Genomic DNA, 57,366 nt, shown 5'->3' with positions numbered 1-57,366 from the left:
CCGAGATGTATGCCATCAGAAACATTCGTTGGATTGATCTTAATCCCAGCAGGAAACTGGCGCCATCCAAAAGGAGGTGCGTCAGATGAAAAGCCATGCTGAGGTTTTGAAAGTTCGCCACCTGCGTTACGCCGATGGCGTCTCGCTTACCACGCTTTTGCGCGCATCCTGGCAACAAGTGCGCCGCTGGCACGCCCTGTATCGCCAGCGGCAGCAGCTCGCCTCGTTGAGTGACGGCATGCTCAAGGATATCGGGCTGAGCCGAGCCGATATCGAAACGGAATCGAACCGCCCCTTCTGGGACGACCCCGCGCGCCGTGGCTGATTGCTAAGTGGTCGGCGCTCGCCCGAATTCTGGCTCACGGCGGCGGCGACATCGATTCAATTGGTTCGGCGAATGACTTTGCGCAGCAGGAATCGGTTCGGGTGACAGGCCTCGGCGATAGCACGTGGTACGGGTAGCGGCTCGCCATCGAGCCAGGCGGCCAGCAGTTCGCCCGCAAGCGGCGTGGTAATCAGACCGCGCGAGCCGTGAGCGGTATTGACGTACAGCCCATCCAGCCAAGGGCAGGGCATGTCGGGTACTTGACGCGCATCCTTACCCAACACCGCATAGGCCTCGGCGAACTCCGCAGCATCTGCCAACGGGCCGATGATCGGTAGGTAGTCGGGGCTGGTGCAACGGAAGGCGACGCGCCCATGCATGTCACCGATCAGGCGTGTGTCGGCCTGCAGGCGCTGATACAGATCAGCTGAAACCTCTTCGAGCATGTCTAGGTTGGAGCGGTGTTCCGCTTCGCTAGGTGCCGGGTCGTTAGTGGCGAAATTGAAGCTCGCGCCAAGCGTATGCAGACCGTCGTGCGGCGGGGCGACATAGCCCTTGGCGCACACGACGGTGCGCAACGCAGCACTTCGCTCGGTGGCCGGCAATCCGGTGATCTGGCCGCGGATACGCTTGAGCGGCAGCCAAGCGCTCTGGCTGAATCGTGCGGCATCCGCCGCACCGGCGAGCACCACCACTGGCGCTTCAGCCAGCACCTCGTGACCGTCCAGCGCCTGCCAGTGATCACCTACACGACGCAGCTCGACAGGCTGTTGATGCCGGATCAGTTCGATGGCGGGATGCTCGACCAGCCAGCGGCACAGTGCAGGCGGATGTACCCAGCCGGCGTCGGGATAGAACAGGCCGCCATTGGCCAGTGCAACGCCAGCCAATTGCTCGGCCTGGGCGCGATCCACAGCACGCAGCAGACTGGGTGTATAGGCGCTGGCGAGTTCGTCGTGGCGCGCGGCCTCCTTGTCATCGAATGCAATCTGCAACACGCCGCAGGCGTCCCAGTCCCGTCCTTGTTGCAGGTGGCTTAGCAGTCGGCGGGTATAGCCGAAGCCGCTGACCACCAACTGTGAGAGTGCCGTGCCGTGCGCCGACAGCTTGAGATAAAGCACACCCTGGGAATTGCCGGAAGCCTCCTGGGCGACATCGCCGTGCCGCTCGAGCATTGTCACCTGCCAGCCACGTGCCGCCAGGCTCGCTGCGCTCGCGCAACCGGCCAGCCCCGCACCTATTACCAGTGCCTTGCGTTGCGTCGGTTTGAACGCCGGTCGGGCGAACCAGGGTTTGGGCTGTTGCGCAACTTGTCCGAGAGAGCGCGCTTGCAGGCTTTCCCATTTTTGGCCAAAACCAGGAATGCGCTTGACCTCGAATCCAGCCTCCTTCAACGCACGTCGCACCGAGCCAACGCTGGTAAAGGTCGCCAGGGTTGCGTCCGCAGCCGACAGCCGCGCCAACTGGTCAAACACTTCCGGCTGCCACATGTCCGGGTTCTTTGCCGGGGCGAAGCCGTCGAGAAACCAGGCATTCACTTGCGCGTCGAGGTTGCTCATGCAGTCGAGCACATCGCCGATGAGCAGTGTCAGCACTACGCGTCCGAACCGAAACTGCTGAAAACCAGGATTCACCGCCACGTATTGATCGAGCAACTGCTGCGCCTGGCCCTGTAGCTCAGGCCATAGCGTCAATACGCGCTGCAGATCGTCACGGGTCAGAGGATGCTTTTCGACACTGACGAAGTGCAAGCCGGTATCCAAGGGTGCGGTGCGCTCGAACAGCGCCCATGCGCAGAGAAAGTTCAGCCCGGTGCCAAATCCGGTTTCGCCGATCACCAGCCGCTCTCCAGCCGACAGCGCGGCAAAACGCTCGGCGAGCGCGTTCGGTTGGAGGAATACATGAGCGGTTTCGGCCATGCCCGAGCTGCGGGAAAAGTAGACGTCACCGTACAGGCGTGATTGCGGCTGGCCGTTCGCGTCCCAGTCGAGCTCGGCGTGCTGAAAACCGGTGGAGGAGTGGGCGGGCATCGTGCGCATCCAGGAACGAAAAGACCCGATTCTAACAGCCGTGCGAAACCTGCCGCGGGCGTGCTTTGTCGCATCAACATGCCTGCTAGGTTTAGAGCAATCTTGATTCTGGAGAACGCGATGTTCGAATCCGCCGAAATCGGCCACACTATTGACAACGCGACCTACGACGCTGAGGTCCCCGCCATACGCGAGGCATTGCTGCAGGCGCAGTATCGGCTTCGCGCACAGGCGCGCTTCCCGGTGCTCATTCTGATCAACGGCATCGAAGGTGCGGGCAAGGGCGAGACGATCAAATTGCTCAGCGAATGGATGGACCCGCGGCTGATTCGCGTCGACAGCTTCGATGTGCCCACCGATGAAGAACTCTCGCACCCACCCGCCTGGCGGTACTGGCGACGTTTGCCGCCAAAGGGCCAGACCGGCATCTTCTTCGGCAACTGGTACAGCAAGATGCTTGAGGATCGTGTGCACGGCCGCATCAAGAAGGCCGACCTGGAGCTGGCCATCGATCGGGCCCAGCGCCTGGAGCGCATGCTTTGCAAGGAAGGCACACTGATCTTCAAATTCTGGTTTCATCTTTCCAAGGAGCGTATGCAGGAGCGCCTCGATACGCTCAAGGACGATCCGCTGCACAGCTGGCGCATCAGCCCGCTGGACTGGCAACAATCGAAGACCTACGACAAGTTCGTGCGCTATGGCGAGCTGATCCTGCGCCGCAGCAGCCGAGACTTTGCGCCCTGGTACATCATCGAGGGGTTCGACGAGCGTTATCGCAGCCTGACCGCCGGACGCCTGCTGCTCGAAGGGCTAAACGCGGCATTGGATGCCGCTGATCAGCATCCTTCGCAGCCGCATACCGCGCCGGTCGAACTGGATATGGATCGCCTGAGTCTGCTCGGCAGCCTCGACCTCGAACAAGAGCTCAGCAAGGAGGACTATAAAGAGCAGCTCACCCAGGAACAGGCGCGCCTATCGCAGCTGTTGCGCGACCCGCGCTTGCGCAAGCGTGGCGTGCTGGCGCTTTTCGAGGGCCATGACGCGGCAGGCAAGGGCAGTGCGATCCGTCGCGTCACCGATGCGCTGGACCCGCGGCTGTACCGCATCGTGCAAATCGCCGCGCCCAGCGAAGACGAGCTGGCCCAGCCCTGGCTCTGGCGCTTCTGGCGCAATGTACCGGCGCGTGGGCAATTCACTATATTCGACCGGTCCTGGTACGGCCGCGTGCTGGTAGAGCGGGTCGAGGGCTTTTGCACACCGGACGAATGGCTGCGTGCCTACACCGAAATCAACGACTTCGAAGAACAACTGGTCGAGGCCGGTGTGGTGGTGGTCAAGTTCTGGCTATCCATCGACCAGGACACTCAGTTGGAGCGTTTCAAAGAGCGCGAAACCACCGCACACAAGCGCTTCAAGATCACCGAGGAAGACTGGCGCAACCGCGACAAATGGGACGAATACGGGTCCGCCGTGGCGGATATGGTCGACCGGGCCAGCACCGAGATCGCACCGTGGACGCTGGTGGAGGCCAACGATAAGCGCTTCGCCCGGGTCAAGGTACTGCGCACCCTCAACGATGCGCTGGCGGCTGCCATCGGCGAAAAATGACGGAGCGATGGTCGACCATATCCCCGCTGAATGGTCGTCGCCTTTGGCGAATGGCTGGAACTATGCTCAACCCATCACCAACAAGCAGATCGCTGAACAGCGAGCGCGGTGGCGTTGCGGTCTGCCAAACAATTCGAGGTATGCCATGCGTGAAGTAGTGATCGTCGACAGCGTGCGGACCGGCCTGGCCAAGTCCTTTCGCGGCAAGTTCAATATGACCCGCCCCGATGACATGGCGGCCCATTGTGTCAATGCGCTGCTATCGCGCAACGACCTGGACCCCCGGCTGGTCGAGGACTGCATCGTCGGTGCCGGCTCCAACGAAGGTGCGCAGGGTTACAACATCGGCCGCAACGTGGCGGTGCTGTCGAACCTTGGCATTCAGTGCGCAGGCATGACGCTCAATCGCTTCTGCTCGTCCGGCCTGCAAGCGATTGCCATTGCCGCCAATCAGATCGCCTCCGGCTGCAGTGACGTGATCGTCGCCGGTGGGGTCGAGTCCATCACCCTGACGGCCAAGAGCAAAAACACCGACAACCTGTTCAACCCAATTCTGCAAGAGCGGGTTCCGGGCCTGTATCACAGCATGGGCCAGACCGCCGAAATGGTCGCGCGTCGCTACAACGTGACCCGCGAGCAGCAGGACATTTACTCCCTGCAAAGCCAGCAGCGCACCGCGCGCGCCCAGGCCGAGGGCTTGTTCCAGGACGAAATCGTGCCGATGAACGTCCGGTACTTTACTGAAGACAAGGCCACCGGCGAGCGCACCGAGCATGAAGGCGTAGTCGATCGTGACGACTGCAATCGTCCAGACACCACGCTGGAAAGCCTTTCGGGTCTCAAGCCAGTGTTCGCCGAGGACGGCTCGGTCACCGCAGGCAACGCCTCGCAACTTTCCGACGGCGCCTCCATGACACTGGTGATGAGTCTGGACAAGGCCATTGAGCTTGGTCTGAAGCCGCGCGCCTTCTTCCGCGGCTTCACCGTGGCCGGCTGCGAGCCGGACGAGATGGGCATCGGCCCGGTCTTCTCAGTGCCGCGTCTGCTCAAGGCCAAGGGGCTGCAAGTCAGCGACATTGACCTGTGGGAGCTCAACGAAGCCTTCGCTTCGCAGTGTCTGTACTGCCGCGACACGCTGGAGATCGACAACGAGAAGTTCAACGTCAACGGCGGCTCGATTTCCATCGGTCATCCGTTCGGCATGACTGGGTCGCGTACGGCTGGCCATCTCATCCGCGAGCTGCAGCGCCGCAGTCTGCGTTATGGCGTAGTGACCATGTGCGTCGGCGGCGGGATGGGTGCTTCGGGGCTGTTCGAAGCGGTGCGCTGAGAGCGGCACGTTTCATTTAAGCGCAAGCCTCAAGCTGCACGTGGAGCGAGCGCGTTTGTCGGCCGTCGTTGGGCGGCGGCCACGTACCTGGTGGGCTGAAGCCCACCCTACAAATGCAAACGCAGTTTCGTTGTACTGGGCAGTGCCCCGTTTCATCCTCGACCGCGTAGCGGCGGCTGGACTTCGGCACGGTTTTCGGTCGCACCCACTGAGCGAACTCCTCGTCGGTAAGGTAGTCGAGCTCCGGTTTCGTAGGGTGGGCTTCAGCCCACCACCATACAAACGGTGGGCGTCGCCCCAGCTCAGCCACGGCTGGACTCCAGCATGCTTTCCGGCCGTACCCACTGATCGAACTCTTCATCGGTGAGGTAGCCTAGCTCCAGCGCCGCTTCGCGCAAGGTGCGGCCTTCGGCGTAAGCCTTCTTGGCGATTTCCGCCGCCTTGTCATAGCCGATATGCGGGTTGAGCGCGGTCACCAGCATCAGGCCGCGCTCAAGATGCTCGGCCATGCGCGCAGCGTCTGGCTCCATGCCGACGATGCAGTGCGTATTGAAGTTACGGCAACCATCGGACAGCAGGCGGATCGATTGCAACATGTTGTGCACGATCACCGGTTTGAACACGTTGAGCTGCAGGTGGCCTTGGCTGGCGGCGAAGCCGACCGTCACGTCGTTACCCATCACCTGACAGGCGAGCATCGACAGCGCCTCGCATTGGGTCGGATTGACCTTGCCCGGCATGATCGAGCTGCCTGGCTCGTTGGCCGGCAGACGCACCTCGGCGAAGCCACCGCGCGGCCCCGAGCCCAATAGACGCAGATCATTGGCGATTTTCATCAGCGCCGTGGCCAAGGTTTTCAGCGCGCCGGAGAGGGCGACCAGCGGTTCATGCCCGGACAGCGCGGCGAACTTGTTTGGCGCCGAGACGAAGGGCAGGCCGGACAGTGCGGCGAGCTCGGCGGCAATCGCTTCGGCAAAACCGTGCGGCGCGTTGAGGCCGGTGCCCACCGCGGTGCCGCCCTGTGCCAGTTCGAAGACTGCAGGCAGGGCATGACGGATCGCCTGTTCGGCAATGTCGAGCTGGGCGACGAACGCCGACAGCTCCTGACCGAACGTCACCGGCGTGGCGTCCATCATGTGGGTTCGACCGGTCTTGACCAACTGGCCGTGCCGCGCGGCTTGCTCGGCGATACCGCCAGAAAGCTCGGCAATGGCCGGGAGCAGGTCGTCGTGGATCGCCCGCGCGATGGCGATGTGCATGGCCGTCGGAAAGCAGTCGTTGGAACTCTGAGCACGGTTGACGTGATCGTTAGGGTGCACCGGGTTCTTGCCGCCGCGAACGCCGCCGGCCAGCTCGTTGGCCCGTCCCGCGATCACTTCGTTGACGTTCATGTTGCTTTGAGTGCCGCTGCCGGTCTGCCAGACCACCAGCGGAAACTGGTCGTCGTGCTGCCCATGAAGGATCTCGTCAGCGGCTTGTTCGATCAGACGGGCAATATCCGGCGGCAGATCGCCGATGCGGTCGTTGACTCGAGCGGCGGCTTTCTTGATCAGTGCCAGCGCGTGGCAAACGGCGAGCGGCATGCGTTGATCGCCTATGGCGAAGTTGCTCAGCGAGCGCTGGGTCTGCGCGCCCCAGTAGGCCTGCTCTGGTACCTCCACTGGGCCCAGGCTGTCGGTTTCGGTGCGTGTCATGCCGTGCTCCATCGATGAGGTCTTCCTGTTAGGTCGTCAGCTGACGACACTGGTTCAATCTGCCGGCCTGTGGTTCCTTGAGGGATTGGAACTCCGCGCGCAGAATGTGTCCATTGAGGCTCATCTATCGTTCGGCAAGGAATTTCACATGCACTCTCTCGATATATATGGGCTTCGTACATTAGGCCTTTGTAGCGCTTTGTCGATGGCGCTGCTCAGTGGCCAGGCCAGCGCCGACAGCGCCAGCCATGCGACTCAGGCTGAACGCTTCCTTGAGTTGGTCAACGCTGACCGCTTGGCCGTGCCGGTGTATGCCCAGGTGCAGCAGATGTTTGCCGAGCGCTTCGCGCAGACCCAGGCGCCGGAGAGCAAGCGGGCGCTGCTGGAAAGCTACCAATCGAAGGCCGATGCCGCGCTCGATAAGGCGATTGGCTGGGAAAAGGTCAAGCCCGATCTGGTCGCGCTATACACCGAAGAATTCACCGAGCAGGAGCTCGGTCAATTGAATGAGTTCTACGAGTCTGAGTTGGGCAAGAAGATGCTCACCAAGTTGCCGAAACTCAACGCCCGCTCGGCACAGGTAACCCAGGCCAAGCTGGAAAGCGCCGTGCCGCAAGTGAACAAATTACTGGCCGACATGACGGCCGAACTCGATACCCAGAAGAAGCCCTGACGGAGCCCACTGGCATGACCAAGTTATTCGAGATTGAAAACGCGCTGCAGGCGACCCTGCAACCTGTGCATCTGCAAGTGCTGGATGAAAGCCATATGCACAGCCGCGGTCAGGAAACTCACTACAAGGCCGTCGTTGTTAGCGAGCAGTTTGCCGGACTGAACGCGGTCAAACGCCATCAGAAGGTTTATGCCGCAATGGGCGAACTGATGCAGCAGGTGCATGCGCTCGCGGTGCATACCTACACGCCGGAAGAATGGGTTCAGCAAGGCACCGCGCCGGCGTCCCCGGTCTGCGCCGGTGGGCATAAATAATCACCGACCCGGTGGCTTGAAGCCTGTTGCTGTTTTATTGATAGAATGCGCGCCGCGCCGGCTCACGCCGGCGTTGTCGTTTTTGCATTCCCGGTCCGCTCTTTACGTGAGCGACCACTGGAGGAATTTCCCCACATGACCCAGAACATCGTCGTCGCGGCGCTGTACAAGTTCGTCTCGCTGCCGGACTACGTCGCGTTGCGCGAGCCCCTGCTCGAAACTCTTAACGCCAATGGCATCAAAGGGACGCTCTTGCTTGCCGAAGAAGGCATCAACGGCACCGTGTCTGGCAGCCGCGAAGGTATAGATGCTTTGCTCGCCTGGTTTGGCACCGATTCGCGGCTGGTCGATATCGACCACAAGGAGTCGTATTGCGAGGAGCAGCCGTTCTACCGCACCAAGGTCAAGCTGAAGAAGGAAATCGTCACCCTTGGTGTGTCCGGCGTCGATCCCAATCAGCGGGTCGGTACCTATGTCGAACCGCAGGACTGGAATGCCCTGATCGATGACCCCGAGGTGCTGCTGATCGACACCCGTAACGATTACGAGGTGGCCATCGGCACCTTCGAAGGTGCGATCGACCCGCAAACAAAGTCGTTCCGCGAGTTTCCCGACTACATCAAGGCGCACTACGACCCGGCCAAGCACAAGAAGGTCGCGATGTTCTGCACGGGCGGCATTCGCTGCGAAAAGGCCTCCAGCTATATGCTCGGCGAAGGGTTCGAGGAGGTCTATCACCTCAAGGGCGGCATTCTCAAATACCTTGAAGAAGTGCCGCAGGACGAGACGCGCTGGCGCGGGGACTGCTTCGTCTTCGACAACCGTGTGACCGTGCGCCATGACCTCAGTGAGGGCGACTTCGATCAGTGTCACGCCTGTCGCACGCCGATCTCGCTGGAGGATCGCCAATCGGAGCACTACGCTCCAGGTATCAGTTGCCCGCATTGCTGGAACACTCTCAGCGAGAAGACTCGCCACAGTGCGCGTGAACGGCAGAAGCAGATCGAACTGGCGCTCAAGCGCAACCAGCCGCACCCGATCGGTCACAACTACCGCAAGCAGGGCGCTTAGCAGAACCCGTTTGCGAAATCACGGTGCGCAGTGTGCGCTCCACCCGATAGAACCGGAGCCCCGATGAGCACTCGACTGATCTACGTGATGGACCCGATGTGCTCCTGGTGCTGGGGCTTCGCTCCGGTGGTGCAGTCGCTGGTTGCCCAGGCACAGGAGCAGGGCGTCGGCGCCGATCTCGTCGTCGGCGGCCTGCGCCAGGAGCGAACCGCGATGGATCAGGCCGGCCGGGAGCGCACCGCGTCGTACTGGCGCGCAGTGCATGAAGCGAGTGGGCAGCCATTCAATTTCGATGCGGGATTGCCGGAAGGCCTGGTCTACGACACTGAGCCTGCCTGCCGAGCGCTTGTGGCGGCGCGCAGTCTCGATGCGAAATTGGCGTGGTCGCTGGCTGGGCTGATCCAGCGCGCGTTCTATGTCGAGAGCCGCAACGTTACGCTGCCGCCGGAGTTGGTCGATTTGGCCGAAGCGGCAGGCATTCCACGTATCGAATTTTCCGACCGTTTCGATTCCCAGGCGGTGCGCGACGCCACCGTGGCCGATTTCGACTGGGCGCGCAATCTGGGCATTGCAGGCTTCCCCACCTTGCTCGCCGAGCACAACGGTCAGCTGGCGCTGGTGACCAACGGCTTCCAGCCGCTCGACGTGCTGTCGCCCTTGCTGGCGCGTTGGCTGGACCACAATGCCCATGCCTGATCAGCTCAGCTGGGCGGAGATCCGCCGTCTCGCGCTGCATCACCGCAAGGCGCTGATTCTCGCCAACCTAGTCGCAGTGTTGGCAACCCTGTGCAGCGTGCCGATTCCCTTGTTGCTCCCGCTGCTGGTCGACGAGGTGTTGCTGGGGCAGGGCGATGCGGCGCTGCAAATAATGGACAAGTTCCTGCCGACGGACTGGCAGTCGGCGATTGGCTATATCGGGCTGATGCTCTGCGCGACGCTCCTGCTGCGGGCCTCAGCGCTGATTTTCAACGTCTTGCAGGCGCGGCTGTTCGCTCGGCTCTCGAAGGATCTGGTCTATCGCATTCGTATAAGGCTGATCGAGCGGCTCAAGCGCATCGCCCTCAGCGAATACGAAAGCCTCGGCGGCGGCACGGTCGCCGCGCACCTGGTCACCGATCTGGAAACCATCGATAAGTTCATCGGCGACACGCTCAGTCGTCTCCTGGTTGCACTGCTTTCAATCGCCGGCACGGCAGCGATTCTGGTCTGGATGCATTGGCAGCTGGCACTGCTGATTCTGTTGTTCAACCCATTGGTGATTTACGCCACGGTGCAGCTGGGCAAGCGCGTCAAACACCTGAAGAAACTGGAGAACGACAGTACTTCGCTGTTTACCCAGGCACTGACCGAGACGCTGGATGCGATCCAGGAAGTGCGCGCCGGCAACCGCCAGGGGTTCTTTCTGGGACGCCTCGGCCTGCGCGCCCGCGAAGTACGCGATTACGCCGTGGCCTCGCAGTGGAAGACCGATGCCTCCAACCGCGCCAGCGGCCTGCTGTTCCAGTTCGGCATCGACATTTTTCGCGCCGCGGCGATGCTCACGGTGCTGTTCTCCGATTTGTCGATCGGTCAGATGCTCGCGGTGTTCAGCTACCTGTGGTTCATGATCGGGCCGGTGGAACAGCTACTGAATCTGCAATACGCCTTTTATGCTGCCGGAGGGGCGCTCAGCCGCATCAATCAATTGTTGGCGCGTGCCGACGAGCCGCAGTATGCCGGCGGCAACGACCCGTTCGCGGGACGGGACACGGTGGATATCGACGTTCGCGGGCTGCGATTCTCCTATCAGGATGAACCCGTATTGGAAGGTCTGGATCTGTCGATCGCGGCGGGCGAAAAAGTGGCCATCGTTGGTGCCAGCGGTGGCGGCAAGAGCACCTTGGTCCAGTTGCTGCTGGGCCTCTACCAACCGCAGGCGGGCCAGATCCGTTTCGCCGGCGTGGCGCTGGAAGAGATCGGCCTGGGCACCGTACGCGACAATGTTGCTGTAGTACTGCAACATCCCGCATTGTTCAACGACACGGTACGCGCCAATTTGCTGATGGGACGCGAGCGTGATGATCAGGCCTGCTGGCACGCACTGGAAATCGCGCAGTTGGCGGAGACGATCCGCCAATTGCCCCAGGGGCTGGACAGCGTTGTCGGGCGCTCTGGCGTACGCCTATCGGGTGGTCAGCGACAACGCTTGGCGGTGGCGCGAATGGTGCTGGCCGAGCCCAAGGTGGTGATTCTCGATGAGGCGACATCCGCCCTGGATGCCGCCACCGAATATGCGCTGCATCAGGGTTTGAACCGTTTCCTTCAGGGCCGCACGACGCTGATTATCGCCCACCGACTTTCGGCCGTTAAGCAGGCCGACCGGGTGTTGGTGTTCGACGATGGACGCATCGCCGAACAAGGTGAACATCAGCAACTGATCGCCGACGGTGGGCTCTACGCCAAGCTTTACGGGCATTTACAGCAGCATTGAATCGAGGTTTTCGTTCTCGATGTGCGCCCTGTCCAGCTCCACAGACTGATTGCTGGCAATCGGCTATTAGGCCCTGATTAAATCATCTGCTTTTCGCACTCAACTTTGGTCGCGATCTGCCGACTTCATAGTGTGCTAACTTTTTTTAGGAATTCCCTGATGCAGTCTGTCGATATCTTCGCCAACCTTTCCGTGGGTAAGAAGCTGCTGCTCGGCTTTGCCATGGTGCTGTTGCTGACCCTGGGAGTCGCCGGAACCGGCTTCTACGCCGTGGATTCGATCGTGACCCGCTCGTATCAGACGAATCAGCTATCCGCCATCAACGCCGCGATTCTCAATGCGCGCGGTCAGGAACGCGATTACGCCCTGACCCGCAGCGAGACTTCTGCATCGGCATTGCGCGGGACCCTCGACGAGCTCAATAAGAAGCTGGACGAGCTCGCTGAAAACTCTTCCGCCGAAGAACAGGCGGCGCTGCAGCAGATTCGCAGCGATGCAGCAGATTACGCCCGACAGTTCGCCGACTATGGCGTGCTGATCGGCAAGGGAGTGGAATTGCGCAAGCGCATGGCTGATGCCGCGCAGGCAAGTCGCGAAGAATTCGAGTACATCGAACTGGATATGTACGACGCGGTACGGGTGTTGCGGCTGGAAGGCGACCATCTCAAGGGCAGCGATCCGCTGACGATCGCAGAAGCCGCGTCCGGCCTGACCAAGCGCATTCTCGATCTGCGCACGTTCGAAAACATTTTCCTCGGTAGCAACACTCAAGAAGCCGTAGACAGTTGGAACGACGTCTATGGCGATGTAACCACCATCGGCAACAGCCTGAAGACTTGGCTCAACGACGAGCAAAAAGCCACGATGGACGGCGCGCTCTCTGCTCTTGCTAACTATGAGCAGGCGTTTGCCGAGTTCCGTCGCAACCGCACTGAACGGATCGCATTGGAACAGGCGATGGTCGCCCAGGCACAGCGAATCCTCGACACCGCCGACCAGGCCCTGACCGCTGCCAACGAAGCGATGCAAGGTCAGCGCAGCAATGCGTACTTGCTGCTCGCTGTCATTACCGCCCTGGCTATCGTCATTGGTCTGGCGGCGGCCACTGCGATCTCCCGCATGATCGTCATTCCCCTGCGCTACACCGTGCAACTGGCGCAGCGGGTTGCCGAAGGCGATCTGACTCAGTCGCAAAAGGCCACCCGGCGTGATGAACTGGGACAGTTGCAACAAGCCATGTGCGAGATGACCCAGAGCCTGCGTACCTTGATTGGTCGCATCGGCGGCGGCGTCGGGCAAATCGCCACGGCGGCCGAGCAGCTGTCGGCGATCACCGCGCAGACCAGCGCCGGTGTGCAGAAGCAGCGTGAAGAGACCGACCAGGTCGCCACTGCGATGCATGAAATGGCCGCAACGGTGCAGGAGGTTGCGCAGAACGCCGAACAGGCATCGCTCGCCGCTCGTCAGGCCGACCAGCAGGCCCGTCAAGGCGACCAAGTCGTCAAGGAAGCCATCGGCCAGATCGACAGTTTGTCCGGTGAAATGGAACACTCGGCCCATGCCATCGAAGAGCTGAACACCGAGAGCGGCCGCATTGGCAGTGTCCTCGAAGTGATTCGTGCGGTGGCCGAGCAGACCAACCTGCTCGCACTCAACGCCGCGATCGAAGCCGCCCGTGCCGGCGAACAGGGCCGCGGCTTTGCCGTGGTGGCCGACGAGGTCCGTGCGCTGGCCCGTCGTACTCACGATTCCACCGAAGAAATCGAAGGTCTGATCAGCAATCTGCAGCGAGTGGCGCAGAAGGCAGTGGAGCAAATGCAAACCAGCCGCGATCTGACTCAGCGCACTGTCGATCTGGCCAGCGAAGCAGGTACCGCGCTTGGCCGTATCACCGAGTCAGTGTCCACCATCGAGCAGATGAACCAGCAGATCGCTGCGGCTGCGGAGGAGCAGAGCGCAGTGGCGGAAAACATTTCCGAGAGCGTGACCCGCGTGCGTGACATCGGCGAACAAAGCGCCAGCGGCAGCGAGCAGACCGCCGGTGCGAGTGCCGAGCTGGCACGTCTTGGTGTCGAGCTGCAGGGACTGGTCGCCCGCTTCCGCACCTGATCGTTGCTTGTGAATCAAAAGCCCTGGCCAGCGCCGGGGCTTTTGCGTTTTAAAGGCTGAACTCCCTCCGGCTGGGCCAATCTAGAACAGGAATGCGGCTGTCGCCGTGCGCTTGGGAGTTTCACCTATTGCATCCGCTGATCGCAGCCCCTGTCGTTGGCCCAGGGGAGGGTTGCCCATGAAAACCACGGCGTTCGTTGCTGGGGAGTCCCGTCTTCGGCGGGCAATCACAGGGCCCGCATTATTTCTCTTCATTCTTGGCGATGTGCTGGGCGCTGGCGTCTACGCCCTGGTGGGCAAGATGGCCGGTGAGGCAGGGGGCGCAGTTTGGGTGCCGCTGTTGATCGCCTTGGGTTTCGCCATGCTTACGGCAGCGTCCTATGCGGAATTGGTCACCAAATATCCCAAGGCGGGCGGTGCGGCAGTGTTTGCCGAGCGGGCATTCGGCATGCCGCTGGTGTCGTTTCTGGTCGGTTTTTGCATGCTTGCAGCGGGCGTAACCAGCGCGGCTGGATTGTCGTTGGCATTCGCCGGCGATTATCTTGGCGCTTTCCTCGACACACCGGCGGTGCCGACAGCATTGGTGTTTCTGGCAGTAATCGCTCTGCTCAACGCGCGAGGCATCAAGGAGTCGCTGGGCGCCAATGCGGTGATGACCGTGATCGAAGTGTCCGGTCTGTTGCTTGTAGTGGTACTGGCCGCGCGGTTCGTCATGGATGGCAACGGTGAGCCGTCGCGAGTAATGCAATTCACACCGGGCGTCTCTCCTGCCATTGCGGTGCTCGGCGCGGCGTTGATCGCCTTCTATTCATTCGTTGGCTTCGAGGTGTCGGCCAATGTGGCTGAAGAGGTCAAGAACGTCCGGCGCAATTATCCGCGCGCCTTATTCGGCGCTTTGCTGGTGGCAGGATTGGTCTACGTGGGCGTAGGAATCGCCGCTACCGCGGTGTTATCACCGGACCTGTTGACGCAATCCTCGGCACCGCTACTGGACGTCGTGCGCGCTACCGGTTACGCAGTTCCCGACTGGTTGTTCGCTGCCGTGGCGCTGGTTGCCGTGGCTAACGGCGCGCTCCTGACGATGATCATGTCCAGCCGTCTTGCCTACGGCATGGCAGACGAGGGCTTGTTGCCCTCGACCCTGACGCGGGTCTTGCCGGAGCGGCGTACGCCCTGGCTGGCGATCCTGATCACCACGCTGCTGGCGATGATTCTCACTGTCACGGGAACCTTGACCGCGCTCGCCGAAACGGTGGTGCTGTTGCTGCTCTTCGTGTTCATGAGCACCAACGTCGCGGTGCTGGTGCTGCGTAAGGATCGGGTCGCCGAACCGCATTTCCGCACGCCGACGATTCTGCCAGTGCTGGCAATCGGGTCCTGTCTGCTGCTGCTCTCCCAGCAGAGCGGCGGTACCTGGCTGCGTGCCGGCCTGCTGATGGCATTGGGCGCGGTTCTGTACGCACTAGGCCGCTGGCAGAAACGCCGAGGGCCTAGCGTCCATTGAGATCGGCCGCCCACTCGGCCAGCGGCAAGTCGGGTTGCTGCTGCCAGATGCGCTGCCAGATCAATTTCAAGCGGCCCAGATCGCCGCGTTCGGCGGGCATCCGCTCGACATAAGGGATCATTCGCCAGCCATCCCCGTTGCGCTCGGCCAAGGCAAAACGAAAGGGGTGAAACCCGGTCATGCCAAGCCGCAGGTCAGTGACCAGAATCTGACCATTGATCTCGTCGTAGCGCAGTACATCGCCGGTGAACCACCGCAGGCGGGCATGCTGCGGTGAGTCGGCGAGAATCGCAGCGAGTCGCTCGCCACGCGGGATGCGCACCAGTCGGGGTGGCGTATCGTCGAACCAGCTCACCAGCGCTTCGTAGTAAACGTCGCCGTCCACCAGAATCACCCGCCACAGCAGACTGTTGAAGGGCGTCGGTGTGCTGAACATGCGGGCACGCTCGATACCGCTGTTGGCCATGGCATCTTCTACCCGTTTCTCGGCCATCTGTTTACCCGTCAGGGTGAAGCCCAGGTACAGCGACGACACTACCAACGCAACGGTGGACCAGCGGGCGCTGCGCCCCTGCAGGCCGAAGATTGCTCCAGCCAGCACCGCCAGCAGCAGCGGCACGCTGTATAGCGGATCGATGATGAAGACGCTGGACCAGGCCACGGGTGGCGTCGTCAGCGGCCAGAACAGCTGAGTGCCATAACTGGTGAAGGCGTCCAGCACCACGTGCGTCACCAGCACCAGCCAGATCGTGAGAAACAGCCGCATACCGGTGTAATTCGGATCCGGCCGTATTCGCCTCGCCAGCCATGCCAGCGCAACGGCAAGCACGCTGAGAACGAACAGCGAGTGACTGAAGCCCCGGTGATAAGTCATGTCCGCGACTGCGTCGCCGTAGTCGATCACCACGTCGAGGTCGGGCAGGGTGCCAAGCACCGCGCCATACAACAGCGCCTTGCGGCCCTGCCAACGGCCGAGCAGGGAGGCTTGAACAGTGGCGCCGAGAAGGGCCTGGGTTATCGAGTCCATGAGTACGTCCGTTGCCGCGGGCTGGCTACCTTAGCCGAAGCGTTGGGCAGCGATGCGTCGAAATTCATATAAAACGTGTCCGGGCCGCCCAGGTCATAGACAATGCCGCACCCATGAAATTGAAGAAGGTTTCGATGCTCGACATATCCAACAGCGTGCAGCTGCCGGACGGCGAAATCGAGCTGAGCGCCATCCGCGCCCAGGGTGCCGGCGGGCAGAACGTCAACAAAGTGTCCAGTGCGCTGCATCTGCGTTTCGATATCAATGCCTCCTCCTTGCCGCTTTTCTACAAGGAGCGCTTGCTGGCGTTACGCGACAGTCGCATTACCAGCGACGGCGTCATCGTCATCAAAGCGCAGCAGTACCGCACCCAGGAGCAGAACCGTGCCGATGCGCTCGAGCGTCTGACCGAACTGATTCGCAGCGTGACGAAAGTCGAAAAGGCGCGGCGCCCGACCCGGCCAACGTTGGGTTCGAAAAAGCGTCGCCTGGAAGGCAAAAGTAAGCGCGGCGCGATCAAGGCAGGGCGCGGCAAGGTGGATTTCTAGACGTTTGGGTCATAAGGAGCGGGACGCTCGCCGTCCTGCGGTTGATCTGTACGACCGTTTTAAGCGGCCGCGCTGGAGCAAGTGTGATCTCAGCAGATGGACTGCACATCACTCGCTCAGTGCGTTCCCGTGCGCTGCTCGACGATGTCCTCGTCGAGCGTTTCGTCGACAATTTCTGATTCGGTTGTATCGCCTTCCGGCGTATCGGGCATTAGCTCCAGCACGGTATGGCTGGTGCGCAGCATCGGCGTGAAGTGGCCGTGGGGCTCGGTAACCAGATCGAATACCCGACGAGAGCGGAAGTAGGAATAAATGGCCAGAAACGCCAACGTAACGGCGAAGAAAACCGGCAGGGCCTTGGGCCCGAAAAAGCTCATCAGGCCGCCAGCGACCACCGGGCCGAAGGCGGCGCCGAAGCCGTTGGCCAGTAGCAATCCGCTGGAGCCGGAAAGGATTTCGTCCGGGTGCAACTGATCGACCATCTGCGCCACGGCGATCGAGTAGATCGAAAAGGCCAGCCCACCCCATAGAAACATCATTCCCAACAGCAATGGGCCGGACGTCAACGGTGTAATCAGGCCGCCAAGCACCGCGGCGATCGCGACGACCCAGAGCATTACCAGGCGACGGTCATGTTTGTCGGAAAATAGCCCGATCGGCCATTGCAAAACGGCACCGCCCAGAATGGTGATACTCATCAGCAGACCCACGCCAGACGCATCGAAGCCACTCTGCGACGCGTAGACCGGCGCCAATCCCCAGAAACCGCCCAGCGTCAGGCCCGAGACGCCAGCCGCCATCAAGGGTAGCGGCGCGATTCGAGCCAGTTGCAGCAGGTCGGTGGCCGGCATGTCCGGCTGCGCCGGCTGTGCCTGGCGGGTGAGGGTGATGGGCATCAGTGCGGCGCAAATGAGGATGGCAGCGAGCGCGAAGAGCGTGAAGTTCATCGGGCTGTCCAGGCTCAACAATTGCTGCGCCGCGGCCAGCGCGCCGAGGTTGACCGCCATATACAGTGCGAAGACCTGGCCGCGTTTTTCACCGCTGACCTGGGCGTTGAGCCAGCTCTCGATGACCATGTACAGCGTCACTAGGGCAACGCCATAGAGCACTCGCAATACCAACCAGACCCAAGGGTTGACGATGATCACATGCAGCAGCACCGCGACTGCGGCGAGGGCGGCATAGAAGGCAAAGGTACGGATGTGACCAATGCGCCGGATGAGCGACGGAGCGAGCCAGGTGCCGACGAGAAAACCAGCGAAATAGCCCGACATCAGCAGGCCGATCAGTCCGGTGGAGTAGCCCTCCGCGATGCCGCGGAGCGTTAGCAGGGTGTTCAACAGGCCGTGGCCGAGCAGTAGTAATGCAACTCCTCCCAGCAGCGAGCTGATGGGGGCTAGTAAGGACGTCATGGCAAACAACCCTAAGCAAATAAGTCTGGGGTGGCGAGCTGCCCTGCCAGGGTTGGCTCGCCGTTAAAGCATGCAAGTAACTGATTATCTTCAGCTATTTTTGATCGTTGCGCTCAGCGCATGCAGCTTGGGCAGCATTTTCCGCCGAGGATTCAAAACGCCGGACAATTTCCAGCGAAGCGTCCGGACGGCTGCATGGACCATCTGTGCTGCATTCAGACTGGCGATTCCGAGGGGCCAAAAAGTCATGTTCTACCGGCATGGCCGATGACGTCGCCGCTTATGCGTTCAGCTTGGCTCAAGCTTTCAAGTTTGTCCCGGCATAAGCGTTGCGATCAATGCCCTGACGCTGCCGGGCAGCGCGTTCAGCTCGCGGACCAGAATGCTGCGTTCGCGCACGGCCCAAGGCTCGTCCAGCTCGACCATGGCCAGACGCATGGTGCGGCTATGCCGGCGGGCGGCGGATTCGGGAATGATGCCGATACCGACATCGGCCTCGATCATCCGGCACACGGCTTCGAAGCTCGATAGCTGGATGCGCAGGGAAAGATTGCCGCCGAGTTTCTCCACCTGATCACGCAGAAAGGTCAACAGCGTGCTGCCTTCGTGCAGACCGATATGTTGGTAGTTCAGCGTCTGGCGCAGCGTCACCCGTTTTTCCACGGCCAGCGGATGGCCGACTGGCACCGCCAGCAATAGGCGATCAGTGCTGAAATGGAGGACTTGGAGTCCTTCGGCCTGCACCGGCCCGGCGATGATGCCCATGTCCGTGCTGCCGTCCAGCACGCCGCGAACGATGTCGCGGCTCAGGCGCTCCTGCAGGTCGACCGTTACACCAGGGCGCTTTGCGAGAAAGCCTGCCAGCACTTCGGGAAGAAACTCGGTCACCGCCGTGGTGTTGGCGAAGATGCGGATATGCCCGGTCGAATCGGTACCGTATTCAGTGAACTCGCTTTTCAGGTAGTCCACTTGGCGCATGATCAGCCGCGCGTGTTGCAGCAGCTTGTGCCCAGCTGGCGTCAGTTCTACGCCACGGCTGTCGCGGTATAGCAGGCGGCTGTCCAGCTGCGTTTCCAGCGCCTTGATTCGTGCGCTCGCGGATGCCGGAGACAAGTGCGCACGGCGTGCGCCCTGGGTCAGGCTAGGGGATTCGGCGATATGAATAAACAAGCGCAGATCGGGCAAATCGAAATGCATGGTAGGAACTCGGCAATAAGTTAGCGTTCAGAATATCCGAACACTGGTGTAGGTAAATACAAATTCTCAGAACGCTTACATCGTTGCATGCTGTGGCGAAACAAGACAGCCGGAAGCCCGCCATGACCGACATATCTGCCTGGATAGGCCGCACCGAAGAAGTTCACGATCAGCTCAGCCGCAATTTGCTGATGCGCATCGCCGCAACGCTGGGCGAGGCGACCCCGGCCCATGGCGAGGCACTGCCGCCGCTGTGGCAGTGGTGCTTCTTCCAGGAGCCGATCGCTGAAAGCGGTCTTGGTGAAGATGGCCACCCGGCCCGCGGCGGCTTCCTGCCGCCGGCCGACAATCGCAATCGCATGTGGGCCGGTGGACGCGTCGAATTTTTTGAGCCGCTCACCGCAGGTGCCGACGCGACGCGTGTATCGACCATCAAGCACATCGAGGAAAAGCACGGCCGCACTGGCGCGCTGCTGTTCGTTACCGTGCAGCACGATTATTTACAGGACGGCCGCCTGGCCATTCGCGAAGAGCAGGACATCGTCTATCGCGAGCCCAGCCCGCCGAAAACCAGCAGCGGCGAGCCGATGGCCGCCGGCCATTGGCGCGAGGCGGTGACGCCGACTCCGACGCTGTTGTTCCGCTATTCAGCGGTCACCTTCAATGGCCATCGCATTCACTACGACTGGCCCTACGTCACTGAAACCGAAGGGTATTCCGGGCTAGTGGTACACGGCCCGCTGATCGCCACGCTGAACCTGCGCGCCTTCTGTCGCGGTAATCCCGAGGCGCGGGTCAAGCGCTTCGCCTATCGCGGGCTGCGGCCTCTGATCGCGCCGCAGCCGTTCGAGGTTGGCGGGCGCATCGTCGAACACGGCAAGGCAGCGCTTTGGGCCGGTGATCGAAACGGTCTGGCGCAGAAGGCCGAAGTGGAATTCGAGTAATACCAAGCCTTACGTCGCGAGAGCGAACTTGCTTGCCACCCAGGCAAACGTGGTTCGCGAGCCAGCCGCTCTTACAAGCGCATTGAATCCGAGGAACCGAAAAATGAACCCGAGCAAGATTGAAGAGCTGAATTTCATCCGCGAAGGCGTGCGCGGCCTCTGCGCCGAGTTTCCCGCCGAATACTGGCGCAAGATCGACGAGGAAAAGGGCTTTCCCGAAGCCTTCGTCAAGGCGCTGACCGAAGCCGGCTGGCTGTCGGCGATGATTCCGGAAGAATACGGCGGCTCGGGCCTGGGCCTGGCCGAGGCTTCGGTCATTCTTGAAGAAGTGAACCGCTGCGGCGGTAACTCCGGCACCGTGCACGGGCAGATGTACAACATGTTCACCCTGCTGCGTAACGGCAGCGAGGAGCAGAAGCGCTTCTACCTGCCGAAGCTCGCCAGCGGCGAGCTGCGCCTGCAGTCCATGGGCGTGACCGAGCCGACCACTGGCACCGACACCACCAAGATCAAGACCACCGCAGTGAAGCAGGGCGACAAGTACATCATCAACGGGCAGAAGGTGTGGATTTCGCGCATCCAGCATTCCGATCTGATGATTCTCCTGGCCCGCACCACACCGCTGGCCGAGGTAAAGAAAAAATCCGAGGGCATGTCGATCTTCCTGGTCGATCTGCGCGAAGCCATCGGCAACGGTCTGACCGTGCAGCCGATCGCCAACATGGTCAACCACGAGACCAACGAGCTGTTCTTCGACAACCTTGAAATTCCCGCCAGCAGCCTGATCGGCGCGGAAGGTAAAGGGTTCCGCTACATCCTCGACGGTCTCAACGCCGAGCGCACGCTGATCGCCGCCGAGTGCATTGGTGACGGCCGCTGGTTCATTGAGAAATCCGCCCAGTACGCCCGCGACCGCGTGGTGTTCGGCCGGCCTATCGGGCAAAACCAGGGCGTGCAGTTCCCCATCGCCGAGGCGCATATCGAGATCGAGGCGGCGGACCTGATGCGCTGGCGCGCCTGCGAAGAATACGACAGCGGCCGAAACGCTGGCGCCGCGGCCAACATGGCCAAGTACCTCGCGGCCAAGGCCAGCTGGGAAGCAGCCAATGCCTGTCTGCAAACCCACGGCGGCTTCGGCTTCGCTAACGAATACGACGTCGAGCGCAAGTTCCGTGAGACGCGTCTGTACCAGGTGGCGCCGATTTCGACCAACCTGATTCTGTCGTATGTGGCCGAGCATCTGCTCGAACTGCCGCGATCCTTTTAAAAGGCCAGCGTTTACGTCGCGGTGGGATGAAACGGCCGAAACGCCAACGAAGGAGAGACGCCTTGCAGATCAGCCACCTTGATCATCTCGTCCTGACCGTCGCCGATATCGACGTCACGATCGACTTCTATTGCCGCGTGCTTGGCATGCAGGCGGTGACGTTTGGCGAAGGGCGTAAGGCGCTCGTCTTTGGGCAGCAGAAAATCAACCTGCACCAGGCTGGTCGCGAATTCGAGCCCAAGGCCGAGCGGCCAATGCCGGGTTCGGCGGACCTCTGCTTCATCGTCGCCACGCCTCTGGATGAGGTGATTGCTCACCTCGAAACGCAGGGCGTTGCCATCATCGAGGGGCCGGTGCAACGCACTGGCGCCACCGGAGCGATCCGCTCGGTATACGTGCGTGATCCCGACCTCAATCTAATCGAACTGTCTAACCCGTTGGAGGCCACCTTATGAGTCAGCACACCCAGGCCCTTACAGAATTTCTAGCCGGACTGCGCTATGAGCAGATTCCCGAGCCGGTGCTTGCCCACACCGAAGACCTTTTTCTCGACTGGCTGGGCTCGGCTTTGGCCAGTGCCGGCTCGCATCCGATCCCGCTGTTCGAGCGTTACGCGCAGAAAATGGGGCCGGTCGAAGGCCCGGCGCGTGTCTTCGTCAACCGTACGGGTAGCTCGGCTTATTTCGCCGCGTTGGTGAACGGGGCGAGTTCGCACCTGGTCGAGCAGGATGACCTGCACAACAGCTCCGTACTGCATCCGGCCACGGTGGTTTTTCCGGCCGCGCTGGCGGCAGCGCAGGACCTCGGCAAATCCGGTCGCGAGCTGCTGCTGGCTTCGGTGGCTGGCTACGAGGCGGGCATTCGCATCGGTGAATTCCTCGGCCGTTCGCATTACCGCATCTTTCACACCACGGCGACGGTCGGCACCCTGGCCGCCGCGGTGGCGGTGGGCAAACTGCTCGACTTCAACCAGGCGCAGTTCACCGACTTGCTGGGCAGCGCCGGGACCCAGGCTGCCGGGCTGTGGGAGTTCCTGCGCGACGCCGCTGACTCCAAGCAGTTGCATACCGCCAAGGCCGCCGCCGATGGTCTGCTTGCCGCCTACCTGACGGCGGATGGGCTGAGCGGCGCGAAGAACATCCTCGAAGGCGAGCAGGGCATGGCCGCTGGGATGTCCAGCGATGCCGATCCAAGCAAGCTTTCTGACCGGCTCGGTACGCGCTGGGCGCTGGCGGAAACCTCGTTCAAGTTCCACGCCTCCTGCCGCCATACGCATCCGGCGGCCGATGCGCTGCTCGAGCTGATGCAGCGTGAGGGGCTCAAGGCCAACGACATCGCTAGCGTCACCGCTCGTGTTCACCAAGGCGCCATCGACGTGCTCGGCCGCGTGACGATTCCACAGACCGTGCACCAGGCGAAATTTTCCATGGGCACCGTACTTGGGCTGATTGCCGTACATGGCAAGGCGCAGCTGACTGAATTCCATGGTGTGGCGCTGACGGATCCGAACGTCTCGGCTTTCCGCGACAAGGTATGCATGCAACTCGATCCCGAAGTGGACAGCGCCTATCCAGCGCGCTGGCTCGGCCGGGTCGACGTGAGCACTGTCGATAGTCGCCAACTGAGCGCAGCCATCGACGAGCCCAAGGGCGATCCGGGCAATACGCTGAGCCGCGATGAGCTGGAGGACAAGTTCCGCCGGCTGGTCCAGTTCTCGGGTGCCCGTAGCGGTGACGAAGCGGGCGAGCTGATCGAGAAGGTCTGGCGGTTGCGGGACACCAATGAGCTAAGCGGGTTGGCGTGACCGGCGCATCGCACCGGTGCGATACGAAGCCCGTAGGGTGGGCCGGGCGGCGCTCCGCTTTAGCCCACCGATATTCATGCAGGTGGGCTGAAGCCCACCCTACGGAGCCATAGCCCATCGCGGCCGCATGAATTTCGAATTTGTAGGGTGGGTCGGGCAGCGTTCCGCTTCAACCCACCAAAGGCACACGAGCAGGAAAATCCGCTATGAACGACACAACATCCAAACCCCGTCCGCTCGATGGCATCACCGTGGTCAGCCTCGAACACGCCATTGCCGCGCCCTTCTGCACCCGCCAGTTGGCCGATCTTGGCGCACGAGTGATCAAGATCGAACGGCCTGGTTCCGGTGATTTCGCCCGCGGCTATGACGAGCGAGTCGATGGTCTGGCCTCGCATTTCGTCTGGACCAACCGCTCCAAGGAAAGCCTGACCCTGGATGTAAAACAGGATGCCGCCAGCGAGGTGCTCGATCAGCTGCTGGCCAAGGCGGACGTGCTGGTGCAGAACCTCGCACCGGGCGCGGCGGCGCGCATGGGGCTTTCGTTCGAAACGCTGCATGAACGCTTCCCGCGGCTGATCGTCTGCGATATCTCAGGCTATGGCGAAGGCGGGCCTTATGAGCAGAAGAAGGCCTACGACTTGCTGATTCAAAGCGAGGGCGGCTTTCTTTCGGTTACCGGCGGGCCGGGTGAGACCGAAATGGCCAAGGCCGGCTGCTCCATTGCCGACATCGCCGCCGGCATGTACGCCTACACCGGCGTGCTCTCGGCACTGATGCTGCGGGACAAAACCGGCGAGGGCAGCCGCATCGACGTCTCCATGCTGGAAAGTCTGGTGGAGTGGATGGGCTACCCGCTGTATTACGCGTACGAAGGTGCGCCGCCGCCGCCGCGTGCGGGCGCCGCGCACGCCACCATCTATCCGTACGGTCCGTTTCCCACTGGCGATGGTGGCACCGTGATGCTCGGCCTGCAGAACGAGCGTGAATGGCGGCTGTTCTGCGAGAAGGTGTTGCTTCAGCCAGAGCTGGCCAGCGATGAGCGCTTCTCGGCCAATTTCAAGCGCTCGGAGAACCGCGACGCGTTACGCGCGATCATCGTCGAGACCTTCGCCCAGTTGAGTGCCGAAGAAGTCATCACTCGCCTGGACGCCGCGCCGATCGCCAACGCCCACGTCAATGACATGGCTGGCGTCTGGGCTCATCCGCAGCTCAAGGCACGCCAACGCTGGAGCGAAGTGGACAGCCCATCGGGGCGTCTGCCTGCGTTGCTGCCGCCGGGCCGCAACGCAGCCTTCACGCCGCGCATGGACCCGATACCAGCGCTCGGCCAGCACACCGATATGCTGCTCGCGGAGTTGGGCTACGCATCGGCCGATATCAAACGATTGCACGAGCAGGGCGCGGTGTAAGCCGTTGCGCTACTTTTAGTCATAACAAGATGGACGCGGCTCACTCGAACAGGCCGATGAGATCCAGTTGTGAAGCCGAAACAAAGCGTTATCCGGCTCACCATGAAAAAGAGATAGCTCATGATTCTAGGAATTGTCCGCTCCGCATTGTTCGTTCCGGCTACCCGTCCGGAGCGAATTCCCAAAGCATTGGCAACCGGGGCCGACGCGGTGATCATCGATCTTGAAGATGCCGTCGCCGAAGATCTGAAGCGGGACGCGCGCGCCAACCTCGACGCCTTTCTCGCTGGTGATTCGGCCGCTCGCGTGTTGGTACGCATCAACGCGCCGGGACATGCGGAGCAAGCTGACGATCTCAGAGTGTGCGCTGCGCATCCTGGCGTTATCGGTGTGTTGTTGCCCAAGGTCGAAAGTGCGGCTCAGGTGGCGGTCGCGGCTGCGTGCGGCAAACCGGTGTGGCCGATCATCGAGAGCGCGCGAGGCCTGACTGCGCTGGCCGAAATTGCGGCGGCCAAGGGTGTCGAGCGGCTGTCCTTCGGTGCGCTGGATCTGGGCCTCGATTTAGGCCTGGCCAGTGGCAGCGCGGCGGCGGAGCGCATCCTCGATCAAGCGCGTTATGCACTGTTGCTGCAATCACGACTGGCGAATCTGGCGCCGCCGCTCGACAGCGTATTTCCCGATATCAAGAATCTGCATGGCCTGGCCCAGATGGTTGCCGATGCCCGCGACATGGGCTTCGGCGGGCTGCTGTGCATTCACCCCAGCCAGGTGGCTGTGGTGCATGAAACGTTGATGCCCAGCGCCGATGAACTGGCCTGGGCGGAACGCGTCCTCACTGCCGGAGCTTCCGGCGATGGGGTCTTCGTGGTGGACGGACAGATGGTCGATGCCCCAGTGCTCGGCCGTGCTCGTCACCTGCTGCAACGTGCCGGGCAAGCGGTTCCCTGAATCACTGCCATCGCTCGTAAAAAGCGTACCAACCGACAAAAACAAAAGGGTGCTACCAAATGTTAAAAATGAATCTCAAGGCGCTTGCCTGCGCGCTTTCCCTAACCATAACCGGGCTGGCTCAGGCCGCCGAGACAGCGTCCGCTCCCATTGTTATCAAGTTCGCTCATGTGGTGGCGGATAACACGCCGAAAGGGCAGGGCGCACTGCTGTTCAAAAAGCTCGCCGAGGAGCGCCTGGGGGATCGGGTCAAGGTCGAGGTCTATCCAAATTCCTCGTTGTTCGGCGATGGCAAGGAGATGGAGGCACTGCTGCTCGGTGATGTGCAGCTGCTGGCGCCTTCTCTGGCCAAGTTCGAGCAGTACGCCAAACCCGTCCAGATCTTCGACCTGCCGTTCCTGTTCGACAATATCGCAGCGGTCGACCGCTTTCAGGCAAGCCCGCATGGTCAGGGGCTGCTGAGCAGCATGGAGGACAAGGGCATCACCGGCCTGGCTTACTGGCACAACGGCATGAAGCAGTTGTCGTCCAATAAGCCGATGTACGAGCCCAAGGATGCGCGCGGCCTGAAATTCCGTGTGCAGGCCTCCAACGTGCTCGACGAGCAGTTCAAGGCACTGCGCGCCAATCCGCGCAAGATGAGCTTCGCCGAGGTTTACCAGGGACTGCAGACCGGTGTGGTCAATGGTACCGAAAACACCTGGTCGAATTACTTCAGCCAGAAGGTGCATGAAGTGCAGCCGTACTTCACCCACACGGAGCACGGCGTGATCGACTACATGGTGATCACCAATACCAAGTTCTGGAAAGGGCTGCCGGATGATGTTCGTAGCGAGCTGAAAGCGATCATGGATGAGGTCACCGTCGAGGTTAACCGCCAGGCTGACGACCTGAACCGCGAAGCGCGTGATGCGATCGCCAAGGCAGGCACCAGCGAAATCATCGAACTGACCCCCGAACAGCGCGCCAAGTGGCGTGAGGCGATGCAGCCGGTGTGGAAGAAGTTCGAAGGCGACATCGGTGCCGATTTGATCGAGGCGGCACAAGCGTCTAACCAGCCGTAAGGCAAAGAACGAGCTGCGGTGCATAACATTGCACTGCGGCTCTGGATGCCAGAACTAGGATAAAAAATCCTCCGCTCAACACGGAACCGGCGGTCGATCCGATGTAGCGAGGGGCTTGGCCTTGCCGTTACTCGTGATTTGACGGCCGTTGCCGCCCCCGCGCGCGCCCATGCAGAAAACCGTCACCACGCGTTCACGCTTGCGGATTCTTGCGGTGGGTTTTGCTGTTCCTTCATGATTTCCAGCAGAGCCTTCAAAGCTTTCGGGCGGCTCGGACCGCGCCATTGGAACAAGCGACGCGGTATGGCCTATGGCTTAGTGCCGGGGGCCTTCTTCGGGCATGGTCATCAGTTGCTTTTCCATATTCCAGTCGAACGGCTCTTCGTTCTGCTCGGCTTCGTAGCGGCGTTCTTCCAGGCGCTGGAACAATTCGATCTCTTCGTCCGGCATGAAGTGCAGGCAGTCGCCGCCGAAGAACCACAGCAGGTCACGTGGCACCAGGTGAGCGATCTGCGGGTAACGGTGGAAGACCTGGCAAATCATGTCCTGGCCCATATGCCGTTCTTCAGGCACGTCTTTGAGATTCATGATCAGTTCGTCGAAGCGTTCGAGAAACAGCGCATGGCTCTCTTCGGATACCTGTTCGGTTTCACCCATGGCAAGCAGGATGCCGCGCAGATGGGCCAGCAATGCCAGGTTGTGATCGTGATAGGGGTTGGCCATGGTTCACCTGTGTCGGTTTGGGCGCGCGATTATAGGGTTCGGCGCGTTCAGTTGGGTGTCTTTAGTTGACTCGCGAGTGGGGTACGGGGTTCGGTGCACGTTGGGTCGGTACGCTGTTGGAATGACCGATGGACGATTGGGAGGCTCTGTTTTTAAGCGCTGCCTCGGCGGCGCTCGATGCGGAGCGTCTGTGCTTGCATACCCACGCGGGAATGTGGACACGATCAGGCGATGAGCGTCATTGAAAAGAAGGCGCGCCTCGGGGCGAAGCTTTTGACTTCGCTGAGGCGAGCCGAACAGCTATCGAATCCGGCCGAGCTGTAGTTCAAGCTCCTCTTTGCTGAAGTCGTCCACGTCGATGACTTTGCGTCTGGCGGCTTCGGCGCTGCGCAATTGTGCAGCTTCGTCATCGTTGAGTACGCCAGCTGCCACAGCTGCAGCGATCGGGTCTTGCGCCGCGGTTGGCTTGAAATTTCCATCCTTGAGCGCTTTGTGCAGCTTCTTCTGTATCGGCTGCGTGGCGGCTAGCGTGTCGAACGCGTCTCGTAGCGCTCCGAAGGCCTCATCGGTGCCTTGCGGGCGGTATACGCCCTCCAGAATTTGCTCCAATGCTGGATCGCCTTCTGGACGTCCGAGGATGGCGGCGACCTCCGCATCCAGTTCATCGGATGGTCCCTTGTGTCGCGCACCGAAGGGGAATACCAGCACGTGCAACACGCCACCAAGCAACCGGTTGGGGAAATTCGCCAAAGTGCCGGCCAATGCTTCCTCGGCTTTGCAGAGGCAATCTTCCAAAGCCCAGCGCAGCAGCGGTGCTTGCTCCACGGGATGGCCAAGATCGTGGTAACGCTTGAGCGCGGCGGACGCCAGATACAGATGGCTTAGCACGTCACCGAGCCGGGCCGACAAGCGTTCGCGGCGCTTCAGCTCGCCGCCCAGGAGCATCATGGAGAGATCCGCGAGCATGGCGAATGCCGCCGCAATCCGATCCAGCGCGCGGAAGTAGGGACGGGTCAGTTCAGTGCCCGGCGCTTTGCCGAGCAAACCGAAGGTCAGCCCGAGCACCAGCGTGCTGGCGGTGTTGCTGACGGCGAAGCCGATGTGTTGCATCAACAACTTGTCGAATTTCGCCACAGCGGCATCGCGGTCGGGCTCGTGAACCAGTTCCATTTCGCGCAGTACGAACGGATGGCAGCGAATCGCGCCCTGGCCGAAAATCATCAGGTTGCGCGAAAGAATGTTCGCGCCCTCGACCGTGATGGAGATCGGCGCAGACAACCACAGGCGGCCCAGGTAATTGTTCGGGCCCATGATGATGCCCTTGCCACCATGAATGTCCATGGCGTCGGTGACGCATTCGCGGCCACGTTCGGTGAGGTGGTATTTGAGGATGGCCGAGAGGACCGAGGGCTTTTCGCCCAGATCGACTGCGTTGGCCGTCAGGATTCGCGCGCTGTCCATCAGCCAGGCGTTACCGCCGATGCGGGCCAGGGGCTCCTGGATGCCTTCGAAAGCGGCCAGCGGTACGTTGAATTGCTCTCGGATTTGCGTATAACGGCCGCTGACATAGCTGCACGCCTTAGCAGCGCTGACGCCTGTTGCCGGTAGCGAGATGGAACGGCCGACAGACAGGCAGTTCATCAGCATCATCCAGCCTTTGCCGATCATGTCGCGCCCGCCGATGATGGCTTCCAGCGGTACGAATACGTCCTTGCCCCAGTTCGGGCCGTTCATGAAGGCGGCGCCCAACGGCAGATGGCGACGGCCGATCTCGACGCCGGCGGTGTCGGTGGGTATCAAGGCCAGGCTGATGCCGAGTTCTTCTTCTTCACCGAGCAGGTGTTCGGGATCGTAGGTCTTGAAGGCGACGCCCAGCAGCGTTGCGACCGGGCCGAGGGTGATATAGCGCTTCTCCCAGTTCAGGCGCAGTCCGACGACTTCTTCTCCTTGCCATTGGCCCTTGCAGATCACGCCGCTGTCGTTCATGGCGCCAGCGTCGGAGCCGGCGTAGGGACCGGTCAATGCGAAGCAGGGAATGTCCGTGCCGTTGGCCAGGCGCGGCAGGTAATGGTTGCGTTGTTCATCGGTGCCGTAGTGCATCAGCAGCTCGGCCGGCCCGAGCGAGTTGGGCACCATCACCGTGCTGGCGAGATCGCCGCTGCGCGTGGCCAGCTTCATCACGACTTGCGAGTGCGCATAGGCTGAGAAACCTCTACCGCCGTACTCCTTGGGAATGATCAGGGCGAAGAAGCCTTCGGCCTTAATGTAATCCCATGCTTCCTGCGGGAGATCCAGGCGCTGCCCGATGTCCCAGTCGTTGACCATGGCGCAAAGCGATTCGGTGGGACCGTCGATGAAGGCCTGTTCCTCTTCGGTGAGCGTTGCTTTCGGATAGCCGAGAAGGGTGTCCCAGTTCGGCCTGCCGCTGAACAATTCGCCGTCCCACCAGACGCTACCAGCATCGATGGCGTCGCGTTCGGTGTCGGAAATGGGCGGCAGGACTTTTTTGAACCAGTCGAACATCGGGCCGCTGAAATATTTGATGCGCAAGTCGGTTACCAACAGTGGTACCGCGACCACGATCAGAGCGAGCCAGAGGATCACCATCAACCAAACCGGGCTTTCATCGGCTGCGCCCATGAGCACCAGATACGCCGCGACCATGGCCAGCGCGGGTACGGGCGACACCCGAAGATGAGCGATCAGGGCGATGCCGAGCAGTAACACGAGCAGCCAGAGCAGAGTCATAGGTTTTCCTTGTTGAGCGAACGGCGTCCTACTTGAGCATAGGCTTTCGGAGCAGATCGGGATAAGAGAACGGTTGATACGATTGGTTTCAAGTAATGACCGGACCGGGCAAGGTGAGTTCTGAAATGACCCGAGGGGGTGTGATGATAACTGCAGGTGCGAGTGGAATCAGAAGCGAGAGGGATCGCGGCGAAACGGGTTTTCCATGACGTTGAGCGGCGCTTCGCGTCCCAGCGACGCAGAGCGCCACGGGCTGCGTTCCGAGAATTAGCAAGTGACGATGGGAGGCCCGACCTCGGAGCGAAGCTTGTTGTACTTGGCGGGCCCGTGGCCTGCATTCGCCGCGGGGCGCGCCTCCTACAAAAACGGTGAGGGGCGGCTTTAGGCTTTATCGTGGGAGGCCCGACCTCGGGGCGAAGGTTTGCATGGCTGGGCATCGTCGAAGGCGCATCGTAGTTGCAATCGATCGATGCAGCCCTTATCTATTCTGAATCTCTCCGCGTTGTGTGCATTTTTCTATGAGTACTGCTCTGTCCATTCGGCAGTTGACCAAGGTTTACGGAAACGGCTTCGAGGCCCTCAAGGGCATCGATCTGGATGTGGCCGAAGGCGACTTCTTTGCATTGCTAGGGCCTAACGGCGCTGGCAAGTCCACCACCATCGGCATTCTTTCCACGCTGGTAAACAAGACTGGCGGCACGGTCAATGTGTTCGGCCATGATCTTGATCGCGACCCCGGCAGGCTCAAGCGTTGTCTGGGTGTGGTGCCTCAGGAGTTCAACTTCAACCAGTTCGAGAAAGCCTTCGACATTCTCGTCACGCAAGCCGGGTACTACGGCATTCCGTCGAAGGTAGCCAAGGAGCGCGCCGAGCAATACCTCAACCAGTTGGGCCTGTGGGACAAGCGCGACGTATCCTCGCGGATGCTGTCCGGCGGCATGAAGCGCCGTCTGATGATTGCGCGCGCGCTGATTCACCGGCCGCGGCTGTTGATCCTCGATGAGCCCACCGCAGGCGTGGATATCGAGCTGCGGCGCTCGATGTGGTCGTTTCTCACCGAGCTCAACCGCGAAGGCATCACCATCATTCTCACCACGCACTACCTGGAAGAGGCCGAGCAGTTGTGTCGCAACATCGGCATCATCGATCACGGCCGGATCGTCAAGAACACCAGCATGCGCGAGCTGCTCAAGCAATTGCATGTCGAGACCTTCCTGCTCGACTTGAAGGAATCGCAGCTGGTGCCGCCGGAGCTGGGCAACTACCCAGCGCGGCTGGTCGACCATCACACCCTTGAGGTGCAGGTGGACAAGAGCCAGGGTGTGACCGATCTGTTTCGCCTATTGGCGGCGCAAGGCATCGAGGTGCTGAGCCTGCGCAACAAGACCAACCGTCTGGAGGAACTGTTCGTGTCGATGGTGGAGAACAATCTGCCCAAGGTGGCCAAATGAACGCAGAATTCCAGCCCAACCTGGTTGCCCTGCAAACCATCGTCCACCGTGAGATTCGCCGCTACACCCGCATCTGGCCGCAAACCCTGCTGCCCCCGGCCATCACCATGGTGCTGTACTTCGTCATCTTCGGAAATCTGATCGGCGCGCGAATCGGTGAAATGGGCGGCTTCACTTATATGGAGTACATCGTGCCCGGGCTGATCATGATGTCAGTGATCACCAACTCCTACAGCAATGTGGTCTCGAGCTTTTTCAGCAGCAAATTCCAGCGCTCCATCGAAGAACTGCTGGTCTCGCCGGTCTCGCCGCACGTAATTCTTATCGGTTTCGCCTTGGGTGGGATTACACGCGGGCTGGCGGTCGCATTGATCGTCACCTTGCTATCGATGTTCTTTACCGACCTTCAGGTTCATCATTTAGGCATTACGCTGCTGGTCATTACGCTGACATCGACCATCTTCGCTCTGGGCGGCTTCATCAATGCCGTTTTTGCACGAAATTTCGATGACATCTCGATCATCCCGACCTTCGTGCTGACGCCGCTGACCTATTTGGGTGGCGTGTTCTATTCGATCAATCTGCTATCGCCGTTCTGGCAGACCTTGTCACTGGCCAACCCCATCCTGCATATGGTCAATGCGTTCCGTTATGGCATTCTCGGCGTGTCGGATATCCGTATTGGTATTGCCATCAGCTTCATGGTGGTTGCCACGGTGCTGATGTATCTGTGGTGTATCCGGTTGCTCCAGAGTGGCCGTGGCATGCGCCAGTAGCAACGTGCCAATGCCATGTTTTAGCTGCTGAAGGGCGATGCGTTCGTTGCTTCGCCTCGCGACCCTGCGCAACCTTTCGGGCAGGGCTCGCGGTGGTGATAAACATGGCGAGAACCGCTACACTTGTGCTCGTTTTTTGTACAGGTCCCTGCCATGCAACATCCCGCCGAACTTTCGCCGCTGGGCAAATCCAGCGCTTATGTCGCAACCTACAGCCCCGAGCAACTGTTTCCCATTTCGCGCGCACCCAAGTGGGCAGAGCTGGGGCTGACGGCTGAAACATTGCCATATCGCGGCGTGGACATCTGGAACTGCTATGAGCTGTCCTGGCTGCTGCCGTCAGGCAAGCCGGTCGTTGCCATCGGTGAATTCGCAATCCCAGCCGATTCGCCGAATATCATCGAGTCCAAGTCGTTCAAGCTCTATCTGAATTCGCTGAATCAATCGGTATTCGAAAGCCGTGAGGCTTTGGTTGCGGTGATGACGAAGGATCTCTCCGCGGCGGCTGGGAAACCGGTCGAGGTGCGGCTGCGCACGTTGGATGAGGTGGCCGAAGAGGGGATTGCGCGGCTACCTGGACGATGTGTCGATGAGCTGGATGTAGCGATCGACCATTACGACTCGCCAAGAACCGATTTGCTGCGCTGCGATGCCGAACGTCAGATCGAGGAATGTCTGCATAGCCATTTACTCAAATCCAATTGCCCGGTCACCGGGCAGCCGGACTGGGGAACAATGGTGGTTGACTATCGCGGCGCAGCGCTGGATCCGAAGAGTCTGCTCGCCTATCTGGTGAGTTTTCGTCAGCACGCGGATTTCCACGAGCAATGCGTAGAACGCATTTTTCTGGACTTGCAGCGGTTGCTGAAACCGGAGCGTCTAAGCGTGTATGCACGTTATGTGCGCCGCGGCGGGCTGGATATCAATCCCTACCGCAGTACCGAGGCTCTTACTCTAAGCAACGGCCGCCTCGTGAGGCAGTAAGCGTCGGCTATCAAGCGGGAGACGAGACGATCGCACAGGCATTGCGTCGTTCCCGTCCAGCCTCTAGCGCCGTAGGCGGCTCGCTCTTTATATCCCCATGTTCGCCAGCGTCTGCATGATGTTGCGCAGCGTCATGGCGGTATTGGGGTGGCTGACCTCGAAGCGCTCTACCGCCAGGTTGACGCCATCGACCAGCGAATCGTTTTGGTCGACTACGCCCTGGTTCGCCAGGCGTAGCTCAATGTCCTGGGCAATCGCCTGTAGCGACGCACGTTCCTCTTCTGTCAGCGGTGTGTCCTGGGCCAGCTGACTACGCAACTCCGCAAGCTGCGACTGCAGATCATGTTCCGGCATATTGCTTCCCTCTGTGGTTTTTTTGACGACAAGTCCGCCAGCGCTCGATATGAAGAAGGGTAAACCAGCGGTCTGGGCTTGTCCTTCTCTTTGAGGGCGGTGGAGCCAGCGAAGTTCGTTCGGCATCCGCATGTCTGTCCGCTGCCGGAAATCCCCCGAATGGATTTATACTGCTGCGCTTTGATGGGCAGACGCCACCATTCGGATAAGGGGAAGGCCGCGATGCAAGTGATCGGCAAGGATTGGATCGGTTATTTCAGAGTCACGCTCGTCGCAGCGCTGACGGTATTTGGCGCGTCGTCGTTGCAGGCAGCCGAGGAGGACCCGTGGGAAGGCGTCAACCGCGTGGTGTTCGACTTCAACGACAAGGTGGACACCTACACGCTCAAGCCGCTGGCTCAGGGCTACCAGAAGGTCACCCCGAATTTTCTCGAAGATGGCATCGGCAACGTGTTCAGCAACCTGGGTGATGTCGTGGTGCTGACCAACGATCTGCTGCAAGGCAAGGTCCGCGATGCCGGCATCGACACCAGCCGCATCCTCTTCAACAGCACATTCGGCGTGCTGGGCTTCTTCGATGTCGCGACCCGTATGGGCCTGCAGAAAAATGACGAGGACTTCGGTCAGACCCTGGGTGCCTGGGGACTGGGTAGCGGCCCCTATGTCGTGTTGCCTCTGCTTGGGCCGAGCACCGTGCGCGACGCGGCGGGACGTGTGCCTGATTCCTTCCTGCAGCCATATCCCCACATGGATCACGTACCAACCCGTAACGTGACGCGAGCGGTGAACGTGGTCGACCTGCGTGCAGGCCTACTCTCAGCCGAGAAGATGATTACTGGAGACAAGTACATCTTCGTTCGCAACGCCTATCTGCAAAACCGCGAGTTCCGCACGCAGGACGGCCAAGTCGAAGACGACTTCTGATACACGCCACCCCCAAAGCGCTGCGTTGGGGGTGAGTCACTAGACGCTTCGGGTCGAGTCTTGCAAACAAGGCTTTGGCGCTGAGTGCTTAGCTCATCGACAGAATCGCCAGGCCGAGACTCTGCCGACCATCGGCATGCGAGTCGACCCGCACGACTTCTGTTTCAGCATCCAGTCCCTTCAGTTCGTTGTGCTCGGAAGGGATATGTACCCGGACCTTGTCACCCATCTGCAAGCTGGTCGCTGCGATCACCTGCATGCCTGTGCTTGAGAGGTCCAGACAGACCGCATCGTAGCTCTGATCGCCCTGCATAAGGCTAATTGCCGTCTCGATCTGCATACGGATGAAGTCGCGTTTTTCGCTGTAGTCCCGATCACCCTGGGTCATTATTTTTGTCCTTCACGTTTTGGTTTCGCCAGTTCTTATAACGCCCGTTGATTGAGCCTGTAAAGCACAGGCGGAGCGGCGGCGCCTGGCTTGAAACAGATGTCGTATGGGAGTACCGTCTGCGCCTTGAAAAGATCCCATGCCCAGCGCTCGCGCGGGGCCGATGCTTTCGCCAATCATCCTGGCGATACCGCCTGGTAGGAACATGCACAACCCAAGCGCGACGCTACTGATCATAGATGACGACGATGTGGTACGAGCCAGTCTGGCCGCCTATCTGGATGACAGTGGTTTCAAAGTTTTGCAAGCACCCAACGGGCCGCTGGGCATGGAGCTGTTTGACGCCGAGCACCCGGATCTGGTGATTTGCGATCTGCGCATGCCGCAGATGGATGGCCTGGAGCTGATCCGGCTGATTAGTGAACGTCAGGCCGACCTTCCCGTCATTGTAGTGTCCGGTGCCGGCGTCATGAGCGATGCTGTCGAAGCGCTGCGACTCGGCGCGGCCGACTACCTGATCAAACCCCTCGAAGATCTGGCAATGCTCGAACATGCGGTTCGTCGCGCGCTGGATCGTTCACGGCTGCGTCTGGAAAACCGACGCTATCGAGAGCAACTGGAAACAGCCAATCGCGATCTGCAAGCCAGCCTGCATTTATTGCAGGAAGATCAGGATGCCGGTCGGCAGGTTCAAATGAACATGTTGCCGGTCACTCCTTGCAGCCTCGATGATTTCCAGTTCGCCCACCAGATCATTCCATCTCTCTATCTCTCCGGCGATTTCGTCGATTATTTTCGGGTGGACGAGCATCGCATTGGCTTCTATCTGGCCGATGTTTCGGGCCACGGCGCCTCGTCGGCATTTGTCACAGTTCTGTTGAAGTTCATGACCACGCGTTTGCTATACGAGTCTCGTCGGGGCAGGACGCTACGTGAGTTCAAGCCGTCCGAGGTGCTCGACCACATCAATCGTGGGCTGATCAACTGCAAGCTCGGCAAGCACGTCACCATGCTTGGTGGGGTGATCGATCAAGAGCGCAACGTGTTGCACTACAGCATTGGCGGGCACCTGCCGATGCCAGTGCTATACAACGGTGATACCGCGAAATATCTGGAAGGACGGGGCTTGCCGGTTGGCCTGTTCGTCGAAGCGACCTACGATAACTATGAGATCGAGTTACCTGATTGCTTCAGCCTGACTCTGCTGTCCGATGGCATTTTGGACCTTTTGCCGGGGGAAGCGCTCAAAGACAAGGAAGCAGGGCTGCCCGGGCTGATTTCTGAAGCAGGCGGTACGTTGGATGGACTGCGGCGGGTCTTTGGCCTGGCCGATCTGGAGGATATGCCCGATGACATCGCGTTGTTGGTATTGAGCAGGAACCTTGCATGAGCACGGGTAAAATCCAGTTCGCCGAGCAGGACGGCACCTTCGTTCTCAAGTTCGTTGGCGAAATCCGGCTGACGCTTTGTTCGGCGCTGGACGCGACGATCGAGAAAATTTTTTCATCGCTGAATTTCTCATCGATCGTTATCGACCTCACCGAGAGCCGCAGCATCGACAGCACGACACTCGGCCTATTGGCCAAGTTATCGATTCTCTCTCGGCAAAAAGTCGGCATGTTACCAACCCTGGTCACCACCCACGCCGATATAACCCGTTTGCTGCATTCGATGGGTTTCGATCAGGTATTCAATATCGTCGACCAGCCGTTGCCGTCGCCCGAGCAATTGGCAGACCTGCCCAGCCAGGATCAGTCGGAAGACATTGTGAAGAACAAGGTGCTTGAGGCTCACCGTATCTTGATGAGCCTCAATGAATCCAACCGCGAGGCCTTTCGCGACCTCGTAACCGCGCTGGAGCGCTCCTGAGTCAGCGCTTGGCCCCTAGTGTCCTGAATCAGAAATTGGCTGTTCAATTCTGCCGGCGCATTTTGCCGCCGGACTACGTTGCCGCTCCTCGCCATAGCCCTGCTATGACTCGTCGCGGCGCCTTGCCCGACTACAAAATTCACTCGTCAGTTCTTGAACGAACTTCAGTTTCAGGACACTAGCAGCGCCTCAAGCTTCTCCTGATCACGAGCGAACTGGCGGATGCCCTCGGCCAGTTTCTCGGTCGCCATTGGATCTTCATTCATTCCCCAGCGGAAGCTGCCTTCATCCATTGCGACGCGCGCCTCGGATGCACGGCCTGGCGACAGCTTACGTTCCAGTGGACCTTCTTCCTGCGCCAGCTGCCCGAGTAATTCGGGACTGATCGTCAGACGATCGCAGCCTGCCAGCGCTTCGATCTGTCCCGAGTTGCGAAAGCTAGCTCCCATCACCACCGTCTTGTAGCCGTGCGCCTTGTAGTAATCGTAGATACGGCTGACCGACTTTACGCCGGGATCTTCGTCGCCGATGTAATCGCGGCCTTCCTGTTTCTTGTACCAATCGTAGATACGACCGACGAACGGCGAAATGAGGAACACCCCAGCTTCGGCGCAAGCCACCGCCTGGGTGAAGGAAAACAGCAGCGTCAGGTTGGTTTGAATCCCGGATTTCTCCAACTGTTCGGCGGCGCGGATGCCTTCCCACGTGGAGGCGAGCTTGATCAGCACGCGATCGCGGGATACCCCGGCCTGCTCGTAAAGACCGATCAGGCGTTCGCCGCGCTGCACCATCGCCTGGGTATCGAACGAAAGGCGTGCGTCGACTTCAGTGGAAATACGTCCGGGAATCAGCTTGAGGACTTCCTGGCCGACGGCGACCGCAAACAGATCGCAACCGAGACCGATATCACCGGCACAACGAGACATCGCCGCTTGCAGATGTTCGGCGTAACGGGGCAGGGCAGCGGCCTTGAGCAACAGCGACGGGTTGGTAGTGGCGTCGACCGGTTGCAGACGGGCGATGGCATCGAGGTCGCCAGTGTCGGCGACGACGGTGGTGAACTGCTTGAGTTGTTCCAGTTTAGACGTCATGGGTGCGTTTCATCCTCTGAGTTGGCATGACTTAACCCTAGGTGACCGAGCGGCTCAACGAGCGGACAGTCGGGCGGGACAGCACTTGGATTGAAAATGATCCCGGGTGTTCCTTGATTGCACGTTATCAGTGGCCTTCGAGCAGGCTAGTCGCCTGGTCTAGAAGCGCCAGTGGATCCTTGGCCTTGTGGATGTCGACGGAAAGCAGTTGGCGAAAACGTCGCGCACCGGGAAAGCCTTGTCCTAGTCCCAATACGTGGCGAGTGATGTGATGCATCGAACCGCCAGCATCCAGATGTCGTTGAATATACGGTCGCATCCGCCTCAACGCATCGGCGCGACTGATGACCGGCTCGTTGCTACCGAACAGTCTGGTGTCCACCTGCGCGAGCAGATAGGGATTGTGATATGCCTCGCGTCCGAGCATGACACCATCGAAATGCTTCAGGTGCGCCTCGCATTCCTCCAGGGTTTTGATGCCCCCGTTGAGAATGATCTCCAAATCCGGGAAATCCTCCTTAAGCTGGGCGGCCACGTCATACCGCAACGGAGGAACCTCACGGTTTTCCTTCGGCGACAGTCCTTCGAGAATGGCGATGCGTGCATGTACGGTAAAGCTGCGACAGCCTGCTTCACGCACCTGGCCGACGAAGTCGCAAAGCTCGGCATAACTGTCGCGCCCATTGATGCCGATACGGTGCTTGACCGTCACATCGATCCCGACAGCATCGCGCATCGCTTTTACGCAGTCGGCAACCAGTGCCGGATGCCCCATGAGGCACGCGCCGATCAGGTTGTTCTGCACGCGGTCGCTGGGACAGCCAACATTGAGATTGACCTCGTCGTAGCCAGCGTCTTCGGCCATCTTCGCGCAAGCCGCGAGATCCGCCGGCACACTGCCACCGAGCTGCAAGGCAAGGGGATATTCCGTCTCGTCATGACGCAGAAAGCGCTCGGCATCGCCATTGATCAGCGCGCCAGTCGTAACCATCTCCGTATACAGCAAGGCATGCCGGGACAGCTGCCTGAGAAAGAACCGGCAGTGCCTATCAGTCCAGTCCATCATGGGTGCGACGGAAAACCGGCGAGAGGGCGAAGAGCGCATGGCTGTTGGGTTTGAAGCTGGATTCTCTAGCATTCTGGCTGTTCGATTTACCACCGTTTCGTCTGTTTTTACCATTTTACGTACATCGTAGGACGTGAAATTTCAGCCCCGAGGGAGGCAGAGACGATACAGCGCGGCGGCCACGGAGTGGCGGGGTTGGGTATACCGCGCAGGTCATGATCAAGCGCGAAGGCGCGGTAGTTTATCAAGAAAGCTAGACCTTCGATCGCAAGCAAGCCGCACGTGACTGATCAAGCGTCGCGAGGCGCGAGCCGGCAGCCTGATGCCTAAAAAAGAGCGACCGAAAGGATATGCAGATGACAAGCATTTGTATTTGACAATGATTCGCATCGAAACTAGCCTCTTCGAACCTTGACAGGCCAGAGGATGCGGCACCGATGATCGATTCGCCATACGATTTCATTGCCATAGGCGTCGGGCCCTGCAATCTGGGGCTGGCTTGTTTGGCTGCTCCGCTGGAAGGCGTGCGCAGCCTGTTTCTCGAGAAGAAGAGCGACTTCAGCTGGCATCCGGGCATGCTGCTGGATGGCACGACGCTGCAGAATCCTTTTCTCGCCGATCTGGTGTCGATGGCCGATCCCACCAGTCCCTTGAGCTACCTCAATTACTGCAAGCTGCAAGGCCGGCTCTATAGCTATTACATCCGGGAAAACTGGTATCTCGCACGGCAGGAATTCGATCGCTACTGCAAATGGGCGGCCGCGCAATTGGACAACCTGCGCTTCGGGTATGAGGTGTTGGAGGTCTATTACGACCCGGGCCAGCCGGGCTATGTGGTGTCCGGCGTGGCGGACGGTGCGGCGTTCCAGTATCGCTGCAGAAAGCTGGTCGTCGGCATCGGTGGTGTGCCTCATCTTCCGCCGTGCTGCGACCCGGGCGATGCCAGGCAGCCGGTGCATACATCCGCTTATCTCTCCAACAAAGCCTCCCTCCAGCGTTGCCGGAATATCACGGTGATCGGAAGCGGGCAGAGCGGTGCGGAGGTCTACCACGACTTGCTGCAAGCCTCGGAGCAACACGGTTACAGCCTCAACTGGGTAACTCGCGCGTCACGTTTCTTCCAGATGGAAAGCGCGAAGCTGACTCTTGAACTGATCACACCCGACTACGGCGACTACTTCTATGACCTTGCGTCCGAGGTCAAGGCGCAGGTTATCGATGACCATCGCACCATCTACAACGGCATCAACCAGTCGCTGATCGAAAGTCTGTACGGCCTGCTAGACGAGCGTCGTCACCGTCAGGCACCGCCCACGCGGCTGTTGACCAACCTGGCGCTCGAGCGTTGTGCCCCGCTACCGGATGGCCAATGGGAGCTGCACTTCACACACACGCAACTTGGCCGCCGTTACCGTCACGTCACCGACGGGCTGGTGTTCGCCACCGGCTACCGTTATCAGGTGCCGCGCTTCGTTGAGGGCATACGCGAGCGCATTCGCTGGGACGAGGCGGGCCGCTACGCGCCGTCGCGGCACTGGGCGGTCGATCATGAGAATCGCGAAATCTACGTACAGAACGTCGGCCTGCACAGTCACGGGCTGGTCAATCCCGACCTCGGCCTGGCGTGTTTCCGAAATAGCCGTTTGTTGCTGGAACTGACCGGCAAGGACGCTTATCCCTGCGAGCCGCAAACCGCCTTCCAGGACTTCGCCCCACGCGATGGCAGCGGTTTCCTTCCGCTGGCGTCGCAGGTGGCAAGGTCATGACGCTGCGTACCACCATTCTGATCATGTCTGCGTTCGGCGTGATCAGCGATTCGATCCTGATTGCCTTCTATCCGCAGTTCTTCGAGCTGCGTTATGGCCTCACCAGCAAGGTGCATGTCGGCGCCTACATCGCCGCCATCTCCATCGCGGTGATGTGCATGCTACCGGTCTGGGCGCGTGTGGCGCGGCGCGTGGAAACCATGCACCTGCTGCTCTACACCCAATTTTCGGCTGCGATGTTCTGCCTGCTCGCGGCCTGGGCGCCGAACGCTCCGACGTACTGGCTGCTGACCATGCTGATGTTCATGACCAAGGCCAGCTACCTGCTGATGTTCCCCTACCTGATGCGCCTGGAGCCGCCGGAGAACCACAGTGTCACCATCGGCCTGCTGTCCGTGGTCGTGCATATCGGTGCGATCTTCGGGGCCGCGGCCGGCGGGCTGGCGTTGCAAGCGTACGGGCCGCAGTTTTGCGTCCTGCTGATGGCGGCGGGTGACTTCGCGCAGATGGGCTTGTGCCTATACCTGATCCGAACCGGCAGGGTGGTCAGGGTTCTGTCTGCGGACGAGAGTGCCACCGCGCCGGCTCCGCGGCGAACCCCAGAAGCCTTGTCGGCCCTGCTCAAGCTCTGCCTGCTGATGTTTCTGTTCGACTTCAGCGCGTATCTGGTGCGCCCGTTCTTTACCGTTTATTGGGAAGGGCGCACCGGTTTGCAGGAGCAGATGCTGACTGGCTTCGTCTTCGCCATTCCCGGCATCGTGGCGCTGGTGGCCCTGGCCGTCAGATATCTGGTCAAGAACCCGCCGCGCCTGCTCGACCACACGCTGTTCAACCTGTTGCTCGGAGCCGTGGGCTTGGCGTTGCAGGCCAGTCCCTCGATGGTGCTGATCATAGTAGGTCGCTGCCTCTATGGCTGGGCTCTGTACCAGGTGATCGTCAAGCTCGAAGTGACGCTGTTCAAGGTCAGCACACCCGATGTCTATGCCCGCGATTTCGGGGTAACCAACTTCTTTCAGAACCTGGGCGTGCTGCTGTCCTCGTTCAGCGCGGGATACCTGGTCAGCCTGATCGGCGTGCCTCTGACCTTCATCATTGCCGCGGCCGGCATGGTGCTGACTGCCGCGATCGACCGCGGCTGGTTCGGTGTCGACCGGCGCCACGCCCCGCTCCAGGAGCCTTGCCATGCAACCTGAACTCATCGCGCCGGTGATCAGGTGTCCCCAGACCCATCGCGACTTCGCTATTCGACCGCTGCGCCTCGACGAGGACGTGGCAGTGATCCAGCCCTGGTATCAGATGGATTATGCGCATTACTGGAACATGCAGAACATGAGCGTGGAGGCGACCCGCGACTTCTATATCGAGGCCGCTGCCAGCCACGGCCTGCAGGCGTACTTGGGTTTTTACCAGGACGCGCCGGCGTTCGTCATGGAATGTTACGACCCGCGTCGCGATCCGCTTGGCGAGCGTTACACGGTGAAGCCCGGTGACATCGGTATGCATTTCTTTGTCGGACCCGCCCGTCAATCCGTCCGACATTTCACCCGCGACGTGCTGCGCACCGTCATGGCGTTTCTTTTCGACGATCTGGCCGCCCGCCGCGTGGTGGTCGAGCCGGACGTCCGCAACACCAAGGTTCATCGCCTCAACCGGCTGGTCGGCTTCGTCGATGCCGGGCTCATCGAATTGCCCGGCAAGACCGCCCAGCTGGCGTTTTGTACACCCGCAGACTTCGCTCACTCACTGGAGGGATAAACCCCATGATGCCGACCCCGTGCCTGGAAAGCCCCGCCTCAGCCGTCACCCATCTGAGCCCTCAGGTGTGGCGCAAGGTCAATCGCCTGTTGGTGCGTAAAGCCATCGCCGAGTTCGCCCATGAGCAAGTATTCACTCCTCATCGAGTCGCGGATTCCGCCCGTGCAGGCTGGGCTTGTTATGAACTGCAGGCCGACACCCAGGGCTGCCTGTATCGTTTCGAGGCGCGCACGCTGGCGTTGCGTCACTGGCATGTGGATCCCGCGAGTATTGAATGTCGCTGCGACGGGCAAGTGCGCGAGGACCTCGATGCGCTGACCTTCGTCAACGACTTCAAGCACACCCTCGGCATCCCAGCCGACAAACTGCCGGTCTATCTGGACGAGATCAGCAGCACGCTCTTCGGTGCGGCCTACAAGCATGGACGCTCGGCCCTGAGCAGTGCCGAACTTGCGGATGCCGATTACCAGACGCTTGAAGCGGCGATGATCGAGGGCCATCCCGGTTTCGTCGCGAACAATGGCAGGCTGGGCTTCGATGCCATCGACTATCACAACTACGCGCCAGAAACCGGCGCGCGGTTCAGCATCGTCTGGCTGGCCGTACACAAGGATAACGCCCACTTCGCTTCCGTCCCCGAGCTGGATCACGAGGCGCTTTTACGAGAAGAACTAGGTGATCCGCAGCTCATCGCCTTCCGCGGTCAGCTCGCCGAACAGGGGCTGGATCCGGCGGACTACCTGTTCATGCCGACCCATCCCTGGCAGTGGTTCAACAAGCTCAGCATCATGTTCTCCGCTGACATCGCCATGCGGAAAATCGTCGCGCTCGGTACCAGTGAGGACCAGTACGTCGCGCAGCAATCGGTCCGGACCTACTTCAACCAGTCCCAGCCGCACCGCTGCTACGTTAAAACGTCGTTATCGGTACTGAACATGGGCTTCATGCGGGGGCTGTCGCCTTACTACATGGCGGGTACCCCGGCGATCAATGCCTATCTAGATCGACTCATCTCCAGCGATCCGGTGCTCCGTGACTATGGCTTCGGCATCCTGCGCGAGGTGGCCTCGGTGGATTATCGCAACCGCTATTACGAAGCGGCGCTGGAGCAGGACAGTCCCTACAAGAAGATGCTGTCCGCGCTGTGGCGCGAAAGTCCAATGAGTCGCCTGCGTTCTGGCGAGCGGCTGATGACCATGGCCGCGCTACTGCACGTCGACCCCGAGGGGAGCGCCCTGCTGCCCGAGCTGATGCGACGTTCGGGGCTGGCCCCCGTTCAATGGCTGCAGCAGTACCTCAAAGCGTTCCTGCAGCCGTTGATCCACTGTTTCTACGCCCACCATCTGGTGTTCATGCCACATGGCGAGAACCTCATTCTGGTACTCGAGGGGCACGTGCCCACGCGGGTATTCATGAAGGATATCGCCGAGGAATCGGCCATCCTCGACAAGGATGCCCAAATGCCCCAGGGGCTCGAACGGCTCGCGGTAGACGTGCCGGAGGACTACAAGATTCTCGGCATCTTCATCGATGTGTTCGACGGAGTGTTCCGCCACATGAGCCAGATCCTCGATGAGAACGGTTGCATGACCGAGACGGAGTTCTGGCGCACCGTCGCCGAGTCGGTCATCGACTATCAACACGCGCACCACGAACTACAGCATCGCTTCGATCGCTACGACTTCTTCGCGCCGACTTTCCTGCATTCGTGCCTCAACCGCCTGCAGCTGAAAAACAACCTGCAAATGGTGGACCTGGCCAACCCCGCCAGCAGCCTGATCATGGCCGAGCCGCTGGAAAACCCGGTGGCGCCTTTCGCGCCATCCCGCCGAGGAGCCGCACAAAGCGGAGAGGGTGTGCTTCAGCACTAGCACGTTGCATGTATCGGCCCCCAGCGGGGGCCAAACGTTGAACCCCATGGCGTCGCCAGGCGGGGAAGGGGTTCGTATGCCTTGCGAAACCTTCCGGCGACGTCCCGGATTGCCTCGAAGATGCCGGACGGCCCGGCGTAAGGAGCATCTGCATGTTCAATCCCAATCGGACCGCTCGGCGGGTCGAGAGCTCGCCCGAGCTGGCGCCCGCGCCGCAGCTACCGATCCGTGGTTACTGTGATCCGGCCATTTATGAGCGGGAGCAGGCGCTGATCTTCCGTCGCAGTGCCCGCTACATTGGTCACGAAAAAATGGTGCCCGAGCCAGGCGACTGGTTCGCCTTGCCTCACGAAGATCATGCCCGCATCCTCGTGCGCAACGAACATGGCGTGGAGCTGATTTCCAATGTCTGCCGTCATCGTCAGGCGCTGATGCTCGGCGACTTCAGTGCCGGCACGCCAGAAACGGCTATCCGCCGCGGCAATCTACGCGCCACTGGCAACCGCATTCTCTGCCCGCTGCATGCCTGGACCTATGACAGCCAGGGTCTGATCGTCGGCGCTCCGAAATTCCCTGAACGGCCCTGCCGCAATCTGCCGCGTTACCCACTATTCAACGTGGCGGGCTTTCTCTTCGAAGGCGAGCGCGACCCGGCCAATGATATCGGCGGCCTTTTTGATCGACCGGAAATGGATTTCCGCGATTACGAACTCGACCACGTCGAGATGCATTCCTGTAAATGCAATTGGAAGACCTTCCTCGAGATCTACAACGACGACTACCACATCGCCTCTTTTCACCCCGGGCTACGTCGCTACGTGAACAGCGGTGGGCTGAGCTGGAGCTACGGCGATTGGTTCAGCCTGCAGCGGATCAACGTGAGCTCGAACTTGGCGCGCGCCGGCACCGATGCGTATCGGACCTGGCACGAGGGCCTGATGGCCTATCACGGTGGTAGCTCGCCGCCCTTCGGCGCGATCTGGGCCAGCTATTACCCCACCCACATGATCGAGGTATTTCCGCACGCGCTTGTGCTGTCCACGGTTTACCCCAAGGGCGTGCACGAGACGCTCAACGTCATCGAGTTCTATTACCCCGCCGCATTACGCGAATCCAACCGCGAACTCGTCGAAGCGCACCGCGCTGCCTACATGGAAACCGCGCTTGAGGATGACGAAATCGCCGAGCGCACCGATGCCGGACGCCGGGCGCTGTATCAGCGCGGGGTCGACGACAGTGGGCCCTACCAGATTCCCCTCGAAGAAGGCATGCAGCATTTCCATGGCTGGTATCGCTCGGTCATGGGGCCGGCGCTCGATGCGAAACCAGCGTGACGAATCGCTAGCACCCACCACAACCACAGGAACGGAATCCATGACCTGAGCTTTTCGATCGCTGACCTCAACCGACCCCTTTCAACAACAAGACGTCAATCCCATGAACAATACCCACGACATTGCGCCAGTGCGCCACCGAAACGCGCGGCAGGTAACCCCCTCTTTTTCTACGTTGACTTTAGCCCTCTGCCTCGCGCCTGTTACCTGGCTGGCGACGCCGCTGACGCTGGCCGCCGAGCGCACGCAGATCGATGAAAATGGCCAGCTAGTACTCGAGCCGGTGGACATCACCGCCGAGCGCGAAGCGGTTCCTCGCGTCACCGAGCAGGGCGACTCCTACACCATCGGCGCCACCAGCACCGCGACCAAGCTCGACCTGTCTCCACGCGAGACCCCGCAAACCTCGGTCACCGTAACGCGGCAGCAAATCGATGATTTCAACCTCAACAGCACCACCGACTTGCTACAGGCCGGCGGGGTGAACGTCCAGCGCGTGGAAACCGACCGCACCTACTACTCGGTCCGCGGCTTCGACGTGTCCAACTTCCAGATCGATGGCCTGGGGCAGCCGTTCACCTCTCAGGAGCAGATGGGCGACATCGACACCTTTCTGTATGACCACGTGGAAGTGCTCAAGGGCGCTAATGGCTTGACCGCCAATCCGGGCAACCCGGCGGCGACCATCAACTTCGTGCGCAAGCGGCCAACACGCGATTTCCAGGCCGAGACGTCGCTCAGCTACGGTTCGTGGGACACCGGCCGTGCCGAGCTGGACGTCTCCGGGCCGCTCAACGATGCCGGCAACGTGCGGGGCCGGGCATTGGTGGCGAAGCAGGATGGCAATTCCTACCTGGATCGCTATTCGCTGAACAAGACGGTATTTTCCGGCATGCTCGAGGCGGATCTGAACGCCAACAACACGGCCATCATCGGTTACTCCGAGCAGCGCAACCGGGCGGATGGAATCATGTGGGGCGCGCTGTCGCTGTACGACAGCGAGGGAGGGGAAATCGACTACAGTCGCTCGCACAGCAGCGCACCGGACTGGGCTTACTGGGACACTGATGACAAGCAGGTTTTCGCCGAACTGAACACCTGGTGGGGTGGTGGCTGGCAAAGCAAGTTGTCGCTTAACTACCGCGAAATCAGTGGCGACGCCGAGCAATTCCTTGCCACCGGCGTGCCCAATGCGCAGACCGGGCTGGGGCTGACCACCTACGCTTCCAAGTACGATCGCATGGAGCGCCAGCTGCTTGGCGACGCCTATCTCAAGGGCCCGTTCGCGCTGTTCGGGCGCACGCATGAGGTAGTGGTTGGCGCTAACTGGTCACGCAGCAACACCCGCTGGACTTCGTACGACGATGCCTTCGGTATTCCCCTACCGCCAGTTGGCGTGTTCGACGGCGACTTCCCGCGCCCAGGGTTCAACAACGGCCTGACCAGCGAAAGCGACTACACCACTTATCGGCGCAGCGTTTATAGCGCCGGGCATTTCAGCGTGACCGACCGGCTCAAGCTAATTGCCGGTGCCAGCCATACGCGACTGGACAGCGATGGCTATCAGCTCAGCGATCCGCACGCGTTCAGCGAGTCGAAGACCACGCCCTATGTCGGCGCCACCTACGACTTCAACGATCACTACTCGACTTATGCCAGCTATACCAAGATCTTCAGCCCGCAGTATCTGGTCGGCTCGTCTCTGCAATTGCTGGATCCGATCGAGGGCGACAGTGTCGAGGGCGGCATGAAGGGTGAGTGGTTCGACGGGCGCTTGAATGCCAGTTTCGCAGCGTTCCGAACGGAGCAGGAGAACACGCCGGAATATGGTGGCTTCGATCCTTCGGTGGGGGTTTCCTATTACGTCCCGGTGGATACGATTTCCAAGGGCTACGAGCTGAACATTGCCGGGCAGTTGACGCCCAATTGGGAAGTCAGTTCTGGCCTGACGCACTTGTTTTCCCTTGAAGACGCTGAGGGGCGCAAGGCGCGCACTTATACGCCCCGCAACTTCCTTTACCTGAGCACCACCTACCAAATGCCACAGGTGCAGGGCCTGAAGGTCGGCGGCAGCATGATCTGGCAGGACGATATTTTCCGCGAGCAGAGCACCACTGCTGCCGGTGAGACGATCGTCAGCCGCCAGGATGCCTATGCGGTGGTCAACGCCATGGCCAGCTACGACATCGACCGGCACTTCAACGTCGCGCTCAACGTCAACAACCTGTTCGACGAGAAGTACCTGACCAGTCTCTATTGGGAGCAGTCCTATTACGCCGCGCCGCGCAATGCGACCGTGACGCTGAGCTGGAAGTACTGAACGAGCAGCCCATCCACTGTTTGCAAGCGTGGATGGGCTTTCTCAACGGGAAGAAGGCAGGCTGAGTAGCGCCTCGGTGATGGACTCGGCCAGATACTCGACGCAGAACACGCCGCCGTGGGTCCAGGTCGATCGCATATCGGCGAAGCGCTGTTGCCGGACGAAGGGCATCGCTTGCCACAACCGACTGCCGAACAGACGATCCTGACGGGGAAAGGGTTCGATATGCAGCACGGCTCCGTCCTCGATCTGGCCCAGCACCATTACTGGTAACTGCACGCTGCCCCAGCGACTAACCGGCACCGAATGGGCAGGTCGCAGGCCGAGCAGTTGCATCGCGTGCTGCGGCATGGAGTTCGGGCCGAAAACGAGAACAGTCGTTGGCGAAGTAAACCGGACGACCGACAGAGCAGGAAGTTCGCCACCGAAATGTGCGAGCAGTCGCCCACGCATCTCGGCAATATGCGCCTCCATCGCTGTCAACTGCGCCTGTGCACGGGCCGTGCGGCCCAGAAGATGCGCGAGCTCCAGGTAGTTGTCCCGCTGCATTACAAGGTTGTCGCGCTCCTGGGTGAAGTCACCGAACGACACTACCGGCGCGATGCGCTCAAGTTTGGGGCGCAAGTCTTCGAGCAGCGGCGTGATCAGAATCAGATCCAGATTCAGCTGCGCCAGCAGCTCCAGGTTCGGCTCGGTGCGCGTACCGACGTCAATCGCCGATGTGGGCAGTTTCGGGCGCACTACCCAGGCGCGGTAATCGTCGGCATCGGCCACCGCGACCGGCTCGACGCCGAGCTTTAGCAGATGCTCCACCGGTTCCCAGCTCAGTGCCGCGATACGTGGTTCTGCGGCCTGAGCGGTGGGCTGGCCGCCGAGCAGGCAGATTAGCGTCAATAGCACGCGGCGAACGATGTTCACGACGAACGCTGCCGTGTCAGTAGGTAGATGAAATAGCTGCCGCATACCACCGAGGCGACGATGCCCACCGGAATTTCCAGGGGGAACATGAGCGTGCGGCCTAGCCAATCGGCGACCAGCATCAGCATGGCGCCGAGCACAGCGGATAGCAGCACCTGCGGCAGAACCCGGCGCGCACCCAGCATTGCCGCCATGTGCGGAGCCAGCAGGCCGAGGAAAGCGACCGGTCCCAGCAGGCTGGTCACCAGCGCACACAGTAACGATACCAGCAGCAAGAGCGCCACACGGGTGAAGGACACGTCGAGGCCACGGCTCAGGGCGACCCCGTCACCGATCGAGATCAGCGTCAGTGCTCGATGGAAAATCAGGCTCAAGCCGGTCAGTAATACGATCCCTAGGCTCATCATCAGCGATTGCCAGGCCGAGACCCGGTAAGTCGATCCGGCCAGCCAGCCGAGCAGTGCCAAGGCATCCGCGGAGCCGCGAGTCAGGCCGATCTGTAAGGCGGTATTGAGCAGCGCCGCGAGCGAGACCCCGACCAGCACCATGACCGCCGGGGCATAGCGGTGACGTCGTCCGAGCAACAACAGCAGTATGAGAACCAGCAGGCTGCCAACGAAGGCGGCCAGCGGGGCGATCAACCAGAATAGCGCGCTGCCAAATAGCATCAGCGCCACCATGACCGCGAGCGTCGCGCCTGCCGTCAGGCCAAGGATGTCGGGGCTGGCCAGTGGATTACGCAGCAAGCGCTGCAGCATCATCCCGGCGACCGCAAGCCCACAGCCTGCTGTCACTGCTGTGAGCATTCTGGGCCAACGCAACGACCAGACCAGTGGGGAGGGCCAGCCCAGAACCCAGCCGTCGGGGCCGCGATTCAGACATAGACTGGCCAGGACGATCACGACGGCCGTCAGCCCCAATACCCAGCCGCGTCGACGAGTCAGGCGGGCGGCGCCGGGCGGCAGCGCCAAGGCGTGTCGGTCTTCGGCTGACAGTTGCCTGCGTGACAGCCATAGAAGGGCTGGCGCGCCGATGAGCGCCGCCGCCGCGCCGCTCGGGATCAGCTCGGCGGTCCAGTGATTCACCAGCAGTGCCAGCACATCGGCACCCAACAACAGAAACATGCCCAGTAGCGTGCTGTAGAGCAGCTCATCGCGAGAGGTTCGCGCGCCACACAGGCGGGCAAGATTAGGAGTGATCAGGCCGATGAAGCCGATCAGGCCCACCGCAGTAATCGAGGCGGCAGTCAACCAGAGCGAGGCTACGAACAGCGCCAGCATCACCGGCCCCAACGTCAGACCACGTGCCTGCGCGCCTGTACTGCCGAGTTGGAGCAGGGTGAGCGGGCGCGGGGCGAGGGCGACGATCAACAGCCCGACCAGCAGTTTCGGCCACAGCCAGGCCACCCATTGCCAGTCGATCTGGCCCAGATCGCCTGCGCCCCAGATGAACAGCCCTCGCGTCTGCTGGTTATGGATCAGCAGGATGCCGGTAGCGAGCGCGCCCAGTAGCAGATTCAGCGCCATGCCGGCGAGGATCACCTGCAAGCCGGCGATGCCGTGGCGACCGGCAATCAGCAGTGCGAGACCGACCGCTCCCAGAGAACCGACGAGCGCCGCCCACTCGCCATGGCTGGCAGCGAATGCGGGAAACAGCAGCGTAGCGCTGGTCAAACCAAGCCAGGCGCCGGATGCCGCACCAAGGGTCATCGGGGAGGCCAGGCGATTCTGTGTCAGCTGTTGCAACACACTACCGGCGAGCCCCATGGCCGCACCTACCAGCAACGCCATGACCATCCGTGGCAGTGCCGATAGATGAAACTCCAAGGCGGCGAAATCGTCGCCCACAGGGGGCATCAGGGCCCAGCGGTGAAGCGGCCACTGGGTCATCCCGAGGTTCAGGTGCAGTGCACCCATCGCCAGCAGCGCCAACAATGTCAGCAGATAGCGCGTCTGGGTTCGGCCCAGCTGAGCCCAGGCGAAAACGGCGCGGGCCAGCGACATTTCCACTCAGCTCACCACGGCGATTTTGCGCCCTTGGCCGGGCTGATCGATCAGCTCGATACCGATCTCGTACAGCGCACTGAGGCGGTCGCCGGACAGCAGTTGCTCGGCGGTGCCGTCGAAGAATAGTCGTCCCCCTTTCAGTGCGACGATGCGGTCGGCATAGCGCGTCGCCAAGTTGACGTCGTGCAGAATCGCGATGATGCCGCGGCCGGTTTCACGGTTGAGTTCACGCAACAGCGCCATCAACTGATACTGGTGCGCAAGATCCAGGGCCGAAGTCGGCTCGTCGAGCAGCAAGAGCGGTGATTCCTGGGCCAGGAGCATGGCGATCCAGGCCCGCTGCCGCTCGCCGCCGGATAGGCTGTCGGCCAGGTGATCGGCATAGTGGGCGATGTCGGTTTGCCGCAGAGCCCACTCGATCACCCGGCTGTCCTCGGCCTGCCAGCGTCCGAGCAGCCCTCGCCAAGGAAAACGCCCCAGGCGTACCAACTCGCGAACGGTCAAGCCGGCTACTTCCGGTAGGTGCTGCGGCAGGAACGCGACGCGTCGGGCAAAGTCGCGTTGGCGGTAGGCTTCGAGCGGCTTGCCGTCTAGCGCGATGCGCCCCGTATCGGGTGTGAATTGGCGCGCGATCAGGTTCATCAGCGTCGACTTACCCGATCCGTTGTGTCCCAGAATTACCGTGAACTGGCCCGCCGCGAGCTGCAAGTGGTCCAGCGTCAGGATTATTCGGCCATCGCGGCGGACCTGGATGTCATGCAGGCTCAGCATGCGACGATCAGCTCCTCACGCAGGCGCCGTGTGCGCTCTTCTGGCTTGAGTTTCGGGCAATTGCTGCAGGGCTCGCCATCGGCACGTCGAAAATGTTGGCAGCAAACCTTGCGGCCGAGTGCCAGGCATTGGCGACTATCGCTGAGGCATATCTCGACCAGCGAGCCACCGCCAGGCAAGGCCATGGCTTCCAGCCAGCGCGCCTCGATCTCGTGCAAGGCGGCGTTGGTCACCGATGCGCGCGGCTGCACCAACAGTAACGCTGCACGCAAGCAGTCGGCGACCAGCAACCGCGCCATTTTCGGGTGGATCGAGGCTACCCCGTTGAATTCGGTGAGCTGGTCGTCGACGAAGCGGCGCAGATGGCTGCTGGCACAGGCGATCAGATCGGACTGAGTGCCACGGCACGGGCGGTGTTCCGGCAGGCGGAAACCGCAAATGAAGCCATCGCGCATCGATTGACCCATCTGCGCCAGGGAGGGCGCCCGAGCGCAAAGATGAACCGCGAGCAGGCTGAGATAGACCGGTTGCCAGACCAGCAAGGACCAGCTGCGTGCCGACCAATAATGAGCGCCGGCCTCTGGGTAGGCGTGCTGCCAGTGGGCATGAAGAGCGGCCACTCGCGCTTGGTTGCCAGTGCTTCCGCACTGTAGCTGGTCATTGCCCGCCGGGCCGATCTCGCCCGTCAGTCCGGGGAGCGCTCTGGCGGCGACGTGCAGCAGCTCGATGAGGTCGTGGCAGTTTTGAGGCATCGTGTCGAACCCGACAGCGCCGACTGGCAGCGGTTGGCCACCGAGTCGATCATTGGAAACACGATCAGTTTACGCCTGTAATTGAGAATGATTCAAATATGCGTTGTTCGTTGATTCACCTGTTGCAGTCACGGGGATCGGCGCGCGCCGTTGGCTGAGTCGATCGGGCTGCCGTCCCGCTGATATCTCACTCTGTCCATCACGCGCCGACCTTACGGTTACGGCAGCTGTTGAACAACGAAGCCGGCAATGATGGCAATTACCAGGCCGCCGACCATCAGGCCCAGGCGCAAGGCGGGCCTTTCGGTGGCAACCGGCGGCGCCGCTTTTGCGCCAGCGCCGGGAATAGCGGCCGCACGCAGCGGGTTGGGACTGGCCGGTCGAGGCACCGCCGGTTTTGCTGTGACGGCGTTAGGTAGATCGGCGGCTCGTATGAAGACGGTGGCGTCTTCGTCGACGGTTTCCGGCATGGCGATTTTCGGCCCTATGACCAACAGCGTGGTGCTGCCCAGCTGTATTTGGTCGCCGGGTTGCAGCACGGCGGTAGTGACCGCCTGATGATTCACTTTCAAGCCGTTGGCCGAGGCCAGATCCTTCACTTCGAGGGTGTCGCCTTTGAGATAGAACTCCGCATGCCGGCGCGACAATTCAGGATCGCTGAAGCAGAGCTCGCACTTGATCGAACGACCAAAAGTCATCGAGCCGGTGATGTGGTACTTGTGGCCCTGATTTTCGCCCTGAACCACCTGCAGCAGCCAACGCGGCGCTGCGCCGCTCCTGGCGCCTGCTTTGGCCGGGTCGACGATCTGCAGTTCCAGTGTGCCCAGACGCACGCGGTCGCCGGAGCGGACCTGATAACGCTCGCCAATCTTCTCTTCGTTGACGTAAGTGCCGCCTGGCGTGCCAAGGTCGGTCAAGTAATAGAAGCGGTTCTCTTGATATAGCTCCGCGTGAAAGGCGCCGATGCCTGCGTCGTCGAGCACAAGGTCGTTTCCGGTGTCCGCACCGAGGGCGAAGCGTTCATCAGCAAGCCAGACGGGGGCCTGACGATTGTCAACGAAGTGAATTCTGAGCATGTTTACGTTTACCTTGCTAAAAGGCTTCTTCGGCTCGCGGATTAACGTCCGCACCTTGGGTCACTGCTTGAAGATCCGATTCCATAGACGCTTGATCGGATTGTTCGGCGCCTGGGGAGGCTGACTTGAAACCCGTGCGCTGCTCGGTGAGCGCGGGGCGGGAGCCCTTGCCGCCAGCTGGGTCGCACGGGCCTGGGCGACCCGGCGAGAGTGTTTATCACGCAGCGCGATCAGCGTGTCGTTGCCCGGATCGGCTTCGAGCCCCCGGTGGATATACTCCAGCGCCTGGGTATATTTGCGATCGCTGTAAGCCGCTTCGCTGAGAACTATATAGCGCTGGGCGACTTGGTGTAGGCCCTCGAGCGCGGATGTATTGTCCGGCGCCCAGCCAATCACCTGACGGTAGTAGTGGATGGCGCTGTCCTCGGCTGGATCGAGCAACTGGTCATCGGCCAGGCGTTGCGCGGCCAGCTCCAGGTACTCGGCGATGCGCGCCTCGAGGATTCGTTTCAAACCGTCGAGGGCCTGGGCATTGTCAGCATCCAGGCGCAAGGCCTCGCGAAAGTAATAGTCGGCGTTATCAAACGCGGGCGTCAGCAGTTTGCCGTTGGTCAGCCGCAGCTCGGCGCGGTCCAAGTAGTCGTTGACCTGACTATGCCGGTACCACTGAAAACCACCGATCCCCATCGCGACTGTCAACAGCAGCACTGCGGAGGCGACCATCCAGTGTCGTATGCGACCGCTGCCGGCGCGTGGTTTGGCCGATCGGTTCATCGTTATGGCCGGCGCGACGCGGGTCAGGTCCATGTCCGGTTCGGTGAGGGCATCGATGGCGGCCAACAGCTCACGGCAGTCGGTGAAGCGTGCTTTCGGTTGCTTAGCCAACATGCGCTCGAGTAGCGACTGGTAAGGGGCCAGTGCCGGCGGCAATTGCGGTGGTGGCATCTGTACATGGTTGAGGACGGTTTGCGGATAGCTGGCAGCGCGAAACGGGTTGGCACCGGTAAGCATCTCGGCGAGGATCACGCCGAGGCTGTAGATGTCGCTGCGTGCATCGAGCGGCTCGCATTGCGCCTGCTCCGGGCTGCTGTAAGCCGGGCTGCCGACGGCGATGCCGAAGTGGGTGAGTTCGTTATCCAGCTCGACGGCCTTGGCCACGCCGAAGTCGGTGAGCACTACGCTGCCGTCGTCGCGAAAGAGGATATTGGCGGGCTTCACGTCGCGGTGAACCAGTCCGTTGTCGTGCACCACCGCCAGGCCACCAGCCAGTTGGCGGACGATGTCCAGCGCGCGCGACGGCGACAGTACGGTCCCACGGTGCTGCGCCAGGTCGCCGCCACCCAGGTATTCCATCGCCAGGTAATGGCGGCCATCGGCGATCTGGCCGATGTCGTGGATGGTGATGATCGCAGGGTGGCGCAGCGAGGCGACAATATGTCCTTCCTGGATGAAGCGTTCGGTGAACGCTTCATCGTCGGTGTGCAGCAATACTTTGACCGCTACCTCTCTGTCCAGCGATAGCTGAGTCGCCAGATAGACTTCGGCCATCCCGCCTTTGCCCAAGCGCTTTTGCAGTCGATAGCCGGGTACCGCTAGCATCCGTTCCGTCATGAATTTCGGCTCTACTTCTACGACTTGAGAGGTTTAAATAGTTTGTGGAGGAGCCGCCGGCCCCGTGATCCGGTCGCTGGCGGCTGCATCGTGCGGCCGATCACGATGCAGGAGATATTGTCGCGTCCGCCTTCAGCGTTTGCTTGCTCGATCAGTTGCTCGACCAGGGTTTCGAGCGTATCGGCGGCAGTGCACTGGGCATGGATCTGAGCATCGGTGAGCTCACTGGTCAGGCCGTCGCTGCACAGCAGCAACAGCTCGTCGGCGTGTAGCATGCCGCTCACAGTGCCGACCTCGAGGGCCTCGTCGCGGCCCAGACACTGCAAGATGATGTTTTTCCAGCGATGGTTGTGCGCATCGGCGGGGTCCAGTTCACCAGCATCGACCATCGCCTGCACCCAGCTGTGGTCGCGGCTCAGCGGCACGATATCGTCTGCGGTGACACGATAGGCGCGGCTGTCGCCGACCCAGGCGAGCTCGAAGCTGGCGCCATCGAAGTGAGCCGCGACGACCGTAGTGCCCATGCCATCTTGTGCTGCGGCGTCGAACACGGCGCGGTTGGCAGCACGGACAGCCGCCTCCAGCGAATCACCCCAACCCACTGCCTGTTCCAGGACCTGCAAAGCCAAGGTACTGGCGATTTCGCCGTACTGGTGGCCGCCCATACCGTCGGCCACCGCCCAAAGACCGAGTGCCGGGCAGCAGAGCAGGGCGTCTTCATTGTGGTCGCGCGTCCTGCCGGGTGAGGTAAGCCCGGCGAAATCCAGCAACGAGGCAGATGCGATACGAAGCATGCGAAGGTCGGTTCCTTGTTCCTGCGGCACAACTATCGGCAAGTCATACCCAGCATGATGCGTCGGGCATACGCTACTGTCACCGCTCGCACACCAGCGATACGGCAAATTGTTAACCAATCGGCTTCTTGGGGCGGTACTGCGAAGGGAGGGCGCTCGTGTGATTCCGGGTAGATAAACCGTTCACTCAACTTTCTTCCTGGCATCGATTGCAAACCGCGAAGCCGTTATTTGTCCTAGAGCAAGTCAGCTTTGCCCTGCGGGAATAATCGATATTCGTCCGTTTTTCTCGAGAATTGCAAACTTGATCTGGTCGAGGCTGGTAAGCCCGTGCGAGTTACGAGCTGCTTCCAAAATATCGGATTTATCAAGGCGCGCCTTATCGGCTCGCCTTTTCAGGACCTCGCCATCTTGAACAATGATGATGGGGTTGCCATCCATTACTTTGGCGACTCGGGGCGAACGGCGCTTGATTAAAGACAAGGTTATGTCCATCGCAACCAGCGAGACGATGACCACAATGGCATTGGTCACGGAGAAATCATCACCCAGCAATGCCTGTTGCGTCGCCTCGCCAATGACAAGAAGCAACACGAAGTCGAATGTTGTGATTTCAGAAAGTGTACGCCGACCGGCGATTCGAAAGATGATAAGAAGGGCCAGATATATCACTGCAGCACGAAGGACTGAATCCATTTTTTGCCAACCCTTTATGGATAGATAAACTGGCCAACTTCTACGCTCTGGTCACCAGAGCGAATGTTTGTTTTCACGGGTCCTATCCCCGTCGCGCGCAACGCGAAATAGGCGGTTGCCCAGCCTTGGGAGTCAGGTTTGAGCTCAAGCCTCATTCCATCACCGAACCCCTCTGCATTGGCTGGTTCTGGTTGTATGCCTTCGATGGTAAAGCGCTGCAGTAGCGCGCCGTCGATGATGAGCCAGACCTTTCCCTGTTCATCCGCTTTCGCTTTCACGACCATCTCGTTCGATGCGCCGTTCCGATCGAATCGATCGTATTGAATCCGCAGCTCTCCATTGGGCGAGACGGCTTGCGTCTTGCTCAACGGGCCTGTGCCGAGCAAGCCCAACAACGCCACGAGCACGACCAGAAAAAACATGCACCAGCCAATACGTTCGGCCCGCCACAGTTTGACCTGCAAAGACATATCTTCCTGGACAGGGAAGTTCCTGCTGCGCAAGTCATCCTTTTGGCTAAGGAAACTCTGAAGAAGACTTCCAGATTTTGGCAAAATACCCGGATTCCACC

At 60.8% G+C, this 57,366-nt stretch carries 50 protein-coding genes; 30 read left to right on the top strand and 20 right to left on the bottom strand.

The features are described 5' to 3' along the window. Window positions 1-85: 85 nt before the first annotated feature. The gene (locus AC2LD7_RS11190) at window positions 86-325 is read left to right on the top strand and encodes a DUF1127 domain-containing protein (RefSeq protein WP_484597807.1); all 240 of its coding nucleotides are present in this window, start codon (window positions 86-88) and stop codon (window positions 323-325) included. Between the two features lie 56 nt (window positions 326-381). Here AC2LD7_RS11190 and mnmC read toward each other — a convergent pair whose 3' ends face one another. Then, entirely contained in the window at window positions 382-2,355 is a 1,974-nt protein-coding gene (mnmC, locus tag AC2LD7_RS11185; protein WP_484597806.1) for a bifunctional tRNA (5-methylaminomethyl-2-thiouridine)(34)-methyltransferase MnmC2/FAD-dependent 5-carboxymethylaminomethyl-2-thiouridine(34) oxidoreductase MnmC1, read from the bottom strand. Window positions 2,356-2,475: 120 nt separating this feature from the next. Between mnmC and pap the strand changes: the two genes are divergently transcribed. Beyond that, window positions 2,476-3,963 (top strand): polyphosphate:AMP phosphotransferase, encoded by a 1,488-nt coding sequence (pap, locus tag AC2LD7_RS11180; RefSeq protein WP_484597805.1) that lies wholly within the window; start codon window positions 2,476-2,478, stop codon window positions 3,961-3,963. Window positions 3,964-4,108: 145 nt separating this feature from the next. Continuing rightward, window positions 4,109-5,293 carry a thiolase family protein gene (locus tag AC2LD7_RS11175; protein ID WP_484597804.1) on the top strand — a complete coding sequence of 395 codons (1,185 nt, stop codon included), beginning with the start codon at window positions 4,109-4,111 and terminating at the stop codon, window positions 5,291-5,293. 302 nt (window positions 5,294-5,595) lie between these two features. Here AC2LD7_RS11175 and AC2LD7_RS11170 read toward each other — a convergent pair whose 3' ends face one another. After that, the gene (locus AC2LD7_RS11170) at window positions 5,596-6,987 is read right to left on the bottom strand and encodes a class II fumarate hydratase (protein ID WP_484597803.1); all 1,392 of its coding nucleotides are present in this window, start codon (window positions 6,985-6,987) and stop codon (window positions 5,596-5,598) included. Window positions 6,988-7,192: 205 nt separating this feature from the next. Between AC2LD7_RS11170 and AC2LD7_RS11165 the strand changes: the two genes are divergently transcribed. The 7 genes from AC2LD7_RS11165 (at window position 7,193) to AC2LD7_RS11135 (ending at window position 15,128) form a co-directional block, all read left to right on the top strand. Then, a complete protein-coding gene (locus AC2LD7_RS11165) occupies window positions 7,193-7,660 on the top strand; it encodes a DUF2059 domain-containing protein (RefSeq protein ID WP_484597851.1) in 468 nt (155 codons plus the stop codon). A gap of 14 nt (window positions 7,661-7,674) precedes the next feature. Further along, window positions 7,675-7,974: a BolA family protein gene (locus AC2LD7_RS11160; protein WP_484597802.1), complete on the top strand. Its 300-nt coding sequence runs from the start codon at window positions 7,675-7,677 to the stop codon at window positions 7,972-7,974. A gap of 135 nt (window positions 7,975-8,109) precedes the next feature. Further along, a complete protein-coding gene (trhO, locus tag AC2LD7_RS11155) occupies window positions 8,110-9,045 on the top strand; it encodes an oxygen-dependent tRNA uridine(34) hydroxylase TrhO (RefSeq protein ID WP_484597801.1) in 936 nt (311 codons plus the stop codon). A 63-nt stretch (window positions 9,046-9,108) separates the two neighbouring features. Further along, a complete protein-coding gene (locus tag AC2LD7_RS11150) occupies window positions 9,109-9,741 on the top strand; it encodes a DsbA family protein (RefSeq protein ID WP_484597800.1) in 633 nt (210 codons plus the stop codon). Continuing rightward, window positions 9,734-11,515 (top strand): ABC transporter ATP-binding protein, encoded by a 1,782-nt coding sequence (locus tag AC2LD7_RS11145; RefSeq protein WP_484597799.1) that lies wholly within the window; start codon window positions 9,734-9,736, stop codon window positions 11,513-11,515. Before AC2LD7_RS11150 ends, AC2LD7_RS11145 begins: the two co-directional genes overlap by 8 nt. 159 nt (window positions 11,516-11,674) lie before the next feature. Continuing rightward, on the top strand, window positions 11,675-13,624 hold the full coding sequence (locus AC2LD7_RS11140; RefSeq protein ID WP_484597798.1) for a HAMP domain-containing methyl-accepting chemotaxis protein: 1,950 nt from the start codon (window positions 11,675-11,677) through the stop codon (window positions 13,622-13,624). A 178-nt stretch (window positions 13,625-13,802) separates the two neighbouring features. Further along, entirely contained in the window at window positions 13,803-15,128 is a 1,326-nt protein-coding gene (locus AC2LD7_RS11135; protein WP_484597797.1) for an APC family permease, read from the top strand. Here AC2LD7_RS11135 and AC2LD7_RS11130 read toward each other — a convergent pair. After that, on the bottom strand, window positions 15,115-16,155 hold the full coding sequence (locus tag AC2LD7_RS11130) for a metal-dependent hydrolase (protein WP_484597796.1): 1,041 nt from the start codon (window positions 16,153-16,155) through the stop codon (window positions 15,115-15,117). The two genes, AC2LD7_RS11135 and AC2LD7_RS11130, sit on opposite strands and share 14 nt — an antisense overlap. Window positions 16,156-16,289: 134 nt before the next feature. Here AC2LD7_RS11130 and arfB point away from each other — a divergent pair, with 134 nt between their 5' ends. Next, on the top strand, window positions 16,290-16,703 hold the full coding sequence (gene arfB, locus AC2LD7_RS11125) for an alternative ribosome rescue aminoacyl-tRNA hydrolase ArfB (RefSeq protein WP_484597795.1): 414 nt from the start codon (window positions 16,290-16,292) through the stop codon (window positions 16,701-16,703). Between the two features lie 116 nt (window positions 16,704-16,819). Here arfB and AC2LD7_RS11120 read toward each other — a convergent pair whose 3' ends face one another. Further along, a complete protein-coding gene (locus tag AC2LD7_RS11120) occupies window positions 16,820-18,115 on the bottom strand; it encodes an MFS transporter (RefSeq protein WP_484597794.1) in 1,296 nt (431 codons plus the stop codon). Between the two features lie 306 nt (window positions 18,116-18,421). After that, the gene (locus AC2LD7_RS11115; protein ID WP_484597793.1) at window positions 18,422-19,312 is read right to left on the bottom strand and encodes a LysR substrate-binding domain-containing protein; all 891 of its coding nucleotides are present in this window, start codon (window positions 19,310-19,312) and stop codon (window positions 18,422-18,424) included. Between the two features lie 122 nt (window positions 19,313-19,434). Here AC2LD7_RS11115 and AC2LD7_RS11110 point away from each other — a divergent pair, with 122 nt between their 5' ends. The 7 genes from AC2LD7_RS11110 to AC2LD7_RS11080 all read left to right on the top strand — a co-directional run bounded on the left by AC2LD7_RS11110 (window position 19,435) and on the right by AC2LD7_RS11080 (window position 26,751). Further along, the gene (locus tag AC2LD7_RS11110; RefSeq protein ID WP_484597792.1) at window positions 19,435-20,256 is read left to right on the top strand and encodes an HTD2 family dehydratase; all 822 of its coding nucleotides are present in this window, start codon (window positions 19,435-19,437) and stop codon (window positions 20,254-20,256) included. A gap of 103 nt (window positions 20,257-20,359) precedes the next feature. Beyond that, on the top strand, window positions 20,360-21,523 hold the full coding sequence (locus AC2LD7_RS11105) for an acyl-CoA dehydrogenase family protein (RefSeq protein ID WP_484597791.1): 1,164 nt from the start codon (window positions 20,360-20,362) through the stop codon (window positions 21,521-21,523). A gap of 62 nt (window positions 21,524-21,585) precedes the next feature. Then, entirely contained in the window at window positions 21,586-21,978 is a 393-nt protein-coding gene (locus AC2LD7_RS11100; protein ID WP_484597790.1) for a VOC family protein, read from the top strand. Then, window positions 21,975-23,327, top strand: coding sequence for an MmgE/PrpD family protein (locus AC2LD7_RS11095; protein ID WP_484597789.1), 1,353 nt, complete (start codon window positions 21,975-21,977; stop codon window positions 23,325-23,327). Before AC2LD7_RS11100 ends, AC2LD7_RS11095 begins: the two co-directional genes overlap by 4 nt. A 206-nt stretch (window positions 23,328-23,533) precedes the next feature. Next, complete coding sequence (locus AC2LD7_RS11090) at window positions 23,534-24,739, top strand: CaiB/BaiF CoA transferase family protein (RefSeq protein ID WP_484597788.1); 1,206 nt, start codon at window positions 23,534-23,536, stop codon at window positions 24,737-24,739. Between the two features lie 120 nt (window positions 24,740-24,859). Continuing rightward, window positions 24,860-25,687 carry an HpcH/HpaI aldolase/citrate lyase family protein gene (locus AC2LD7_RS11085; protein WP_484597787.1) on the top strand — a complete coding sequence of 276 codons (828 nt, stop codon included), beginning with the start codon at window positions 24,860-24,862 and terminating at the stop codon, window positions 25,685-25,687. 59 nt (window positions 25,688-25,746) lie between these two features. Beyond that, a complete protein-coding gene (locus AC2LD7_RS11080; RefSeq protein ID WP_484597786.1) occupies window positions 25,747-26,751 on the top strand; it encodes a TRAP transporter substrate-binding protein in 1,005 nt (334 codons plus the stop codon). Between the two features lie 315 nt (window positions 26,752-27,066). Here AC2LD7_RS11080 and AC2LD7_RS11075 read toward each other — a convergent pair whose 3' ends face one another. Beyond that, entirely contained in the window at window positions 27,067-27,474 is a 408-nt protein-coding gene (locus AC2LD7_RS11075) for a PA2817 family protein (protein ID WP_484597785.1), read from the bottom strand. A 300-nt stretch (window positions 27,475-27,774) separates the two neighbouring features. Further along, window positions 27,775-30,222 carry an acyl-CoA dehydrogenase gene (locus AC2LD7_RS11070; protein WP_484597784.1) on the bottom strand — a complete coding sequence of 816 codons (2,448 nt, stop codon included), beginning with the start codon at window positions 30,220-30,222 and terminating at the stop codon, window positions 27,775-27,777. 518 nt (window positions 30,223-30,740) lie between these two features. On the opposite strand from AC2LD7_RS11070, the gene AC2LD7_RS11065 reads away from it, so the two are divergent. The 3 genes from AC2LD7_RS11065 to queF all read left to right on the top strand — a co-directional run bounded on the left by AC2LD7_RS11065 (window position 30,741) and on the right by queF (window position 33,433). Next, window positions 30,741-31,673 (top strand): ABC transporter ATP-binding protein, encoded by a 933-nt coding sequence (locus tag AC2LD7_RS11065; RefSeq protein ID WP_484597783.1) that lies wholly within the window; start codon window positions 30,741-30,743, stop codon window positions 31,671-31,673. After that, window positions 31,670-32,449 (top strand): ABC transporter permease, encoded by a 780-nt coding sequence (locus AC2LD7_RS11060; protein WP_484597782.1) that lies wholly within the window; start codon window positions 31,670-31,672, stop codon window positions 32,447-32,449. The genes AC2LD7_RS11065 and AC2LD7_RS11060 overlap by 4 nt, the downstream gene beginning before the upstream one ends. Window positions 32,450-32,602: 153 nt before the next feature. Continuing rightward, window positions 32,603-33,433: an NADPH-dependent 7-cyano-7-deazaguanine reductase QueF gene (gene queF, locus AC2LD7_RS11055; protein ID WP_484597781.1), complete on the top strand. Its 831-nt coding sequence runs from the start codon at window positions 32,603-32,605 to the stop codon at window positions 33,431-33,433. An 87-nt stretch (window positions 33,434-33,520) separates the two neighbouring features. On the opposite strand, the gene AC2LD7_RS11050 is transcribed toward queF, so the two are convergent. Next, window positions 33,521-33,787, bottom strand: a complete 267-nt coding sequence (locus tag AC2LD7_RS11050) for a DUF4404 family protein (RefSeq protein WP_484597780.1) — start codon at window positions 33,785-33,787, stop codon at window positions 33,521-33,523. A gap of 222 nt (window positions 33,788-34,009) precedes the next feature. Here AC2LD7_RS11050 and AC2LD7_RS11045 point away from each other — a divergent pair, with 222 nt between their 5' ends. Beyond that, entirely contained in the window at window positions 34,010-34,711 is a 702-nt protein-coding gene (locus tag AC2LD7_RS11045) for an MlaA family lipoprotein (RefSeq protein ID WP_484597779.1), read from the top strand. A gap of 88 nt (window positions 34,712-34,799) precedes the next feature. On the opposite strand, the gene AC2LD7_RS11040 is transcribed toward AC2LD7_RS11045, so the two are convergent. After that, window positions 34,800-35,099, bottom strand: coding sequence for a PilZ domain-containing protein (locus AC2LD7_RS11040; protein WP_484597778.1), 300 nt, complete (start codon window positions 35,097-35,099; stop codon window positions 34,800-34,802). A gap of 205 nt (window positions 35,100-35,304) precedes the next feature. Between AC2LD7_RS11040 and rssB the strand changes: the two genes are divergently transcribed. Both rssB and rssC read left to right on the top strand, forming a co-directional pair. Continuing rightward, a complete protein-coding gene (gene rssB, locus AC2LD7_RS11035) occupies window positions 35,305-36,489 on the top strand; it encodes a two-component system response regulator RssB (protein WP_484597850.1) in 1,185 nt (394 codons plus the stop codon). Then, entirely contained in the window at window positions 36,486-36,968 is a 483-nt protein-coding gene (rssC, locus tag AC2LD7_RS11030; RefSeq protein WP_484597777.1) for an anti-sigma factor antagonist RssC, read from the top strand. The genes rssB and rssC overlap by 4 nt, the downstream gene beginning before the upstream one ends. Window positions 36,969-37,138: 170 nt before the next feature. On the opposite strand, the gene tal is transcribed toward rssC, so the two are convergent. Both tal and dusA read right to left on the bottom strand, forming a co-directional pair. Next, window positions 37,139-38,059, bottom strand: coding sequence for a transaldolase (gene tal, locus AC2LD7_RS11025; RefSeq protein ID WP_484597776.1), 921 nt, complete (start codon window positions 38,057-38,059; stop codon window positions 37,139-37,141). Between the two features lie 127 nt (window positions 38,060-38,186). Continuing rightward, window positions 38,187-39,164, bottom strand: coding sequence for a tRNA dihydrouridine(20/20a) synthase DusA (dusA, locus tag AC2LD7_RS11020; RefSeq protein ID WP_484597775.1), 978 nt, complete (start codon window positions 39,162-39,164; stop codon window positions 38,187-38,189). A 398-nt stretch (window positions 39,165-39,562) separates the two neighbouring features. On the opposite strand from dusA, the gene AC2LD7_RS11015 reads away from it, so the two are divergent. The 6 genes from AC2LD7_RS11015 to AC2LD7_RS10990 all read left to right on the top strand — a co-directional run bounded on the left by AC2LD7_RS11015 (window position 39,563) and on the right by AC2LD7_RS10990 (window position 48,171). Beyond that, window positions 39,563-40,891 carry a lysine N(6)-hydroxylase/L-ornithine N(5)-oxygenase family protein gene (locus AC2LD7_RS11015; RefSeq protein WP_484597774.1) on the top strand — a complete coding sequence of 443 codons (1,329 nt, stop codon included), beginning with the start codon at window positions 39,563-39,565 and terminating at the stop codon, window positions 40,889-40,891. Continuing rightward, complete coding sequence (locus tag AC2LD7_RS11010; protein ID WP_484597773.1) at window positions 40,888-42,084, top strand: MFS transporter; 1,197 nt, start codon at window positions 40,888-40,890, stop codon at window positions 42,082-42,084. The genes AC2LD7_RS11015 and AC2LD7_RS11010 overlap by 4 nt, the downstream gene beginning before the upstream one ends. Then, window positions 42,074-42,646 (top strand): GNAT family N-acetyltransferase, encoded by a 573-nt coding sequence (locus AC2LD7_RS11005; protein ID WP_484597772.1) that lies wholly within the window; start codon window positions 42,074-42,076, stop codon window positions 42,644-42,646. The genes AC2LD7_RS11010 and AC2LD7_RS11005 overlap by 11 nt, the downstream gene beginning before the upstream one ends. 5 nt (window positions 42,647-42,651) lie before the next feature. Beyond that, a complete protein-coding gene (locus AC2LD7_RS11000; protein WP_484597771.1) occupies window positions 42,652-44,517 on the top strand; it encodes an IucA/IucC family protein in 1,866 nt (621 codons plus the stop codon). A gap of 152 nt (window positions 44,518-44,669) precedes the next feature. Further along, window positions 44,670-45,851: an aromatic ring-hydroxylating oxygenase subunit alpha gene (locus tag AC2LD7_RS10995; RefSeq protein ID WP_484597770.1), complete on the top strand. Its 1,182-nt coding sequence runs from the start codon at window positions 44,670-44,672 to the stop codon at window positions 45,849-45,851. A gap of 103 nt (window positions 45,852-45,954) precedes the next feature. After that, window positions 45,955-48,171, top strand: a complete 2,217-nt coding sequence (locus AC2LD7_RS10990; RefSeq protein ID WP_484597769.1) for a TonB-dependent siderophore receptor — start codon at window positions 45,955-45,957, stop codon at window positions 48,169-48,171. 42 nt (window positions 48,172-48,213) lie between these two features. On the opposite strand, the gene AC2LD7_RS10985 is transcribed toward AC2LD7_RS10990, so the two are convergent. The 9 genes from AC2LD7_RS10985 to AC2LD7_RS10945 all read right to left on the bottom strand — a co-directional run. Continuing rightward, window positions 48,214-49,089, bottom strand: coding sequence for an ABC transporter substrate-binding protein (locus AC2LD7_RS10985; RefSeq protein ID WP_484597768.1), 876 nt, complete (start codon window positions 49,087-49,089; stop codon window positions 48,214-48,216). Further along, entirely contained in the window at window positions 49,086-51,092 is a 2,007-nt protein-coding gene (fhuB, locus tag AC2LD7_RS10980) for a Fe(3+)-hydroxamate ABC transporter permease FhuB (RefSeq protein ID WP_484597767.1), read from the bottom strand. The genes AC2LD7_RS10985 and fhuB overlap by 4 nt, the downstream gene beginning before the upstream one ends. A 6-nt stretch (window positions 51,093-51,098) precedes the next feature. Beyond that, window positions 51,099-51,866 carry an ABC transporter ATP-binding protein gene (locus tag AC2LD7_RS10975; protein ID WP_484597766.1) on the bottom strand — a complete coding sequence of 256 codons (768 nt, stop codon included), beginning with the start codon at window positions 51,864-51,866 and terminating at the stop codon, window positions 51,099-51,101. Next, window positions 51,860-52,618 (bottom strand): siderophore ferric iron reductase, encoded by a 759-nt coding sequence (locus AC2LD7_RS10970; protein ID WP_484597765.1) that lies wholly within the window; start codon window positions 52,616-52,618, stop codon window positions 51,860-51,862. The genes AC2LD7_RS10975 and AC2LD7_RS10970 overlap by 7 nt, the downstream gene beginning before the upstream one ends. A gap of 218 nt (window positions 52,619-52,836) precedes the next feature. Then, the gene (locus AC2LD7_RS10965) at window positions 52,837-53,694 is read right to left on the bottom strand and encodes an FHA domain-containing protein (RefSeq protein ID WP_484597764.1); all 858 of its coding nucleotides are present in this window, start codon (window positions 53,692-53,694) and stop codon (window positions 52,837-52,839) included. Window positions 53,695-53,754: 60 nt separating this feature from the next. Beyond that, window positions 53,755-55,305, bottom strand: a complete 1,551-nt coding sequence (locus tag AC2LD7_RS10960; RefSeq protein ID WP_484597763.1) for a serine/threonine-protein kinase — start codon at window positions 55,303-55,305, stop codon at window positions 53,755-53,757. Window positions 55,306-55,322: 17 nt separating this feature from the next. Next, window positions 55,323-56,099 (bottom strand): PP2C family protein-serine/threonine phosphatase, encoded by a 777-nt coding sequence (locus tag AC2LD7_RS10955; protein ID WP_484597762.1) that lies wholly within the window; start codon window positions 56,097-56,099, stop codon window positions 55,323-55,325. A 246-nt stretch (window positions 56,100-56,345) separates the two neighbouring features. Next, window positions 56,346-56,795, bottom strand: a complete 450-nt coding sequence (locus tag AC2LD7_RS10950) for a DUF421 domain-containing protein (protein ID WP_484597761.1) — start codon at window positions 56,793-56,795, stop codon at window positions 56,346-56,348. A gap of 14 nt (window positions 56,796-56,809) precedes the next feature. After that, on the bottom strand, window positions 56,810-57,366 hold a 557-nt coding region (locus AC2LD7_RS10945; RefSeq protein ID WP_484597760.1), incomplete at its 5' end, for a hypothetical protein.

This window comes from Stutzerimonas sp. (assembly GCF_982611455.1).
The sequence above is the reverse complement of the archived record's forward strand: the minus strand, read 5'-3'. Positions and strand labels throughout refer to the sequence as shown.

Bases quoted from the DNA above. Each gene is read 5' to 3' on its own strand.
- AC2LD7_RS11190 (WP_484597807.1), top strand. From the start codon at position 86: ATGAAAAGCCATGCTGAGGTTTTGAAAGTTCGCCACCTGCGTTACGCC.
- mnmC (WP_484597806.1), bottom strand. From the start codon at position 2,355: ATGCCCGCCCACTCCTCCACCGGTTTTCAGCACGCCGAGCTCGACTGG.
- pap (WP_484597805.1), top strand. From the start codon at position 2,476: ATGTTCGAATCCGCCGAAATCGGCCACACTATTGACAACGCGACCTAC.
- AC2LD7_RS11175 (WP_484597804.1), top strand. From the start codon at position 4,109: ATGCGTGAAGTAGTGATCGTCGACAGCGTGCGGACCGGCCTGGCCAAG.
- AC2LD7_RS11170 (WP_484597803.1), bottom strand. From the start codon at position 6,987: ATGACACGCACCGAAACCGACAGCCTGGGCCCAGTGGAGGTACCAGAG.
- AC2LD7_RS11165 (WP_484597851.1), top strand. From the start codon at position 7,193: ATGGCGCTGCTCAGTGGCCAGGCCAGCGCCGACAGCGCCAGCCATGCG.
- AC2LD7_RS11160 (WP_484597802.1), top strand. From the start codon at position 7,675: ATGACCAAGTTATTCGAGATTGAAAACGCGCTGCAGGCGACCCTGCAA.
- trhO (WP_484597801.1), top strand. From the start codon at position 8,110: ATGACCCAGAACATCGTCGTCGCGGCGCTGTACAAGTTCGTCTCGCTG.
- AC2LD7_RS11150 (WP_484597800.1), top strand. From the start codon at position 9,109: ATGAGCACTCGACTGATCTACGTGATGGACCCGATGTGCTCCTGGTGC.
- AC2LD7_RS11145 (WP_484597799.1), top strand. From the start codon at position 9,734: ATGCCTGATCAGCTCAGCTGGGCGGAGATCCGCCGTCTCGCGCTGCAT.
- AC2LD7_RS11140 (WP_484597798.1), top strand. From the start codon at position 11,675: ATGCAGTCTGTCGATATCTTCGCCAACCTTTCCGTGGGTAAGAAGCTG.
- AC2LD7_RS11135 (WP_484597797.1), top strand. From the start codon at position 13,803: ATGAAAACCACGGCGTTCGTTGCTGGGGAGTCCCGTCTTCGGCGGGCA.
- AC2LD7_RS11130 (WP_484597796.1), bottom strand. From the start codon at position 16,155: ATGGACTCGATAACCCAGGCCCTTCTCGGCGCCACTGTTCAAGCCTCC.
- arfB (WP_484597795.1), top strand. From the start codon at position 16,290: ATGCTCGACATATCCAACAGCGTGCAGCTGCCGGACGGCGAAATCGAG.
- AC2LD7_RS11120 (WP_484597794.1), bottom strand. From the start codon at position 18,115: ATGACGTCCTTACTAGCCCCCATCAGCTCGCTGCTGGGAGGAGTTGCA.
- AC2LD7_RS11115 (WP_484597793.1), bottom strand. From the start codon at position 19,312: ATGCATTTCGATTTGCCCGATCTGCGCTTGTTTATTCATATCGCCGAA.
- AC2LD7_RS11110 (WP_484597792.1), top strand. From the start codon at position 19,435: ATGACCGACATATCTGCCTGGATAGGCCGCACCGAAGAAGTTCACGAT.
- AC2LD7_RS11105 (WP_484597791.1), top strand. From the start codon at position 20,360: ATGAACCCGAGCAAGATTGAAGAGCTGAATTTCATCCGCGAAGGCGTG.
- AC2LD7_RS11095 (WP_484597789.1), top strand. From the start codon at position 21,975: ATGAGTCAGCACACCCAGGCCCTTACAGAATTTCTAGCCGGACTGCGC.
- AC2LD7_RS11090 (WP_484597788.1), top strand. From the start codon at position 23,534: ATGAACGACACAACATCCAAACCCCGTCCGCTCGATGGCATCACCGTG.
- AC2LD7_RS11085 (WP_484597787.1), top strand. From the start codon at position 24,860: ATGATTCTAGGAATTGTCCGCTCCGCATTGTTCGTTCCGGCTACCCGT.
- AC2LD7_RS11080 (WP_484597786.1), top strand. From the start codon at position 25,747: ATGTTAAAAATGAATCTCAAGGCGCTTGCCTGCGCGCTTTCCCTAACC.
- AC2LD7_RS11075 (WP_484597785.1), bottom strand. From the start codon at position 27,474: ATGGCCAACCCCTATCACGATCACAACCTGGCATTGCTGGCCCATCTG.
- AC2LD7_RS11070 (WP_484597784.1), bottom strand. From the start codon at position 30,222: ATGACTCTGCTCTGGCTGCTCGTGTTACTGCTCGGCATCGCCCTGATC.
- AC2LD7_RS11065 (WP_484597783.1), top strand. From the start codon at position 30,741: ATGAGTACTGCTCTGTCCATTCGGCAGTTGACCAAGGTTTACGGAAAC.
- AC2LD7_RS11060 (WP_484597782.1), top strand. From the start codon at position 31,670: ATGAACGCAGAATTCCAGCCCAACCTGGTTGCCCTGCAAACCATCGTC.
- queF (WP_484597781.1), top strand. From the start codon at position 32,603: ATGCAACATCCCGCCGAACTTTCGCCGCTGGGCAAATCCAGCGCTTAT.
- AC2LD7_RS11050 (WP_484597780.1), bottom strand. From the start codon at position 33,787: ATGCCGGAACATGATCTGCAGTCGCAGCTTGCGGAGTTGCGTAGTCAG.
- AC2LD7_RS11045 (WP_484597779.1), top strand. From the start codon at position 34,010: ATGCAAGTGATCGGCAAGGATTGGATCGGTTATTTCAGAGTCACGCTC.
- AC2LD7_RS11040 (WP_484597778.1), bottom strand. From the start codon at position 35,099: ATGACCCAGGGTGATCGGGACTACAGCGAAAAACGCGACTTCATCCGT.
- rssB (WP_484597850.1), top strand. From the start codon at position 35,305: ATGCACAACCCAAGCGCGACGCTACTGATCATAGATGACGACGATGTG.
- rssC (WP_484597777.1), top strand. From the start codon at position 36,486: ATGAGCACGGGTAAAATCCAGTTCGCCGAGCAGGACGGCACCTTCGTT.
- tal (WP_484597776.1), bottom strand. From the start codon at position 38,059: ATGACGTCTAAACTGGAACAACTCAAGCAGTTCACCACCGTCGTCGCC.
- dusA (WP_484597775.1), bottom strand. From the start codon at position 39,164: ATGCGCTCTTCGCCCTCTCGCCGGTTTTCCGTCGCACCCATGATGGAC.
- AC2LD7_RS11015 (WP_484597774.1), top strand. From the start codon at position 39,563: ATGATCGATTCGCCATACGATTTCATTGCCATAGGCGTCGGGCCCTGC.
- AC2LD7_RS11010 (WP_484597773.1), top strand. From the start codon at position 40,888: ATGACGCTGCGTACCACCATTCTGATCATGTCTGCGTTCGGCGTGATC.
- AC2LD7_RS11005 (WP_484597772.1), top strand. From the start codon at position 42,074: ATGCAACCTGAACTCATCGCGCCGGTGATCAGGTGTCCCCAGACCCAT.
- AC2LD7_RS11000 (WP_484597771.1), top strand. From the start codon at position 42,652: ATGATGCCGACCCCGTGCCTGGAAAGCCCCGCCTCAGCCGTCACCCAT.
- AC2LD7_RS10995 (WP_484597770.1), top strand. From the start codon at position 44,670: ATGTTCAATCCCAATCGGACCGCTCGGCGGGTCGAGAGCTCGCCCGAG.
- AC2LD7_RS10990 (WP_484597769.1), top strand. From the start codon at position 45,955: ATGAACAATACCCACGACATTGCGCCAGTGCGCCACCGAAACGCGCGG.
- fhuB (WP_484597767.1), bottom strand. From the start codon at position 51,092: ATGTCGCTGGCCCGCGCCGTTTTCGCCTGGGCTCAGCTGGGCCGAACC.
- AC2LD7_RS10975 (WP_484597766.1), bottom strand. From the start codon at position 51,866: ATGCTGAGCCTGCATGACATCCAGGTCCGCCGCGATGGCCGAATAATC.
- AC2LD7_RS10970 (WP_484597765.1), bottom strand. From the start codon at position 52,618: ATGCCTCAAAACTGCCACGACCTCATCGAGCTGCTGCACGTCGCCGCC.
- AC2LD7_RS10965 (WP_484597764.1), bottom strand. From the start codon at position 53,694: ATGCTCAGAATTCACTTCGTTGACAATCGTCAGGCCCCCGTCTGGCTT.
- AC2LD7_RS10960 (WP_484597763.1), bottom strand. From the start codon at position 55,305: ATGACGGAACGGATGCTAGCGGTACCCGGCTATCGACTGCAAAAGCGC.
- AC2LD7_RS10955 (WP_484597762.1), bottom strand. From the start codon at position 56,099: ATGCTTCGTATCGCATCTGCCTCGTTGCTGGATTTCGCCGGGCTTACC.
- AC2LD7_RS10950 (WP_484597761.1), bottom strand. From the start codon at position 56,795: ATGGATTCAGTCCTTCGTGCTGCAGTGATATATCTGGCCCTTCTTATC.